General features: G+C 50.0%; 51 protein-coding genes, 1 tRNA gene, 1 rRNA gene and 2 pseudogenes (2 of these 55 running past the window's edge). 25 read left to right on the forward strand and 30 right to left on the reverse strand.

The annotated features are described in order from the left end of the window. The 4 genes and pseudogenes from MRJ96_05045 to MRJ96_05060 form a co-directional block, all read right to left on the reverse strand. Positions 1–112 (reverse strand): 16S ribosomal RNA (locus MRJ96_05045); it reaches 1,429 nt to the left of the window's first position. Positions 113–286: 174 nt separating this feature from the next. After that, positions 287–1,003, reverse strand: a complete 717-nt coding sequence (locus MRJ96_05050; GenBank protein ID MDR4500803.1) for a rhomboid family intramembrane serine protease — start codon at positions 1,001–1,003, stop codon at positions 287–289. 96 nt (positions 1,004–1,099) lie between these two features. Next, a pseudogene (locus MRJ96_05055) lies at positions 1,100–1,204 on the reverse strand (DHHA1 domain-containing protein). A gap of 816 nt (positions 1,205–2,020) precedes the next feature. Next, entirely contained in the window at positions 2,021–3,094 is a 1,074-nt protein-coding gene (locus tag MRJ96_05060) for an LOG family protein (GenBank protein MDR4500804.1), read from the reverse strand. A gap of 214 nt (positions 3,095–3,308) precedes the next feature. Between MRJ96_05060 and MRJ96_05065 the strand changes: the two genes are divergently transcribed. Both MRJ96_05065 and MRJ96_05070 read left to right on the forward strand, forming a co-directional pair. Beyond that, positions 3,309–4,457 (forward strand): tRNA-dihydrouridine synthase, encoded by a 1,149-nt coding sequence (locus MRJ96_05065; GenBank protein ID MDR4500805.1) that lies wholly within the window; start codon positions 3,309–3,311, stop codon positions 4,455–4,457. A gap of 14 nt (positions 4,458–4,471) precedes the next feature. Further along, a complete protein-coding gene (locus MRJ96_05070) occupies positions 4,472–5,110 on the forward strand; it encodes a Maf family protein (protein ID MDR4500806.1) in 639 nt (212 codons plus the stop codon). 120 nt (positions 5,111–5,230) lie between these two features. On the opposite strand, the gene MRJ96_05075 is transcribed toward MRJ96_05070, so the two are convergent. Beyond that, entirely contained in the window at positions 5,231–5,626 is a 396-nt protein-coding gene (locus MRJ96_05075; GenBank protein MDR4500807.1) for a type II toxin-antitoxin system VapC family toxin, read from the reverse strand. A 7-nt stretch (positions 5,627–5,633) separates the two neighbouring features. Beyond that, the gene (locus MRJ96_05080) at positions 5,634–5,888 is read right to left on the reverse strand and encodes a type II toxin-antitoxin system VapB family antitoxin (GenBank protein MDR4500808.1); all 255 of its coding nucleotides are present in this window, start codon (positions 5,886–5,888) and stop codon (positions 5,634–5,636) included. 146 nt (positions 5,889–6,034) lie between these two features. Between MRJ96_05080 and MRJ96_05085 the strand changes: the two genes are divergently transcribed. Further along, positions 6,035–6,217, forward strand: a complete 183-nt coding sequence (locus MRJ96_05085) for a hypothetical protein (protein MDR4500809.1) — start codon at positions 6,035–6,037, stop codon at positions 6,215–6,217. Between the two features lie 171 nt (positions 6,218–6,388). On the opposite strand, the gene MRJ96_05090 is transcribed toward MRJ96_05085, so the two are convergent. Both MRJ96_05090 and MRJ96_05095 read right to left on the reverse strand, forming a co-directional pair. Next, the gene (locus tag MRJ96_05090; GenBank protein ID MDR4500810.1) at positions 6,389–7,153 is read right to left on the reverse strand and encodes a PCP reductase family protein; all 765 of its coding nucleotides are present in this window, start codon (positions 7,151–7,153) and stop codon (positions 6,389–6,391) included. Positions 7,154–7,214: 61 nt separating this feature from the next. Beyond that, a complete protein-coding gene (locus MRJ96_05095) occupies positions 7,215–8,135 on the reverse strand; it encodes an Mrp/NBP35 family ATP-binding protein (GenBank protein ID MDR4500811.1) in 921 nt (306 codons plus the stop codon). Positions 8,136–8,624: 489 nt separating this feature from the next. Between MRJ96_05095 and MRJ96_05100 the strand changes: the two genes are divergently transcribed. From MRJ96_05100 to MRJ96_05145, 10 genes are all read left to right on the forward strand, one after another. Further along, the gene (locus MRJ96_05100) at positions 8,625–9,023 is read left to right on the forward strand and encodes a hypothetical protein (protein ID MDR4500812.1); all 399 of its coding nucleotides are present in this window, start codon (positions 8,625–8,627) and stop codon (positions 9,021–9,023) included. Further along, positions 9,020–9,655 (forward strand): hypothetical protein, encoded by a 636-nt coding sequence (locus tag MRJ96_05105; GenBank protein ID MDR4500813.1) that lies wholly within the window; start codon positions 9,020–9,022, stop codon positions 9,653–9,655. Before MRJ96_05100 ends, MRJ96_05105 begins: the two co-directional genes overlap by 4 nt. A 70-nt stretch (positions 9,656–9,725) precedes the next feature. Continuing rightward, entirely contained in the window at positions 9,726–10,730 is a 1,005-nt protein-coding gene (locus tag MRJ96_05110; GenBank protein ID MDR4500814.1) for a hypothetical protein, read from the forward strand. A 288-nt stretch (positions 10,731–11,018) separates the two neighbouring features. Then, the gene (locus MRJ96_05115; protein MDR4500815.1) at positions 11,019–13,910 is read left to right on the forward strand and encodes a filamentous hemagglutinin N-terminal domain-containing protein; all 2,892 of its coding nucleotides are present in this window, start codon (positions 11,019–11,021) and stop codon (positions 13,908–13,910) included. 630 nt (positions 13,911–14,540) lie between these two features. Next, the gene (locus MRJ96_05120; protein MDR4500816.1) at positions 14,541–15,416 is read left to right on the forward strand and encodes a S8 family serine peptidase; all 876 of its coding nucleotides are present in this window, start codon (positions 14,541–14,543) and stop codon (positions 15,414–15,416) included. A 4-nt stretch (positions 15,417–15,420) separates the two neighbouring features. Next, positions 15,421–15,633, forward strand: coding sequence for a hypothetical protein (locus MRJ96_05125; protein ID MDR4500817.1), 213 nt, complete (start codon positions 15,421–15,423; stop codon positions 15,631–15,633). 61 nt (positions 15,634–15,694) lie between these two features. Then, the gene (locus tag MRJ96_05130; protein ID MDR4500818.1) at positions 15,695–16,657 is read left to right on the forward strand and encodes a hypothetical protein; all 963 of its coding nucleotides are present in this window, start codon (positions 15,695–15,697) and stop codon (positions 16,655–16,657) included. A 714-nt stretch (positions 16,658–17,371) separates the two neighbouring features. Then, complete coding sequence (locus MRJ96_05135; protein MDR4500819.1) at positions 17,372–17,635, forward strand: hypothetical protein; 264 nt, start codon at positions 17,372–17,374, stop codon at positions 17,633–17,635. After that, a complete protein-coding gene (locus MRJ96_05140) occupies positions 17,635–17,943 on the forward strand; it encodes a type II toxin-antitoxin system RelE/ParE family toxin (GenBank protein MDR4500820.1) in 309 nt (102 codons plus the stop codon). Before MRJ96_05135 ends, MRJ96_05140 begins: the two co-directional genes overlap by 1 nt. A 193-nt stretch (positions 17,944–18,136) precedes the next feature. Next, the gene (locus MRJ96_05145) at positions 18,137–21,079 is read left to right on the forward strand and encodes a filamentous hemagglutinin N-terminal domain-containing protein (protein ID MDR4500821.1); all 2,943 of its coding nucleotides are present in this window, start codon (positions 18,137–18,139) and stop codon (positions 21,077–21,079) included. A 51-nt stretch (positions 21,080–21,130) separates the two neighbouring features. Here MRJ96_05145 and MRJ96_05150 read toward each other — a convergent pair whose 3' ends face one another. The 10 genes from MRJ96_05150 to MRJ96_05195 all read right to left on the reverse strand — a co-directional run bounded on the left by MRJ96_05150 (position 21,131) and on the right by MRJ96_05195 (position 32,100). Next, entirely contained in the window at positions 21,131–22,936 is a 1,806-nt protein-coding gene (locus tag MRJ96_05150; GenBank protein MDR4500822.1) for an SLC13 family permease, read from the reverse strand. Positions 22,937–23,271: 335 nt separating this feature from the next. Continuing rightward, a complete protein-coding gene (locus MRJ96_05155; protein MDR4500823.1) occupies positions 23,272–23,496 on the reverse strand; it encodes a hypothetical protein in 225 nt (74 codons plus the stop codon). 507 nt (positions 23,497–24,003) lie between these two features. Next, entirely contained in the window at positions 24,004–24,987 is a 984-nt protein-coding gene (locus tag MRJ96_05160) for an SAM-dependent methyltransferase (protein MDR4500824.1), read from the reverse strand. Between the two features lie 242 nt (positions 24,988–25,229). After that, positions 25,230–25,574, reverse strand: coding sequence for a hypothetical protein (locus MRJ96_05165; GenBank protein MDR4500825.1), 345 nt, complete (start codon positions 25,572–25,574; stop codon positions 25,230–25,232). A 128-nt stretch (positions 25,575–25,702) separates the two neighbouring features. Then, positions 25,703–27,520 (reverse strand): ATP-binding protein, encoded by a 1,818-nt coding sequence (locus MRJ96_05170; protein ID MDR4500826.1) that lies wholly within the window; start codon positions 27,518–27,520, stop codon positions 25,703–25,705. 107 nt (positions 27,521–27,627) lie between these two features. Beyond that, a complete protein-coding gene (locus MRJ96_05175) occupies positions 27,628–28,026 on the reverse strand; it encodes a phage holin family protein (GenBank protein MDR4500827.1) in 399 nt (132 codons plus the stop codon). Between the two features lie 208 nt (positions 28,027–28,234). After that, positions 28,235–29,041 (reverse strand): carotenoid biosynthesis protein, encoded by an 807-nt coding sequence (locus tag MRJ96_05180; protein ID MDR4500828.1) that lies wholly within the window; start codon positions 29,039–29,041, stop codon positions 28,235–28,237. A gap of 42 nt (positions 29,042–29,083) precedes the next feature. Next, entirely contained in the window at positions 29,084–30,070 is a 987-nt protein-coding gene (locus MRJ96_05185; GenBank protein MDR4500829.1) for an NAD-dependent epimerase/dehydratase family protein, read from the reverse strand. Positions 30,071–30,276: 206 nt separating this feature from the next. Then, complete coding sequence (locus MRJ96_05190) at positions 30,277–31,167, reverse strand: polyprenyl synthetase family protein (GenBank protein MDR4500830.1); 891 nt, start codon at positions 31,165–31,167, stop codon at positions 30,277–30,279. 327 nt (positions 31,168–31,494) lie between these two features. Next, positions 31,495–32,100, reverse strand: coding sequence for a 2,3-bisphosphoglycerate-dependent phosphoglycerate mutase (locus MRJ96_05195; GenBank protein ID MDR4500831.1), 606 nt, complete (start codon positions 32,098–32,100; stop codon positions 31,495–31,497). A gap of 210 nt (positions 32,101–32,310) precedes the next feature. Between MRJ96_05195 and MRJ96_05200 the strand changes: the two genes are divergently transcribed. Beyond that, positions 32,311–33,135, forward strand: a complete 825-nt coding sequence (locus MRJ96_05200) for a hypothetical protein (protein ID MDR4500832.1) — start codon at positions 32,311–32,313, stop codon at positions 33,133–33,135. A 54-nt stretch (positions 33,136–33,189) separates the two neighbouring features. Here MRJ96_05200 and MRJ96_05205 read toward each other — a convergent pair whose 3' ends face one another. Then, on the reverse strand, positions 33,190–33,960 hold the full coding sequence (locus tag MRJ96_05205) for a DUF2628 domain-containing protein (protein ID MDR4500833.1): 771 nt from the start codon (positions 33,958–33,960) through the stop codon (positions 33,190–33,192). 91 nt (positions 33,961–34,051) lie between these two features. Next, complete coding sequence (locus MRJ96_05210; protein ID MDR4500834.1) at positions 34,052–34,717, reverse strand: hypothetical protein; 666 nt, start codon at positions 34,715–34,717, stop codon at positions 34,052–34,054. Positions 34,718–34,964: 247 nt separating this feature from the next. Here MRJ96_05210 and MRJ96_05215 point away from each other — a divergent pair, with 247 nt between their 5' ends. Both MRJ96_05215 and MRJ96_05220 read left to right on the forward strand, forming a co-directional pair. Then, entirely contained in the window at positions 34,965–36,332 is a 1,368-nt protein-coding gene (locus MRJ96_05215; protein ID MDR4500835.1) for a DUF3391 domain-containing protein, read from the forward strand. A gap of 229 nt (positions 36,333–36,561) precedes the next feature. After that, on the forward strand, positions 36,562–37,227 hold the full coding sequence (locus tag MRJ96_05220; GenBank protein ID MDR4500836.1) for a pentapeptide repeat-containing protein: 666 nt from the start codon (positions 36,562–36,564) through the stop codon (positions 37,225–37,227). Positions 37,228–37,308: 81 nt separating this feature from the next. Here the strand turns inward: MRJ96_05220 and MRJ96_05225 are convergent, their stop codons facing one another. After that, positions 37,309–38,919: a sigma-70 family RNA polymerase sigma factor gene (locus MRJ96_05225; protein ID MDR4500837.1), complete on the reverse strand. Its 1,611-nt coding sequence runs from the start codon at positions 38,917–38,919 to the stop codon at positions 37,309–37,311. 518 nt (positions 38,920–39,437) lie between these two features. Between MRJ96_05225 and MRJ96_05230 the strand changes: the two genes are divergently transcribed. Next, positions 39,438–40,352, forward strand: a complete 915-nt coding sequence (locus tag MRJ96_05230) for a VacJ family lipoprotein (protein MDR4500838.1) — start codon at positions 39,438–39,440, stop codon at positions 40,350–40,352. On the opposite strand, the gene MRJ96_05235 is transcribed toward MRJ96_05230, so the two are convergent. After that, positions 40,353–40,907 (reverse strand): hypothetical protein, encoded by a 555-nt coding sequence (locus MRJ96_05235; protein ID MDR4500839.1) that lies wholly within the window; start codon positions 40,905–40,907, stop codon positions 40,353–40,355. It lies immediately after the preceding gene. Positions 40,908–41,004: 97 nt separating this feature from the next. On the opposite strand from MRJ96_05235, the gene MRJ96_05240 reads away from it, so the two are divergent. Then, positions 41,005–42,102, forward strand: coding sequence for an AI-2E family transporter (locus MRJ96_05240; protein MDR4500840.1), 1,098 nt, complete (start codon positions 41,005–41,007; stop codon positions 42,100–42,102). Between the two features lie 67 nt (positions 42,103–42,169). On the opposite strand, the gene MRJ96_05245 is transcribed toward MRJ96_05240, so the two are convergent. Together MRJ96_05245 and MRJ96_05250 are read right to left on the reverse strand one after the other, a co-directional pair. Beyond that, positions 42,170–43,498 carry a hypothetical protein gene (locus MRJ96_05245; GenBank protein MDR4500841.1) on the reverse strand — a complete coding sequence of 443 codons (1,329 nt, stop codon included), beginning with the start codon at positions 43,496–43,498 and terminating at the stop codon, positions 42,170–42,172. 189 nt (positions 43,499–43,687) lie between these two features. Next, on the reverse strand, positions 43,688–43,939 hold the full coding sequence (locus MRJ96_05250) for a hypothetical protein (protein MDR4500842.1): 252 nt from the start codon (positions 43,937–43,939) through the stop codon (positions 43,688–43,690). Between the two features lie 259 nt (positions 43,940–44,198). Here MRJ96_05250 and MRJ96_05255 point away from each other — a divergent pair, with 259 nt between their 5' ends. Beyond that, complete coding sequence (locus MRJ96_05255; protein MDR4500843.1) at positions 44,199–45,239, forward strand: HDOD domain-containing protein; 1,041 nt, start codon at positions 44,199–44,201, stop codon at positions 45,237–45,239. Between the two features lie 262 nt (positions 45,240–45,501). Next, positions 45,502–46,749, forward strand: a complete 1,248-nt coding sequence (locus tag MRJ96_05260) for a DUF1015 family protein (protein ID MDR4500844.1) — start codon at positions 45,502–45,504, stop codon at positions 46,747–46,749. Between the two features lie 54 nt (positions 46,750–46,803). Here MRJ96_05260 and MRJ96_05265 read toward each other — a convergent pair whose 3' ends face one another. Continuing rightward, positions 46,804–48,249, reverse strand: coding sequence for a DUF3391 domain-containing protein (locus tag MRJ96_05265; protein MDR4500845.1), 1,446 nt, complete (start codon positions 48,247–48,249; stop codon positions 46,804–46,806). A 164-nt stretch (positions 48,250–48,413) separates the two neighbouring features. Here MRJ96_05265 and MRJ96_05270 point away from each other — a divergent pair, with 164 nt between their 5' ends. Further along, positions 48,414–49,313 carry a mechanosensitive ion channel family protein gene (locus MRJ96_05270; protein ID MDR4500846.1) on the forward strand — a complete coding sequence of 300 codons (900 nt, stop codon included), beginning with the start codon at positions 48,414–48,416 and terminating at the stop codon, positions 49,311–49,313. 732 nt (positions 49,314–50,045) lie between these two features. Here MRJ96_05270 and MRJ96_05275 read toward each other — a convergent pair. After that, on the reverse strand, positions 50,046–50,633 hold the full coding sequence (locus tag MRJ96_05275) for a VPLPA-CTERM sorting domain-containing protein (GenBank protein MDR4500847.1): 588 nt from the start codon (positions 50,631–50,633) through the stop codon (positions 50,046–50,048). 94 nt (positions 50,634–50,727) lie between these two features. After that, positions 50,728–53,586: a GDSL-type esterase/lipase family protein gene (locus tag MRJ96_05280; GenBank protein ID MDR4500848.1), complete on the reverse strand. Its 2,859-nt coding sequence runs from the start codon at positions 53,584–53,586 to the stop codon at positions 50,728–50,730. A 282-nt stretch (positions 53,587–53,868) separates the two neighbouring features. Here MRJ96_05280 and MRJ96_05285 point away from each other — a divergent pair. Next, positions 53,869–54,177 (forward strand): annotated as a pseudogene (locus MRJ96_05285) (integrase core domain-containing protein). 305 nt (positions 54,178–54,482) lie between these two features. Here the strand turns inward: MRJ96_05285 and MRJ96_05290 are convergent. Next, positions 54,483–54,559 (reverse strand) — tRNA-Met (locus tag MRJ96_05290). A gap of 99 nt (positions 54,560–54,658) precedes the next feature. On the opposite strand from MRJ96_05290, the gene MRJ96_05295 reads away from it, so the two are divergent. The 3 genes from MRJ96_05295 to MRJ96_05305 all read left to right on the forward strand — a co-directional run bounded on the left by MRJ96_05295 (position 54,659) and on the right by MRJ96_05305 (position 56,096). Beyond that, positions 54,659–55,276 carry a hypothetical protein gene (locus MRJ96_05295; protein ID MDR4500849.1) on the forward strand — a complete coding sequence of 206 codons (618 nt, stop codon included), beginning with the start codon at positions 54,659–54,661 and terminating at the stop codon, positions 55,274–55,276. Between the two features lie 126 nt (positions 55,277–55,402). Then, positions 55,403–55,768, forward strand: coding sequence for a type II toxin-antitoxin system RelE/ParE family toxin (locus MRJ96_05300; protein MDR4500850.1), 366 nt, complete (start codon positions 55,403–55,405; stop codon positions 55,766–55,768). Then, positions 55,761–56,096: a helix-turn-helix domain-containing protein gene (locus MRJ96_05305; GenBank protein MDR4500851.1), complete on the forward strand. Its 336-nt coding sequence runs from the start codon at positions 55,761–55,763 to the stop codon at positions 56,094–56,096. Before MRJ96_05300 ends, MRJ96_05305 begins: the two co-directional genes overlap by 8 nt. Positions 56,097–56,220: 124 nt before the next feature. Here the strand turns inward: MRJ96_05305 and MRJ96_05310 are convergent, their stop codons facing one another. Next, the gene (locus tag MRJ96_05310) at positions 56,221–57,411 is read right to left on the reverse strand and encodes a DUF4340 domain-containing protein (GenBank protein MDR4500852.1); all 1,191 of its coding nucleotides are present in this window, start codon (positions 57,409–57,411) and stop codon (positions 56,221–56,223) included. Positions 57,412–57,513: 102 nt separating this feature from the next. Next, positions 57,514–57,671 carry the final stretch of a Gldg family protein gene (locus MRJ96_05315; protein ID MDR4500853.1) on the reverse strand. It continues 1,765 nt past the right edge of the window, so the window shows 158 of its 1,923 coding nt (coding positions 1,766–1,923); the start codon falls outside the window, past its right edge; its stop codon occupies positions 57,514–57,516.

Below are 57,671 nucleotides of genomic sequence, written 5' to 3' on the forward strand. Positions count from 1 at the left end.
TCCTCACCCGTTCGCCACTTTACTACCAGGTTGCCCCGGATTCTCGTTCGACTTGCATGTGTTAGGCGCGCCGCCAGCGTTCGTTCTGAGCCAGGATCAAACTCTCAAAAGATTTTTCCTTCTCACAAGGGCCGCCATTTCAATACACTTACCTGCTGTTTTTTCCAGCTATTCTTCTGTCAAAGAGCACGCCTTTATTCCCTCAGGCGAACCTTGAATGTATCTCAATATTTTTTAGATGTCAACAGGAATAATTATAATTCTAAAAAATATTTTTTGGACGTGGTCAGTCCCATGAGCTTCGATAGTGATGAGGAGGATTGAAGAACCGGACATGAGGATGTTTAAACACTCCGATTAAACCCATACCTGCCACAAAACCACCTACATGCGCAAAAAATGCAACGCCTCCGCCTTCATGCCCAATGCTCATTCCACCGCTAATCAATTGCAGGACAAACCAGAGCCCCAGAACAATGGCTGCAGGAATATGCATCAGTTGAGTAAAAAAGCCAAGCGGAATTAATACCAAAACATGCGCTCGAGGATACAGCAACAAATACGCGCCCAATACGCCAGAAATCGCCCCACTGGCTCCGACCATGGGAGTGGTTGATTCTGGATCGATTATGGCATGACTCAAGGCCGCGATGATTCCACAGGCCAGATAAAACAAGATGAACTTTCCATGCCCCATCACATCTTCGATATTATTCCCAAAAATCCACAAATACAGCATGTTCCCTATTAAATGCATCAATCCACCATGCAGGAACATGCTTGAAATGAGCGTTCCATAGGCCGGCAAGGCAATCAATTCAGGCGGTAATTGCGTATAGCCGAATACTACAGCCGGAATCGCTCCGTACTGGTACACAAACAGTTCTCCAGATTTCGCAGGAAGCGAAGCCTGATACAGAAACACGAGTGAACAAGCAATAATGAATGAAACGGTCAGGTAGGGGGTGATTTCGGTGGGATTATCATCCTTGAGAGGAATCATTGATGCTCCACCAAAAACACGTGATTATGAGCCACAGTCACTCGAAACGTTAATGGCCTCAAGTTGGAGGAGCGGGTTCAGAGGATTCGGCCCTGCCTCATCAAGAGCGATAGAAAAACCTGCTGCATGCGTATGACCGCCCCCACCATAGCGGCCGGCAATGTCGGCTACCGAAATGCCACCGGATCGAGAGCGAAGACTAAAGTACCGTCGTCCATTTCGTTGATGCCAAATGACTCCGAATGGATTGTCTGTCGATAAACGTTCGCCGATTTGACTCGTGAGTACGGGACTGTAGACAGCTGGTACAGTCTCGCCTTCAAAATCCACCATAACAGCCTCCGCCACCATCTTCTCGATCAACATGTTTTCATGTCGAAGGATGCCCCGGCCTTCTACTTCAAGGACTTCCTGCTTGAGAGAATCCCACGTTGAAAAGTCAAATGGATAGGAGGACAGCGCCGCATTAATCTCACGACTATTCGGCAACCGCCACTGCCAAAGGTCTTTATCCTGAATATATTGCATGAGCCATGGAGCAGACGTTCCATGTATCCACTCCCACGCTAAAACCGCTCCACTTTTCTCCATGTCAAAGTAGGCGTAGGATAAGTCGGCCAGCGCAGCCTGCGCGGTCACATGATGGTCGAGAATATATAAACTGGCAGATTGCCTATTCATCGACTCGATGATATCGCGAGCATAACTAAAATCCACCATCATGACATGACGGTCCACGAGACCCTCAGGAGGGGGATCGCCATGTTTGACCGGCAGGAACGTCGCACCGGGAAATCGTTTCCACACGGCCCAGGCTGCGCCAAATCCATCCGTACATTCAGCATGATAGAGCACAGTATCCGGAGCGTGGATATCACGCTGTTGATCAAACGTGTTCATGAAAATTTTTCTCCTTCGATATACCAACATACCATGACGATCCACTCCAAGAAAATCGAGTCAACCCTCAACCGGGTTCTTGCCTGAATGAACGAATGAGCGGAAAGCAAACAGGGGCTAGGCGACAGGATTCAGGACTGCCGAGCAGGCATTGAGCCGATCGATTAACTGCCGGAAACGGCCCGCATCCTTTCGGTTATACCGGAAGACCAGCCGAGGAAGGTCTCGAACGTCAGCATCATCAAATTCTTCTTCCAACGCTGTGGTTTGACGAAATTCACCATTAACCAGAAGATCTTGAAAGTCGTGATTCAGACCGTGGAGTTCGTCGACAGTCAGAGGGTGTTGAAGCCGGATCACCAGCTTGTCACCGATATACCGAATGGAATGATAGTTTCGGTAAAACGTTTCAATTTCTTCAACCGCCTCGGCTTCGTCATGAAAAATCTTAAAGAGCGATAAATCCGTCTCGCAAATCAGACCCCGTGGAAGCAATTGACCTTTGACAAAATCCATCCATCGCTCCCAATAATCACACTCGGGTGGTTCCAACATGATCACAGGGGTGGGATCCGTCTTGCCGGTTTGAATCAGGGTCAATACCTCGAAGCCTTCGTCAAGCGTCCCGAACCCCCCGGGAAATAAAATAGTCGCGTCCGCTTCTTTGACGAAGAGCAATTTCCGAGTAAAAAAGTACTTGAGATTGACTAACTTTTTGTCATCCGCGATCAGCGCATTGGGAGCCTGTTCAAACGGCAGCATGATGTTGACGCCAAAGCTGCTCTCCCTACCAGCCCCTTCATGTCCCGCCCACATGATCCCCGGACCCGCGCCAGTGATGACCATATAGCCACGCTGACTGAGTAGACGTCCGCATTGAAACGCCAATTGAAAACTCGGGTCGTCTTGAAGCGTACGCGCCGACCCAAAAATACTCACCTTCCGCACATGCTGGTAGGGATGAAAAACTTTAAACCCATACCGCAATTCTTTGAGCGCCCGGTTGAGAATTTTGACATCCAGCACATCCACCTCCGGATCATCCAGCTTCACGATACTTTGCATCATTTCTCGCAGGAACATCACTTTGGGATCGTCTGACGATTCCATGAGGACGGATTTGACTTTATTCAGAAGGGCTTCATCATTTCGAGATGCTGAGTGAGTCTTTGACGGGTTCTGATTGTTCATTTGAAAACTCTCGCGCTGTTTTCCCATAATATATATGATACGCTCCTTAACAGATCGGCACCAGATAAAACGGATTTCAAACTCGTAAACTCTTTGTAAAATAACACGTTATGCGCCTAAATTCTTTGGCAGTCTGGACTTGTCTTTTCGGCAATATACGGCTGCAACTCAAGGATTTCCTTCGAGAATATTCTCATCATTCGCGGGTTTCCCGATGAATATGTGGCGCCACATTCCCAAACCCATCATTGGACTTTCGCCCATGGATGGCGTCACCGATGCCAGCTTTCGACACATCGTCGCCACACATGGACACCCGGACATTCTGTTCACGGAATTTACGAATGTGGGAGAAATTTGCCGAAGCCGGAAAGGCGGGTGGGGAGCGTTCCAGTATTCGTCACAAGAACGGCCGATTCTTGCCCAGCTTTATGGAAAAGATCCTGAACTGTTCTACCAGGCCGCACACATCGTTTGTGAAATGGGATTTGATGGGCTGGATATTAATATGGGATGCCCGTCAAAAAATGTCGCGTCGTCGGGAAGCGGGGCCGCGCTTATCCGGACACCTGAACTGGCGCTCAAGATCATGGAAGCGGCCCATCAAGGCATCGACGATTGGGCGCATGGGCAGTCGCTTGAAGAAGCCGGAGTGCGTCCTGCGATCATCGAGAAAGTGAAAGAAATGAATGCAGAGAACGCCTGGGTGCCGCCTGCATATGCTGAACGGGCACCCATCCCACTCTCAGTCAAAACCCGAATCGGCTATGATATTGTCGTGATTGAAGAATGGAGCGAATGCCTAACGCAAGGAAAACCGGAGGCCATTTCGATTCATGGACGAACGTTACAACAAATGTACCGGGGCCAAGCCGACTGGGAAGCAATCGGCCTTGCGGCGCAGCAGATCCGAAAAAAAGGCATCCTTGTTTTAGGCAACGGCGACATTAAATCACTAGAAGACGCCTTGGACGCTATTCGAACTTATGGAGTTGACGGCGTGTTGATCGGACGCGCCGCACTCGGCAATCCCTGGATATTTCGTCATATTCAGACCCTGCGACGATCGTTCGAATCAGGTATCGCGCATGATCTTTCAGCCGAGTCTATTGATTTGCCTTCACGGTTTCAGATGATCCTCGAACATGCCGCATACTTTGAGTCAAGAAATCCCGAAAGAGGATTTCCTCGAATACGGAAACACCTCGGGTGGTACTGCACCGGGTTTCCCCATGCCGCCGCGATGCGCGCCAGCATGGTCAGAACGAGTTGTACGAACGATGTCGCCAGCGTTTTGAGTGACTATCGATCGACACACCTGCCAGACAAGACGTCTTCAACAGTACCAGCATTCTACGGGTAGTCGATCTTTCACAGATGTCATCCCCACAAATCATTCTCGCTTCCACTTCGCCCAGAAGACGCGAACTGCTCACCCTACTGGGCCTCAGGTTCGAGGTTGTCGCTCCCACTTGCGAAGAAGTTCCAGTCATAGGACTTTCACCAAACCGACAAGCCAAACAATTTGCATGTGACAAGGCCTGTTCTGTTTCAAAAAAGCACCCTCAACACCTGGTCCTTGGCAGTGACACCATCATTGAAATCGAAGGGATGTTACTCGGAAAGCCAAAGGATATCGAAGAAGCGGAAGCGATGCTCAAGCAACTTCGAGGACGCACTCATCACGTGCGCACGGGCGTCGCGCTCGTCAAAGAATCAGACCATCTCTTGATCAGTTTTGCCGAAACCGCCACCGTTCGGGTGCGGAATTTCACCGATGGAGAATTAACTCACTATTTGAGTACGAAAGAAAGCCTCGGAAAAGCCGGCGCCTATTCGATTCAAGGTAAAGGGAAAAAATTGATAGAAAAAATAGAGGGGGACTATCCGACCATCGTGGGACTTCCGTTGTGGAGAGTAGCAAAGCTTCTCGAACAACAGGGCATGAGAGTACCCAATTCAGCCGAGGAAATTTACCGAGTGAAGCCGTACGCGAATTGGAAAGAATTCTCGTAGAGAATTTGGATGGATTTCAGTCCACATCTCAGACCCGTATGGCTAGATTCGGGATGTTAAGAAGGCACTCAGAATAACCGACGATAGAGCTCACTCTATCGAATAACAAGAATAAAGAGTTTATGCATAGGAAACGGTTCGAATATCTGTCTGACCGAAATCGTCTCCTTTAAAGAGCAGCAGTTCGCCGGTTAAACGGGCTAATGCGTAGGCGGCACAATCTCCTAAGTTTAACCCTGCTGGATGGCTTCCCTTCCCAAACTGCCGATAGGCCTCTCGTGCTAACTCCACTTGCTCGGAGGTTAACGGCACCATATCCATTCGACAACGATGCAGCAGTAAATCCAGTTCTCTCCCCCCTGCTGGACCATATCGAGCCTCGATCACGATCCCTGTTTCCAATACCGACACGGCGCTCACCAAACGCTTCGGATCTGCTGCAATCGCTTCGGCCATCACGTGGGCTTCGGGCTCCTTTGCCAACACGGCAACTAACGCGGATGAGTCAATGACCATACGAATTTCAGGTAAATGACCCCGTGTGTGAATACCCCAATATCTCATCGGGTGTTCGGGAATCGAGAACCGGTAAAGCACTGCAGCGAGTTGCAATGTCCATGATCTCCGTGACGAGATCAGGACCCGTTCGACGCCCTTCAATACGTTCGAGCCGATCTTCCAACGCATGAATCACGGCATCGGTAATCGTCTCTCCAGTTTTTTCCACCAGCCGATTGGCCAGATGCTCTGCCTTTGGATTTTTTATGTTGATAGCCATGGAAGATTCATCCTATCTTTCTTTAATCTACTACAAGGGATGGCAGCTGTCAATTTCCTAGTTAACGTTATCCACGTCTACCTTCAATGCAGCTAGCTAGCCAGGATCGAGGAATCTCATCTTCCTATCACAATACGTGATGTTTCATGCTTGCAGCGAAAGAAATATCAGGTAGCGTACGCCATGCCTCACTGGATTCAGGGTTACTCCAACAACAGGGAGTCAGTCGTGCGGCCCACAATCCGCCACAATCCGGTAGAGGAGATTTACCGATTAAAACCGTATGTGAATTCGGAATGTCTTCCGATTTTGTCTTTGGAGGAGAGTGACGGAGTTACTAAATTTGACATAATAAAAAAGGCGGCTCTTTTTGAGAGCCGCCTTTTAGGAGGAGATATATTTGTTAACTATGGCCGTTTCAACGATCTTCTTCACGTTGCACTACGAACAGCGCAATGACCGTTCGGTAGTAAACTGAAAGGCCTTTTGATTCGCTATGGCTACATAAACTTCATGAATTTTTCTTTGGCCGCTTCCATCAGTTCAGCAGTAATGGAGGTCGCGCCTTGCTCTTTTGCCAACCGTTCAATCTCTTTTTTCGCCATTGGTTGAATGAAATCAGGAATGTTGCTGAGACGCGCCTTGGCTTCGGGCGTCCATTCCATGCCGTCCGAGGCATTCTTGGAATCATCCATCACTTGAAGCGTAATTTTGTCAAACCCATGTTTTCGCGCATAGGTTTCGACGCTACTCCGAACCATCGGAGCGACAAACGACGGCAGTTTATCCAACCGTTCTTGGGCATCCGGTGTCCAGGTCAATGCCGGTCCGGCTGGCGCCGAGGTTCCCGCCGAGCCTGTCGACCCGAGTCCCATCTGCGCAACCATCGCGGAGAAGGGACAGCCTCCTTCCGAAGATTCACCGGAGGTGCCAGGAGCTCCGGCCATAGCCGTTGGCGCTGACGCGGCAGGGGATTCGCCGGCCTGAATCTTTTCATTCAAGTACGCGGCCATTTGTCCGGCACCAGCTCCCACTTCATCCTTTAAACCACCCCGTGTCATTTCCAGCGGAGTCGGAGCGGCCGTTCGACCACCAAGCTGCACGCCGAGCGAGCTCACCATTTGCGTCTCGCCGGGATTGGTGACCATCGAAAATTTCGCGTCACACGAAGGGCACTTGAAAAACACCCCGAGCGAGCCTTCCGCAGGCTGTTCAACCTTTTCAAACCCCATATATGTTTCACAATTTAAGCAGACAAACTTCATATCATCTCCTTCCGTAATTCATTTTCTGTCTTCCGTCTAACGCTTTCCGATAGCCGAACTCCTACAGCTTTTCAGCCAGCACCTTTTTATAGTCCAACAATGTTTGGATCTTCTGCGCAATCTCTTGATACTTCTGAATCGTAGGATACGACTCATCCAGCAATGGCTCACCCTTATCGAATGTCTTGGCAAAATTCCGATCAAACGGAATACGGCCCAATAGCGGAAGTCCCAAGGCTTCGCACATCGATTCGGTGTTTCCTTCGAACAACGGATTTTCTTCACCACAAGAGGGGCATCGATATTGACTCATATTCTCGATCACGCCAAGCACTTCAATGCCCACTTCCTGCGCATAGGCGATAGACTTTTGGACGACATTTGAGGCCACTTCCGACGGCGTGGTCACGACAACCGCTCCAGCCAGGTCTGAAATGAGGCCGGAGAGCAGGGGAGGTTTATCAGCCGCTGCTCCAGGAGGGAGATCAGCCAATAAATAATCAAGCTCCCCCCAGACAATATCAGAGAGAAACTCCCGAATGACATTCATTTCCGTCATACCCAGCCAAACCGGACTCAAATCCATCGGACCTTTCCAGCGAACCGGCGCATTCGTGTTGAGCAAGAAGTCCATAGAGGCGACTTTCACGCCGAGTGGACCGACGGGCGGCACCGCCCCTTCAGCTTCATACGTAAGTTGCTGACCTCGGATCCCCAACATTTGTGGAACACAGGGTCCATTTAAGTCCACATCCACCAGACCAACCTTCTGACCAGCTCGAGCTAGGGCCAGCGCGAGATTGACTGTCGTCATACTCTTGCCAACGCCGCCTTTGCCACTCATCACCACGACTTTGTGACGAATTCCCGCCAAACGGGCTTTCACAACCTGCGTTTGCGCGGCAATCTGCTCAACCACCCGAGCATCGTCGGTGTAGTCCAGCTTATCAAGAATCGACCTCAAATTTTGTTCGGGCGCCATAAGAAAAATCCCTCAATAATTGTGGATTTCAGACAATCAACTCTCGACGATAGCACAGCGTTTTTCGAACGTTCAAGCTTCGTCTTGACAGATAATGACAAGAAGACTATTGTCGCCCATTGGGTTTCTCCTCCAATAATCACGAGCGCTCAAGATCAAAGAGTGCAGGAGAAAGTCCTAATGGGGTAAAGCACAGCCTTAGAAAACTGATTCTTCATCAACGAAGGCCTGTCAGACCACGAACGTCTGACAGGCCTTCGTGTTTTTCAGGCAGGAGCAAAAGGTTCTACTCGAAAGAGAGAGTTATCTAAAAAGATACGAATCGTATCTGAATGGATACAGGAAATAACATCAAATGAGTAAAAGAAACTCTCACTGGGGTGTTGAAACTCCATTTTGTCCAATTCTAAGAATGCAGACTAATCGGCATTACAATTGCTCAATTTCAGACTAAGCAGAAAACATCAGTAAAACCAAATGAAATTTTCCATGGTTTGTAAGAAAGGACTGTTGGTACTGCTCTGGACATTAGGCAGCTTGATCGGCTGTACAAAAGTAGAAGTCAATACCGTTTTAGACCAGACAGCAATGGCTCCGGAAGGATATAAATATCCTGAAGAGTTTATCTGTAACGTTAAGTTAAAACTAACCTGCTACGCAGGAGTAATATGTTTCAGAGAAGTAACCACAGAGAGGTTCGCAGGAGAGGATCGAGTACACCCAAACAGTATTGCATATTTTGGAGAAGAAAATCTTTCAGTCACATCATGCTCCACCAACACAACGGCAAAGGAAGACGTAATTAAAAGAATAAATATCGGTAAAAAAACGTACCGCCTTCGCACTATAGAAAGGGGAAAAAGCTTTATGAAAGGAGAAACGGAATGAAGGGTAGTGTGCGGAAAACTTTATTATTGCCCCTCTTGTGTTCCTTCATACTTGTAACTTCGAGCTGTTTGGCTTTAGATCTTGAGGTAGACCAACCAACAGATGTGCTGACAATCAGTCACCACAAGACCGTAGACCTGACCCATACACAAGTCAAAGAAATTTTGCATCATGCATTTATGGCTCTTCAAAAGGATCCAGACATAGATGATGACCATAATTGCAGGATGAAGTTTAAGAAGTTTGCGATAAAAGAGTTTGATTCAGATGACACACCGGCAACTGTCACGAGTGCAGAAGACATGCAATTACTAGCAAGAGAGCCAGGACACGTAAAAGTAGTCGGAGCCATAAATTGGAATTGCGGAAAGATTACCGCCGACGAAGGCAGTGTGTGGGGCTGCTCTCCAAGAGGAGGAAATTTCATCGTGGTGCAACATCAAGTTGACCCGGATAATCCTGCTACAGACGGTGTGTTGTGGCTTCACGAACTGGGACACAATGCTGGCCTTCCAGATATTAGACAGAAGGATGTCTCTCATATGTCAAACAAGCCCGTAATGACTGAATGGATTGACCCGACTCATACAGTCCTTAATGAATTAGAATGTCGTTATTTTGCAAGCCTGTAGAGAATAGGATTCGAATGGAAGAAAAACTGGGCAACTATGCTCTTTGTTCTGTTGCTTCGAGGAGCAAATCATGAAAATCAGAACAATCGTTGCAGTGATCCTGTCTTTAACTAGTTTCTGTTTAGGACCTCAGATCGAGGCGTTCGCTCAATGTCCAAATTCTCCGCCTCCTGCCGCAAGTCCATCATCAGTCGAACAATTTGTCGAACGGATCTATCATCGAGGATATCCGTTTGAAGAAGCACTGGAATACGCAAAAGGCAAAGATAGTAATATCAAGCAGCGCATCGACACACTTACGTGCTTGCTAAAAGTCGGAACAAAAAAATCCTATTGGTCAAACATAGTCACCACCTTGGGGGTCATCGGCCATCCAACCGCTGTCGAGGCAATGATTGAATTTGTAAGTAGGCCGATTCCTAGTTCGAATTCAATCGATTGGCCGCTGGTTAGATCCAAACGAAGTGCACTCATCGCGCTGGGGTATGTCATCAAGAGGCATGAAGAGGCTAGGAACAAACACACTGATAGCGAGGAGAAGACAGCAGCAAATAATGCTGTAGAATTTTTATGCGATCACTTAGAGGAGAAAGACTCTTGTACCTCAGATCAAAACAAGTTAGTCGCAGCAAAAAGAAAAACCATAGGCAAGTATAGAGCTATAAAATCGAAGTTCGAAATTGAAATAATTGCTCCATATCTTCGACAAGCAGCTATATTGGGCCTCGCTCTCTCAGGCAGTCAAGAAGGGGGCAATGCTTTGAGAGAACTAGAAGACCCATGGATAGTCAAATTCTGGACGGAATATGTAGTAGTACCCGTCAAAAATGCGAAAAATGCAGTGTCCCGCAACATCTCAGAATTTGCACCATTCTCAGTTACAGAGGCACTTTCCATGACACCTTTGTTTGATGAAGATGAAAACACGCCTTCTCCTCAAAAGCGGAAAAAACAACTTATACCGCCAAGAGTTGTAGATCCAATCGAGGAAGCGACACTCGCCCATGAAATAATAAGCCAAAACAAAAAGGGATTGGAGTGTTATTACGATTCGTCAAAATGTGATACCCAATGAAGAACAATTACCTAAACACACATAAACCCTTCAAATTTTTCTAGTACGGAGGTACTTATGAAACTTCGCATGTTGATTATCGCCCCACTGATCGCAACAATATTTACAGGCTGCATGAAAATCAATATTTCAGTTGGCTCCGGAAGTGGTGGAACAGGTTTTGATCCCGGTTTAAGATCACGAGTTAGCTGCGCTAAAGATATGTATAATCAATGTATCCCCAATCATCCTCCCGGGTGCACATGCTCATAAAAAAATCTAACTTGAACCCCAATTTGTTTGCCAATAATGGACAATACCCGCAGCTACTTGATTGTTCGCAGTGTCCTTATCAAAATACACTTCTTTAAGTTTTTGTGCGTTGGGCTCCTAATAGTACCTGCTCAACTACTAAACCTGAGCTCCGTTAGTCGAGCGCAAGTTACATTAGATGGAACACTTGGTATAGGTACACCCGGCCAAGAGGTTGGCCCAGGAAATCTTCCTAGTGGAAAATCTCTTGCCAATGGTGCTACCTCGACTGACCATCTCATAACCGATAGTCTAGGAGCGAGGGTAGGCGATAACCTCTTTCACAGTTTTAGCAACTTTAGTATTGGTGACGGGAAAAGTGCCACTTTTACTGGACCGGATTCCATTGCCAACGTTCTGAGTCGCGTAACAGGGCCAAATGCATCTATTATTAACGGAACTCTCGCGTCCACCATTGATAATGCAAACATTTTTTTATTGAATCCGGCAGGAGTAATTTTTGGGCCAAACGCTAAACTTGATGTAAAGGGAGCTTTCTACGCAACTACCGCAGACTTTGTTCAACTAAACCAAGACGGCGTATTTTATGCTAGCCTTGGTGAAGACAGTGTTTTAACTTCAGCGGAACCTGAAGCCTTCGGATTTCTAGGAAACACCCCTCCTCCGTTATCCCCTACAAGTCCTGCATCTGTTTTTGTCGAAGGATTGAGAGTCCTAAATGAGAATTCTGTCACTGTTATTGGCCGTGACGCGATAGCCGGAACAGAAGTAGTAGACGGTATAGCTATCAACGCAGGGAAGTTACAGAATCCCAACAGTCACGTACACTTGGTGAGTATTGGAGCATCGCAATCACCAAATGTGGCCCAAGTCGCGGTGAATATCGATACTCTAGCTGTGCGCGGATTAACGTCTCAGGACGAAGTTACCCAAAGCCAGATCCAGTTAGGTGGAATTTCTCTTTCGCAAGAAGCTCAAATTGATACTAGCGGTGTCCGAGGAGGGGGTGTGGTAATTCGAGGCGGGAAACTCACTCTAAGCGAATCATCGATTTTGGTAAATTCAACCGGAATTATAGATGAATCTATAGATGAATCCTGGACTGCCGTGGATATAAGGACAGATTCGTTAATTATTAAAGATGGGGGATCGATTGAGGCTGAAGCCTTTGGTTCTGTGGACGGAGGAGATATCGTCTTACTAGTCAACGAAAGTTTCCAAATTCGTGAAGGCGGTCTAGTGATAACGAGTGCCGTTAGTGGATCAGGTAATGCAGGAGAAATTAAGGTCCATGCGGATGAAGTGGTGATCTCTGGAGTTCTGACAGGAATAGCGAGCCAATCATTGTCAGATGGGAACGGAGGAGATATCAATATTACTACAAGTCGTTTGGAAATGGATACAGGAATCTTATTCTCACAAACTTCTGGCTCCGGGCATGCGGGAAACATTGAGGTAACGATTCAAGAAGGTGAGTTACCCACAACATCAACCCAAGGTGAAATATCACCTTCTGACCTACAGATTACCGGCAATGCTTCCATCACTACGCAATCAGAGATAGGATCAACAGGAGATGCGGGTGAAATTAGACTGACAGTTGGAAAGGAGGTAGGTAAAGCGGGAGAGCTAACTTTCGAAGGAGGAGATGTGTCAATTCGTGGAACTATTTTCTCCTCAATTGAAGGAACTGGCGCAGGAGGTAAGATCCAACTCAAGGCAGGTAATTTAGATTTATTTGGTTCTAGCCTCATACAAGTTCAGAACCTTAACTCAAGCCAAGTTCCAGGGAACATTACCTTAATCCTAACTGGAAATTTGTCTGTAGAGGAATCCTCGACCATTAACACTTTTGCGCGTAATTCAGCTCCTGGTGCGAACCTGAACATAACGGCTAAGGAAGTCAATCTGACAAATAGCAGTGTCGTATCCACGACCACTCTAAGTGATGGACCGGGAGGGAATCTCACAATCATTGCTGAAAACCTCCAAGTAACGGACAAAGGCGAGCTCACTTCTGAGGCCAGATTAATTCCAAACGAAGCAATACCGTCTGGAAATGCCGGCAACATTAATGTTGAGTTGACTGGCAACTTACTCGTGAGCAAGGAGGGAAAGATCGCTGTTAGTACAACGACCGCAGGGAATGGAGGAAACATTACTATCTCTGGATCTAATCTCTCATTAACCGGCGGCGCTTCTGTGACTGCTGAAAGTTTTTCTCAATCTAATGACGCCGGCAATGCTGGCGATATATCTCTCGAAGGTCAAAATTCCATTTTCATTGAGAACAGTACTGTCACAACAAGGGCTCAGAATGCAGTTGCGGGAGATATTAAATTAAAATCTGAAAATCTTATTCAAATTATCGATAGTAGCATTATTAGCGAGGTGCCTGAAGGTTCGGGGTCAGCTGGGCGAATTAATATTGACCCTCAATTTATCATTGTAAAGAATAGTTTAATCGACAGTAGCGCGAATTTTGGCGATGGTGGAGATGTGACGTTTGAGGCAGATGCGGCGATTCTGATTGATCCTTTTAGTAAGATTGATACTTCTTCCCGGTTCGGCGGCAGTGGAAGAATCAATATTCGAGCTCCAATCCAAAACTTAAGTGAGACGATCGCGTCTTTACCTGAGGAGGTTTTAAAAGTTGCCGGATTGTTTGCAGAACGCTGTGCAGCTCAAAAAGACGGGAAATTTAGCAGCTTTACCCAAGGCACCCGCGGTGGTGGGCTTCTTGGGGTGTCCAATTATTTATCGAGTCCTCTATCGTTTTCGACTTCCAGTTCCGAGGCCAGCTCAGCCACCGCATCAGTGACAGGCTCAAAAGATGCGCTACAAGAATTTACCTGGAAGCTTTTCAATCCCGAAAAGACTGAAGACATCATCGAACACTGCGCCTCAATTCCCCTCTTCCGCTCCTGACGCTCTTCCTAAACTGACTGTTCTTCATTACCACTACATTTCCTGAGCGCTCTTCTTCCCCTCAAAAGTTTTTGTCACCTCCTACTGTTTTCTGCGATCGATTCTTGAAGAGAGATTCTTTGCCGAAATTCGCGCGTGCCGAACCATGATTTTTCAATGCCGCGTATCCAAATAGATAAATCATGTATGTCATGCGATACAAATACATCGTCTCTATTTTGTTGAACAGATTGAGAAAATGAGAAACATCTGGAACTGTATTGATGAATTTCAATTTTGGCTTTGGAGGCATCGGATTTGCTCCTCCCAAATAGATATCGTGACAATCACTCAGTTGACACATTGCTGGAGCAATTCAGGACAACAAAGGATGGCGTTATCTCTAAGGGAACACATGATGACACGCACCAAATATATTCATACGTGTGACATCACGAGTTTGATCCAGGCCTCATTCGCGTAAGATTTGCCTGTCCAGTTTCCTGTCCTTTCCAGCTCACACAACACTTTCGTGCCATGCAGTGTCCGTCATGGTAGATGGAGAAGTTTGTCATGAATTGATCGATGTGAAGCACATCGCCAAACATCTCGTAACGGCATCACGACCTGAATCATTGAGAAAGCCAGAGAATGACTCCCCGACAACTCATCAATCTCCATCCACTGATGGAGCAAACCAGTGGCCGGCCTGAAGTCCTCGTCGGCCTCATCGACGGCCCGGTCATGATGCCGCATCCGGCATTGACCATAAACAACATCAGAGAACTAGCCGGCGCGCAAACAGGAACCTGTACGATTCCCAACAGCTGGGCCTGTCTTCATGGCACGTTTGTCGCCGGAGTACTCAGTGCGACGCGCGAATCCGTGGCACCGGCTCTCTGTCCAGGCTGCACGCTGCTTCTTCGACCCATTTTTCCGGAAATCACCCAGGAACATCCCACCATGCCACGCACCACGCCGGACAATCTGGCCGCCGCGATCTGGGAAACCGTTGCCGCGGGAGCTCGCGTGATCAACCTCAGCCTTGCCCTCGAGACGCACACATCACAGGGCCACTATCAACTAAAAGACGCACTCGATTTCGCGGCCAGCCGGAGCACGATCGTCGTCAGCGCGACCGGCAATCAAGGAACCGTCGGGGGAAGCACGCTGACGCAACATCCGGCGGTCATCCCAGTAGCCGCGTATAGCCAGCAGGGGCGGCCATTGAACCTGTCCAACATCGGAGCCTCAATCGGCAGAAACGGACTGGGAGCGCCAGGAGAAGAAATCGTGAGCCTCGGTGCAGGAAATTCGTCACACATGCTCACGGGAACCAGTGCGGCCACACCATTCGTCACGGGCACCATCGCTTTGCTCTGGTCGCTCTTCCCCGCCGCGACGACCGCGCAAGTCAAAATGGCTATCACGAGTTCCACCGCACCAGGACGAAGGACCGTCGTCCCACCGCTCCTGAATGCAAACACCGCAAGAACAAGACTGCAACACCTTGTAGAAAGGAATTAGGCCTATGGAAGACATCCATGCCCCAGACGAAACTCGTCAAGAGCCAGCAGCGCAACCCTACCGCGTCCGCCTTCCAGGGTTCATAAGCGACCAAGACATTGGACTGGGCGACATGATGAAAAAAGCCACCTATGCCATGGGCATCAAACCCTGCGGGGGCTGCCACCGGCGCGCCGCCGCGCTCAATCGCTGGATGGTCTTTTCCGGCAGACGGTAAGGACAGAGAAACACCAATATCATTCTTCTCACTTTAACGTTCACACATGAAAGGAGACATCATGCAAGAAAACATGACGCAGGAAACAACACCGCAAGGACCTGGCCTAACGACAGATGTATATGGCCCCACACCAGCCAGGCCAAGTGGAGCAAACACCGTCGTGGCATCGCTGCAAGAAAAAGAACAGAGCACCTGTCAAACCTGCCAAACGCCCGCCGTGACCAACGGCCAACAGAATCCCAACTTCGTCTACGCCATCGGGTCCATCGAACCGCGCTTTCCCATGCCCTCCATCGAAAAGGAATGCCTGCAAGCCGTCTCGCGCATGAACGGAACATCGGGCCTCTCCGACCAACAAGTTTTGAAAAAAGTCCTCTCCCACCCCAGCAACCGGTACCTGGCGCGGCAAATGTGTTGGGTGTTTACCGTGGAAGGGCTGGAAACCTACCTCCTGCGCCCCCGCGACGCCACCGATCTCGAACAACTCGTGGAAGCCATCCGCCCAGAGCCCGACAACAACGACATCGACGTCGTCATCGGCTATCGCGGCAGCCTCGCGCCACCCGAAGCCTGTAACGGCCTCATTCTGCCCATGGTCATGATCGAGCAGGTGTACTCCTTCGACATGAAATCCCTGCTCAAGTCGATGCCCACGCCTGAAAAGATGTCCCCCGGACAATTCTCGCCCATCGCGCAGGAACTCTACAAACAAATCATCCACATGGCCGACAACGCCGGAGCCACCGACGAACACCGGGCCATGAATTATCTGGCCGTCCGGTACGACGCCATCTACACCGTGTGCGCGGAACAATATCGAAACAACTATTCCTTAAACAGCGTGCAAGTCCGCCCCTCGCGGCTGAGCGCCGCCCGCAAGGTCATGGATGCCATCTTCACGTTTACCCATCGCGAAACGACCGTCACCCAGAAATGGTTCACCCGCGTGGACGTCACGGAAGAATTCCCATACCTCGTCAGCCCCCTCTCGCCCTACTACGTCTATGAGCAGCAGGTGTGAAACCAGGAGCGACGAGTCATGAAAGAGCAGGGGAGAATTGAATCATAGGTGATAAGCAAATCAACACCAGATCGGGACCGGTGCGTCAGCCACCCTGATTGTGTTCTACCAGTAAGGTTGTTGAATGAGAAAAGGAGGAGAAGATTATGATACCAGGATTCACAGCAGAACAATCACTTAAGAAGAAAAGTCCGTTCTATCGCAACTCAATTCTCAACGGTTCGTCACGTCTGAACCACAGCGTGGTTCCAGCAGGAACTTGCTGCAATTACGATAGTGCAGGTAATTGCCTAACGAATAACCCTCCGGGATGTAAGTGTTTTCCACATTGTATGTATTAACCGAATTATAGTGTAACTCGACAAATTTGGGTTCCCCTCAGGGTGGCTGACGCACCGATTCTGAAAACTGTTAGGGTCAGACATTGTTCTGACCCCACCCCGCCGATCGAGACGGTGTTGAACCCTATCGGATTCAGAGAGGTCACCCCCAAACAAGAGTAGAAAGTATTGCGTAAGGTCATGACCGGTATAGCCTCGTCCCGTCTTGCGGCTTGTGCGTCCCGGCTCACGTTTCCCGTATTTCCTGCCCTTTGAATCATCCCGCTCGATAGATAGGAGTTAGTTACAAATGCCAAAATGTTCTCTTTTGAACATTTGTGTGTTTTGTGGTAATCTGAGAGAAGCCAATGTTTGCTAAAGGAGTTCACAAAATATGAGCCGACTCTCCATTGAATTGACTGAGGAACAGCATCAACGCCTGAAAGCTATGGCAGCATTGCAAGGCAAGAGCATTAAGGACTACGTCCTTGAACGATCGCTCCCGGATTTACCGGATCGTCATTCTATGACCGATGAAGAAGTCCTATACCAGCTTGAACAATTTCTCAAACCTCGGATTGAAGCCGCTGAACGCGGTGAGCGTGCTTCCCGAACTCCTCAACAAATCCTCGCTGATGTTCAGCAGGATTTAGATTGATGCTTTCTTATGATTTAACGCCAGCTGCTGAGGTAGACCTTGAAGAGATTGCCCGTTACACGACGCTGGAATGGGGACCGGAACAAGCCACACGCTACATCGACAAACTCCACGAATGTTTTCAAAAGATTGCGAAACAGCGAGTCACAGGTAAAACATTTTCCAAGCGCTTTCCGAACCTATTCGTGACTCGTTGTGAACATCATTACATGTTTTATCTGCATGTGAATCAAACTAAGCCTGTCATCATTGCTGTACTACACGAACGCATGGATATGCTTGCCCGTCTTAAAGACCGTTTAGATTGATGGCTGACCATAAGCATATGCCTTTCCGCAGATAAACATCCCACAGCCAGACCGCAGAACGCTATACTCATATCTCCTTTTTCGCATCTCGTTTCCATCTGCCTGCTGACGTCTGACGTCTCTCCCTCATCACTTGTCGTTTCCACATGCCCTCATGTAGGCTATAGTCCTTCGTGAGTAAGGAAACGGTGTCATGAAGACTTGCCATCTCCCCAATCCGAAACGCTCTGGACTCTTTCCCTTACTTGTTCTCGTATCCTCTGTTATCACGCTGCCTTGCCTCTCAACATCCGCCTCGGCGCAAGTCGCCACGAATATTACGCCATCTGGACTCGCTACGAACGTGGCTCCTCCCAATGGGCCCGTCACCGATATCACTGGGGGCACACGACCAAAGACTACGCAGGGCATTCCCGGCCCGAACCTCTTTCATAGTTTTGGAGAGTTTCATGTCGGAGCAGGCGATGTCGCGAATTTCTTGAATGACCGCGGCCTGCCAACCCAAAACATCTTGAGCAGGGTCACGGGCGGCAATCCATCCAATATATTCGGCAGGATTCAGACGACAGATTTTCAAGAAGCCAATCTCTTTCTGATCAATCCGCAAGGAATCGTCTTCGGTCCCAACGCGTCGCTCGATATCGGTGGCGCCTTCTACGCCAGCACCGCCAATCGGGTGATGCTGGAAGACGGGCGTGTGTTTACTGCCATACCAGGTTCAGAAGACGCGCTGCTTACTGCCGCCTCGCCGGAAGCGTTTCACTTCCTGGGAAATACTTCACCCGTTCTCGCGCCGGACGCCGAAGCCGCGATTCTTGTCCAGGGATTCGAGTCGCTACAAGGCAGTGGGGTATCGTTCATCGGCCGCGAGGCCACCGCGAATCAACACACGGTGGAAGGCGTCACAATCAGGAACGGGACCGTGCAGACTCCGAACGGAGCGGTCAACATCGTGAGCATTGGCGGTCCGCAAGCAGCCGATGTGGCCCATGTCTCCGTCGATAAAACAACACTCGACGCGAGCGGAATCAACGCGCAAGACGGGCCGACCCAAGATTCTCCCTCGTTGGGCGGCATCGCGATCAACCAGGGAGCTACGATCGTGACCAGTGGAACTCGCGGAGGCATTATTACGATTCGGGGTGGAGATCTCACGATAGAGGACGCGAACATCGCAGCCAATATAACGGACATCTCGGCCAATGATTCAATGATAGTCGCCGGCAGGGGCATCGACATTGACGTCACGAATGGTGTGTCGATCACCAAAAGCGCCCGCCTCGAAACCAACGTTACTGAAACAGCCCCCCAAGGAGTAGAATCTGGAGGGATTCGCATCGATGCTGGCCATGTCGAAATTCTGGGTGACCCGGAAGCGGCCATAGAAGATCGAACAGGAATACGATCCGAAGTGCTCCCAAATAGTCCAGGAGACCAAAGCGGAGACATCCACATAACAACCGGATCAGCGCGAATGCGTGGCGCGGTGCTCCAAACAAGCGGAAATGGTTCCGCAGATGGAGGAAGTATCATCCTGAATGTCGGAGATGACCTTATATTGGAAGAGAGCGCTCTACTCCAGTCACAAACATTCGGGTTGGGCAAGGCTGGGGATATCGATATCATCGTTCAAGACGGGCAGATCATTAATAGAGGAAACATCACAGCTCAGTCAGTGGCAGTGGCAGGCGGTGGAGGAGGGGGCAATATCAGTATCACAGTCGGCAAAGAAATCTTGTCTGGAGGAATCACAACCTTTGAGGGTGGAGATATTTTGTTAGATGAACGCGGAGGCATCTCCACCTTTCTTGCGCAAGGTGGGCAAGGAGGGAATATCGACATCAAAGCCAAAAATTTGGATTTACGAGATAGTGGTAGAGTCGACGTTCAGTCATTCTTTTCTCCCATCTCCGATCAGACCACTGGAAGTCTGACCATTGACCTCACTGGAAATCTGAATATGCGTGGTGCTGGAAGCGGAATTGGTGAGCAAAGTGAGATTACGGTCATCTCTCGAGGGGGAAGTCCTTCAGGCGGAGCCACGATTACGGCGCAGGAAGTGAACATCGGTGCGTTTAGTACCATCAGCACGCAAAGTCAGAACGAAGGGAGGGGCGGGGACTTAACGATCAGCGCCGATACATTACGTGTCGCAGACGGCGGTTCCATCACCTCGAGCTCAGGCAATCCCTTCTTTATTGCCGGCTTTGCCCCGCCGTCTGCATCCATCGGCGACGCTGGAGATATTGCTCTTGATGTGAATGGGCCTCTGGTCATCAGCAACGGCGGCGAAATCCAGGCCAGCACAAGCTCTGATGGCAATGGAGGAACGATCAATATTGTGGCCGATCAGGTGAGCCTGGCCGGTGGATCGACCATTTCCGCCAACAGCACGTCCAGGAAGCCTGAAGCCGGTACTGCCGGATCTATCGATGTCACGGCCAACGGGACGATTCAAGTCTCTGACAGCTCCCTGTCGACGAATGCCGCGAATGCGCTGGGTGGAAACATCGAGCTCACAGCCGGTGATCTCATTTACATCACCAACAGTGATGTGACAACCCAAGTGCTGGAAGGTTCGGCTACTGCGGGCGAGATCGACATCGACCCCGATTATGTGATCATCCAACGCAGCAACATCTTAAGCACGGCCGTCTTTGGCGATGGAGGACCGATCACCATCACGGCCAATGCCGCAATCTTAGTCGATCCCACGAGTGTCTTAGATGCTTCGTCGCAATTTGGCGGGGCCGGAATCATCAATATTCAAGCGCCGATTCAAGAGTTGAGCGGCACGATCGTCCCCTTGCCCGCGAAAATCACGAACGTGACGAGTCTCTACGGGGAGGCTTGCGCTTCACAGAAAAACGGGCGGTTCAGCAGCTTTGTCAAAACGACGGATTCTGCACTCTCTCCAATGCCAAGAGGATTACTCACCAGCCCCTTAGCCTTCGATATCGAGGGCTCTTCACAGCCTGCCTCTCGCCACGCCAAAACATCCGCCACTTCTTCGCGGCTGACTCACGATTCTCCAGAGATGACCGGATTCCCGATCTGGAAAATCAAGACCGGCACCCTTCCCATCCTACCGTTTCAGGTCTGTGCCCGAACGGAAGACTATAGCCAATCCCATTAAATTCCAATGCATGGACATCTACTCACCCCGCGCGATGACATGGAGTCGCGCTCAGAGCGGCCACGCCCACAGCAAAGTCGGGATGGACACGATGACGATAAGAATTTCCAATGGCAAGCCCATCCGCCAGTAGTCCCCGAATCGATACCCTCCCGGCCCCATGACCAGAAGATTGTTCTGATGGCCGATAGGCGTCAGAAACGCACATGAGGCTCCGATGGCCACGGCCATCAAAAACGGGTCCGGGTTCACTCCGAGTTCTTGAGCCAGCGCCCAAGCGAGCGGAGCCATCACGACGGCTGTGGCCGCGTTGTTCATGATGTCCGACAACGTCATCGTCAACACCAAGATCATGGCGAGGATCGCCACAGGAGGAAGGCCCGTGGTTACGCTGACCAGCGACTCTGCGATAATGGCCGTCGCACCGCTGACTTCTAACGCGTTTCCGATGGGAATCATGGCGCCGATCAACACAATGACCGGCCAGTCCACGGAATCATAGATATCCCGCGGCGGCACCATGTTCATCATCACCATCAGCACCGCCGCGAGCAGCAGCGCGACCGGCAAAGCTAACAGCCCAAGAGTGGCGCTGACAATGGCGAGCACGAATAGTGCCGATGAAAGCCAGGCCTGAGATGTTTCTCGAATTTTTATCCCACGTTCAGCCAGCGGAAGGCACCCGAGCGAGGAGATCACTTCGACCACTTGCTCTTTTTCCCCTTGCAGAAGCAGCACATCGCCGGCCCGGAATCGAAAAGACTTCAACCGGCCACGATAAGGTTTTCCCTGCCGGGACACGGCAAGCAGCATGATGCCAAACCGTGAACGCAATTGAAGGGTATCCGCCATTCTCCCTACCAGCCACGAACGGTTCGGCGGAATGACGGCTTCCATGAGCACCTGGTCTTTGGGGATCACGGATTTGGCTTCTCCGTTTTCCTCGACTTCTTCTTTCGGTTGCGTTCCGGCCAGTTCGAGCTTGAGCGTCTCGACGAACTTTTTAATCCCTTGCGGCCCCGCCTCGATCACGAGAATATCGCCTTCTTGAATGCCCTCGCGCCACACGGCTCCTCGAATAGACTGATCTCCACGGATGAGCCCGACAATCAGCGCTTCCGTGTTTTCGGTGATTTTTTCGAGCTCTGTCAGTGATTGGCCGATCGCCTTGGAATCCTTGGTGACGCGAACTTCCGTGATGTAATCCTTGATCTGAAACAACTCCTTCGGCGCGCTGTGTTTGCGTCTGGCCTCCGGAATGAGACGCCATCCAATCACGGTCACAAAGACAAGGCCAAGACTGGCGACGACCGCCCCGACCGGAGAGAAGTCAAACATCTTAAAGGCGGACCCGGCGATGTCATGACGATACGACGCGACAATAATATTTGGCGGCGTCCCGATCAGGGTCACCATGCCCCCGAGAATGGTGCCAAACGCGAGGGGCATCAGCACAATGGCCGGCGAACGCTTCGCTTCCTCCGATGTTTGAATGGCCACGGGCATGAGAAGGGCGAGCGCCCCCACATTGTTCATAACCGTGGAAAGAATCGCGCCGAGCCCTGACAACACCGCGATGTGAAGCGAGGGAGAACGCAGAGCGAGTTTGACGTAATTCGTGACGAAATCGACTGCGCCGGTGTTACTCAACGCCCGGCTGATGATTAACACCGCGGCGACGGTCACCGTGGCCGGATGTCCGAACCCTTGAAACGCATCGCGCGGCGCAACAACGCCAAGGGTGGCGCCAACCGCGAGCGCCCCCACAGCCACGACGTCGTACCGCCATCGCTCCCAGATCAGAAGGACAAAAATGACGCCTAACAGGCTCAGCAAGATAATCTGGTCAGCGGTCATATGTCGTACCTTCGTATCATCCCTGCCTTCACAAGCAGCAGATAAACGTACGGCCGATCAGGGGTTGGTTGATAAGGGAATCCCTACGATGTGTAGAGCATTGAAGGGGAGTGTATGTTGTCTGAACTTTTCGGGCAACTATTTGGACAGAAAAATGCCGGGGACGCCCAGACGTCGAACATTCGGAAATCATGAACGTCTCACCGAATAATTGACGGCCACGAAAGGCCAGTAGGCACGGATTCAGAAGGTCGGAAAATGAGGGGATACCTACTGAACGCAGAATGTCCACGCCACATGTCGAGAATCAATGTGGCCCAACACTCCTCTGATGATCAGGCGGATAACCGTGCCACTGGAGTGCGCGGGGCTCTCCGGAGCCGTTTACGGAAAGGAAGAACTTCCGCCTTGAAACCCGAACGATGTTTATTGATCGTCGGATCAACGAGATTTCCACACATCACGCATCGCAGGGCTTTAATCCATAATTCTCCAGGCCCCCCTTTGATGTCCAAACAATTATCCACCACCATGAGTCCGCTGCATCGTGTACAGTTCATATCAGTACCTCCTTCGTGAAAGCTTCCTGCCTTCCCACTGTTTTTCTCACGATCTTTGGCTTTGCGTAATACTCACAATCATTGAGTGGAATTGTGTCACAGGAATGTGCGTAGATTTCGCTTTAGCCATTGATGCCTCCATAATCAACTAGCTAATGCATCACTCATGCCAGAAGGGTTGGCATGAAATGTTCTTACGATCGCCACAATCATGTGGCCTTACTTAGAGTTCAAGGACGGAAAACCTGATAGAAAATAAAGGCAGGATTAATAGAAAACAAATGCGGGAGAAAGGAGATATAATTTATGATTTTATCAGAGTATTAAAAAACATTCAAAGCAATAAATAATATGATATCGCAACTCTGATACCCTGTTTCACATCATTCCATGTGAATGTATCTGTGACACAGGATTGATGATCGAGCATAAAACAAATGGCAAATAAAAACAAGGGTTCACATGATATTTTTTTGGCAGTATGTGGGACATTTTGACACTCATTCTCTAGACAAAGTGTAGGCTAGGCCAATCAGGTAGATCTTTTGTTCTGAATACATGAACATCAAAGCTACTGCCTAATCGTGCCATGCTCGTCAATTGTTCGATTTCTGACTCTGCCTGCCGGCGATCTTGAACATGATCTGCGTATCGATCAATTCCAAGACATTTTAACCACGTTCCCTGACGCATTCTTGTGGCACAGTTTAACCCAACCTTACCGGCGGCCTGCTGGAGCGCCGTAAAATCGACATCAGCCGTCAGATCTTGCTCGCCAACATAGTCAAAAGGGTCAAAAGTTTGTCTTTGCGCTCGAAATGACCGCAATGTTCCATTTCGCCGTTGATAGGAATAGACCTGCTCCGCTTCATCTCCATAGTCAATCAGCACCAACCACCCCTTCGAAATCAGCTTGGCGATTGCACGAAGAAAACTCTCGAGTTCCAAACATATTTCAGCGACTTGTCCTCTACCTAGACTGATGTTTTCACCTTGAAGCCGTTCAGCCAGCAGAGGCGTTGAGGGCGAATCCGGCCATTCGATCAATTCCCCGTCACCGCCTACCCCAACGTAGAGTTCCAACAGATGGCCAGACCCATCACCCATCACCCGATGGACTGGTAAAGCATCCAACACTTCATTGCCGAGGACGAAGGTTGGAGCGGGATCAAGGTCATCTGCCTTTTCAATAGACCTGAGGCCCCGTTGGCGCTGCAAGGTTCTCAGCGCGGGGCTCGTTTCCACAATGACGTAGTCTCGAGCGGATGGGAAGTAGGAGAGGATATTGGCTGCAAGCTCTCCGGTCCCTCCTCCGAATTCTACGATTCGCAACTGTTCGCCCAGCGTATCTTCCGCCTGTTGAATAGCCAGGTAGAGAGTGAACGCAAAGGCGTGGTACATGGCGTTGGTATTAAATTGACCATTGGGACGACCGATGATCGGGCCTTTTGTATAGAACCCATGCCTGGGATGATAGAGGGCCAAGTCCATGAAGTCTCTGAACGTGAGTGGCCTGTTCTTCGTGATCTTGTCTTTAATTATTTGCCCTAAAGATGTGGGGTGGCGGTGCAGATCGACTGGAGTCCTCACTTTAAGTATTTGGGTTCGCTAGACTAGCCAAGTGCGATGGCAAAAAAAAGGAAGAACCCCTCGATGGAGCTCTTCCCTTTTCTCTGCTTAAATTTCTTTTCGACCTTTTGGACCGACTATTATCTATCTTGGAACGGCGAAGATTATTGTATCACCGTCGAAGTCGCTCCACCTGGATTGATGGGTACCTTATTCAAGGGGCCCTCAACTTCCGGCAACCGACCTGCGCCCATCGACTTTTTAACGCGCATTCTGTTGGGGTCTGACACATCATTCACGATGGCTGAATCATAAGACATCGTGGATGCTTGGAGATCGCTGGCATTCGTTTGCCCTTGATCATAAGCCGTGGCTTGCCCCGTTGCAGGGGATTTGCCTTTAGCAGGATAGCCGGGATGCTTAGGAAGCAACGCTGGGTTGGCACATGCCAAAGAAACTGCGAGCAGGGTGGCACCCATCGCGCCAAAAATAATTCCAATCGCTTTCATAAGTCCACTCCTTTGTTATAGACAGGTTAACAATGGAAAAACTGTATAGAGCTTGGCCTTCATCTCACTTTAAGGAAAGGAATAATATTCCTAACTCCATATCTCTGTCAAGCCAAGGCAATTCCCGTTTAGTTCGAACGTCTTGTTGATGGCCTTCTGGCTCCCCGTCGTCTGGCCCTGTTGTAGGGGACGCGAGGTCGTAAGGCTGGCATTTGCAAGGTTACAGTCGTCCCTTGCTCAGGTCCGCTCGTTATCTGAATTTGCCCTTGATGCTCTTCAACGATTTTTTTCACCGTGGCCAGGCCGAGCCCCGTTCCTGACCGTTTGGTGGTGAAATAGGGCTCGAAAACCTTATCCACGTGTTCCGGAGGGATGGGAATTCCGTCATTTTCAATGGTTATGCCGATATGATTTCGAGGTTCTTTCAGTGAGGTCACCGAGATACGAAGCTGTCCACCGGGAGACATCGCTTCCAAGGAATTCTTGAAAATGCTCAGAAAAGCATGACGCATCTTCGCTTCGTCCCACCGGACTTGCGCCAATCGTGAAGGGTAGGCCTTTTGAACATCAATACGGTTCACACGGATATCTGTAGAAATGAGAGAAAGCGCATGGTCCAGAAGATCGGGCACTCGACATGGCCGTCGATCGAGCTCAAGAGGTTTCGCAAAGTCCAAAATTTCGTGAAGTATGGATTCCATACGAATCAAGTCACGCATGGCTGTCTCCACCCGGGTCTGTGAATCAAAGTCCAAGGTGGCTTCAGTGGTGATCTCTTCGAGTTGAGCCCGGATGAACCCCATAGGTTCCCGTATTTCCGTAGCAAGAAATGAACTCACCTCATCCAACGCCACTCGTCTTTCTTCCCTTCGAATAGCCGGCTCTGAAATTTCTGTTCTATGACGGTCCACAGGTTTTCCGTCAACTGGTTTTTGTTCGGAAAGAATAGCCAGTTGCGCGGAAGGGTCTTCGAATAATTCCACTAACTTCGTCGTAATGGGTTCAATTTGTCCAATCTGGAACCCATTTGATTCATACTGGGAAGGTGATTTTGAGGCGAAGGTTACCGTACCGGCCACTCGACCTCTTACAAAGAACGGGACAACGACCGTCGAGGAAAATCGGTCTTTGTACAATTGCTTGTAATCTTGGAAACGGCCCTGAGTCGAAGCCAGGTTATGATCGGCCCGCGGCTTTCTATGCCGGACCGTCCAACCAGACGCCGACTCATCCAAGAGCAGTCTCTGGCCTGGGACCAGATCGCGTTTGGCGTTCCCGATCCCGCCAAGTACTTCAAGCGTTGCGGCGATGGGGTCGTAAATCGTGACCCAGGCTCGCTCAAAGGGCAGGGTTTCACTCATTTCGCTCAACAACGTGGTCACCCGTTCCTGAATGACTGGATTGGAGTAGGCTCGTGGCTGGTTCGGATGAACCCCGTCACCGTCCGGTGGCAGAGGCTCTTCTGCCACAAGCGGGCGGCCTAATATTAAAGAGGAACTAAAGAGGCCCGCCTTCATCAATTCTTCCGTGATGAAGCTTCTGGTTCGTTCAACCGCTGATTTATCTCGTTTGGACAGTGGTGAGCTTTCTTTCCGTCCCAGGATCAACGTCCCGTAGATTCGTCCGCCATGTTTCAACGGGACACTGATCAGGATTTTACTCCCGGGAGTCACCATTCGAAGCCGGAGAACCTTATTCAACTCAGAATCCGAAGCCGGTCCTTTTGATCCGGTTTTCCCCCAGTCTTGGGGAGACAACGTTCTCAAGATGGCTCGAATCTCTCTAGAAGTAAATCCCCGCGATACTTGTGGGAGAAAAGGCCCTCCATCACTCGTAATGATGGCCACCAAGATGGCCTCCACCCCGAGTTCATTGACAGCCGACGTGAGTATTTTTTGAAGCGTACTTTGTTTCGTTGGCAGTGTTGGTTCCTCCGGTCTCGGCATAGCCCAGGACTCTCCTCTCGTCTCCTATAGTCGCTTGCGACTGTATCTATATTAAACAGGATTTTCGACGGAAACGGAAATCTCGACGACCGTCCGCACGCTCTCCATTAATTAATGTGACGGATTTTTCGTCGTGAACTGGTCATGGCCACTTCCACCTGCCCATGTTCAGCGATCCAAATATTCATGATAGCACTCACAACGCTAATGAGAATGGCTCCCCCTATCGCCGACCAAAAGCTTTCTACCACGAAACCTTTGACGAAAAACGAAACCACATTCAACAGGAAGGCGTTAATGAACACCATAAACAGCCCCAGCGTGAACAAGATTAGCGGGGCGGACAGCAGGTACAACAGGGGCCTTATCAGGGCATTCAAGAACGATAAGACGATCGCGGCCACCAGCCCGGCCAGGAGACTTTGCATTTCGATGCCGGGGACAATATAGCTGGCCAACACGACCGCCACGGCGGTTATTCCGCATCGAATTAAAAATCCACGCATGCTGTCCTTTATGCCACGGTGAGATATTTCTGCATGTACGTTAGAGCGGAACTTCCTCTACCGGTAGTCGATTCTCTCCACAGTCATGCTTTGCACTCATCATAGCGGGGCTTACCGTGAGGCTCAAGCATTTTTCGCAGACCATTGAAGCCGGGAAGACTGAGCTGTTCTTCGTACAATCGTGCTTCAGGATGGTTTCTCTCATTTTTCAGGTTTGGCTCGTCTGGGGGGCGGAGGCTCCGTGACAAATTCTGAGACCAAGCAGCACGGAAATCGGAAGAAAAATCAAGCAACCCACCATTCCAATCAAGTATTCGCCGATCCAAAACGTGACGACGAGGTTAAACCCCAATACCAGGTAGTACAGGGCAACCCCCCAAAGAAGGTTTCCACTCACGATCTCATCGGGAATGGCCTCTTCGAGCCAGCCGGAACGATCAATAAAACCGTACAGTCCGATCGAAGAGAGTCCGACCGTGGCCCATCCCAGGAAATTGGCGATGGGGACCCCAAAGTACACGCCCGTGTCCGGGTAGCCGTAGATGAGCCCCAAGAACCAGCGATCACCCCGTAGAGCGACAGGATCAATCACAATATCGATAAAGGTCATGAACAATGTCGTTAAGCAGACAACGGCCCATGAAGTTCGATCCAGCCGATTGCAGTCCCAGCGAGGAATCAGCCCTGATCGCCGCGTTGACAACGCAAAGGTTAAAGCCATGCAATAGCTGGCATAGAGAAGAAACGTAAAAGACAGAGAATCCATGAACGGGATATTCAAGATGTAGAGTTCCTGGCCAACGGTCGACGCATTGTAATAATAATCTCCGAACGGGAATCCGATTCGGGTCGAGGAAAACTCGGCAAGGAATGCGATCAGCCAGGTTAGGCCAAACAGGAGTCCTGTTCGTTTCCACCCCAGAAGCCGACGTGATGCAAACAGTGAAACCCCCAGGAAGAAAAAGACATAGGGGCGAAGCAGGATCGTGTTGAAAAAAAGAAGCGCAAACTCCATGGACGAGCGAGGGACGTTGAATCTCGTTGCACGAATTAGTATTTAGGCATAGCCATGGGCGCGAAACCAATCGACGGCATTTTTGAGCGACGTTTCTATGGGCGTCTGAGGAAGTTCTAATTCTCTGAGGGCTTTCGCACTATCATAATGCATGTGATACTTGGCCATCCGCACACCCTCCAGTGGAATACGCGGAGTGCGATGGGTCACATAGTCGGCCACCCATTTATTGATATGAGCGAGCGGTAAGACGGCCCGCCAGGGCAGCTTGATCGTTGGAGCTTTGATACCCGTAAGATCGCTCAAGATTTCACAAATTTCCCGAAGCGTCACATTGCGATTTCCCAGAATGTACCGTTCTCCCACCCGGCCCCGCTCCATCGCGCGAAGATGGCCGATGGCCACATCATCGACATCGATCAGATTCATACCGGTCTCGATGTAGGCCACCATTTTCCCCAGCATAAAATCGACAATGATCTGACCGGTGGGCGTTGGCTTTACATCGCGCGCGCCTACGGGGGCGGAAGGATTGACGATAATCACGGGTAGACCGGTTTTGGCCAGTTTCATGACCTCCTGCTCTGCCAAATACTTTGACCGCTTATAGTCTCCAGCCATTTGATTCAGAGTCACGGGCGTATCTTCCGTCCCGAGCCCACCACCATCGGGAAGTCCGATGGCGCCAATGGTGCTCGTATAGACAATCCGTTCCACTCCGGCCTCTGCGGCCGCATGACATAGATTTTTGGTGCCTTCGACATTGATTCGATAAAACGTTTCGGGGTTTTTATCCCATAACGCATAATGCGCGGCCACATGGTAGAGGTGCTGACATCCTTCAAGGGCCTGGCGAAGTGAGGCGCGATCCAGCAGGTCTCCAACTACCGGCTCCACGGGCAAGCCATCAAGGTTTTGGCGATCACTCGTGGGACGAACAAGGGCGCGAACCGTCACGCCGGAATCGAGAAGCGCGCGAGCCACCGCCGCACCGATAAACCCTGTGGCTCCTGTCACCAAAGCCTTCACGAGCGCACCCGAGCGATCTCAGGCCCAGAATCCCGTGGCACACGATTACGGAGAAACACATTGGTTATCTTCAAAGGTAGATACGGCCTTGTGATTTTCATGCCATGAATCCGGCGAAAGAATGCGCGACCTTCAAAGAACAGTCTTTCGAATCGAGATATGTTCGGTCAAGTATGTGTTGAGTACTCTAAAAAAGCAGCGGCAATTCAGTTGCGGCGTTGAATCACATAGTGGGCAATCGCACGAAGCGGATCGGCCGGCGCGCCAAACGCATCTAATCGTTTGACAGCCCTGTTGATACAGTCAGTCGCAAGGTCTCGCGCTCCATCGACTCCAAAAAATGAGGGATAGGTTTTCTTCCCCCGTTTCGCATCGGTCCCCGCATCCTTCCCCAACTCCTCGCGCGTACCGGTCATATTGAGGACATCATCGGCAATCTGAAACGCCAAACCGATGTCCTCGGCATAGGCCGACAAATTTTCGAGTTGGGTATGAGTCGCGCCCCCCAATATTCCACCAATCCTTACAGCGGCACGAATGAGTTTCCCGGTCTTATAACGATGAATGGTTTGCAGAGTCATGAGATCAATGTCTTGATTCTCCGCTTGAATATCCATGACCTGCCCTCCGACCATACCGTCGTGTCCGGCTCCTACCGCGAGTTCATGAATCACGCGCACCTGCCGGTCCGCAGGAATGCCGGTTTCTGCGGAAGGTTGACTGCACAATTCAAACGCCATCGTCAGTAACGCATCACCGGCCAAAATGGCTAGGCCATCGCCATAAACCTTGTGATTGGTCAGGCGGCCACGCCGGTAATCATCGTTGTCCATAGCTGGAAGATCATCGTGCACCAAGGAATAGGTGTGAATGAGCTCCAGGGCGGCCGCATAGGGCATGACCAGCGCGCTTTGGCACCCCACCGCTTCGGCGGCTGCAAGCGTAAGGATAGGACGAATACGTTTTCCGCCTCCAAGCAAACTGTAGTGCATCGACTCGTACAAGACCTTTGCGAGAGGGTGGCCTGGCGGGAGAGCCTGCTCGAGGCGCTGATCAATCTTTTCTTGTTGCCGCTTAAGGTAGTCTTGAATTTCCACAGAATTGCAAATGATTCATGTCAAGTGTCAATAAATGAAGGCGGGGCAGGAAGAGAAGGAGCGTATCAAAGGGAATTTTCACTGTCAAACCAAGGTCACTAGTGATTGAGAGCGTCCCGGAAAAACGGAGACCATTTACATCTACATCCTCTCTTCCAGCACTGGAAAGAACGCATCAGAACACGTTACAGCAATCCGCCGGCCAACGAGGAACATCTCCAGAATACTACGGTTCATGCCCCTCGTACTTCCACCTCGTAACCCCCGGTGTTCTCGGTTTCCAGCGGTTCATGCAGATTTCTCCCCAGAGGTTCTCCAGAAGAGACGCTACAAATACCGGTGATCCGCGACGCTGCCCTGTTCGTCGATCTCATAGAGTAACGGGGCTCCGGTCGGGATATTCACCTCCAGAATTTCTTCCTTTGACAATTGCTCCAGATGCATTACAAGAGCTCGCAGGCTATTTCCATGCGCGGCCACCAGAATCGTTTTACCGGCCAGAATTTCAGGATGAATGCGACGGGTATAGTAAGGCAGAACACGGTCAGCCGTATCTTTGAGACTCTCTCCACCAGGCGGCTGGACGTCGAAACTTCTCCGCCAGATTTTTACTTGTTCTTCACCGAACTTCTTCACTGTTTCGGCTTTGTTCAAACCTTGCAGATCTCCGTACATCCGCTCATTCAGAGCGGGGTCACGTTCGACCGGCAATTCGGTATGGCCGATGACCTCCAGAATAAGCCGCAAGGTTTCTTGCGCACGCCGTAACCCTGACGTGAAGGCTTGATCAAAACGGAAGGGACGAAGCTTCTCTCCCGCATCTTTAGCCTCTTGAACCCCCTTCGGGGACAATTCAACATCGACCCAGCCAGTAAAGCGGTTTTCTAAATTCCACTGCGACTCTCCATGTCGAATGAGTACGAGTTGTGCCATACCGTCTCCTTCCTGCTCCTCCTATGGAAATGTTGAATATCGTCGACCCGTTAATCTCTGCCCCCTAGCGCGCCTGCATCGTCACTCATATTCCTGCAAGCCAATTCCTTGGTCAATATACGCAAGATGAGAATGGCTTGCATTACATTAATCCAACACGTACTATGCCGGTCATTTCTATCTCACGCTGTCTTCCTCTACCATTCACACATGGACTCTCAGGTTTCCTGGCAACAACTCGCTCTCTGGTGGACCACCCTCGCGCAACGACATCAGGTAGAGGATAGAGCTCAATTATTCTTCGCAAACGGGCTAGGCGAAGGTCGCGCTCTTGAAAAAGTGACCCAAGAAGGTGGTGACCCGGACTATGTGTTATTTGTCCTTCTTCGGCATTGGATTCCCCCCGTCCTTCCGCCTCCCGGCCGAGAGCGCACCGCCAAAAGTGACCCGGACTATTGGTTGGAATCGGAACAAATTTTAAAAGCCGCTGTCGTCCGCCTGCGAGAACTGAGGCCCGTGATTGATTTGCTTACCACACCGAACCCACTGGCACAAGAACCTGCACCCCCATCACCTGTCGTGGAAGTTGAATTGGCGCGTATGCTGGAAGGCATAGCCGAGATTACTGGAAGTTATGGAGGCCCCGATTACACGTCCATCGTCAAACATTTTGATCCCATTCCCCTCCGGCAAACTCAACCGTTTAAGCATAATAAGCGCCATAGCGCGGAGTTATGGGTCATCTTTCTACTTCGCGAACATTTTCGCTCGATTGGTCTCGGGAAAGACCGGTGTTGGCGACTGATTGCCGATGTCGTGGCGGCCGCAGAAATCGTACAAGGCACTGACCAGCCTTATCAGCCGGGAGAACTCAAATCCTGGTGGACGAAAAACTGGCCACGCACCTACACCATGCTCAAAGAAAAAGGCAGTCGATTAGAAGCGACGCACACGGCGTACCAGAGTGATTATGAGTGGTTTCAGGTATGGTTTCAGTGGCAAACGGAACAAGATAACGCTCAGCCGAGCGCGTAACTCGGAGGACAACTCACGTGGATGCGTTAAACAGTAAAGTCAGACCATTCATTGTTAAAGGAACTTCCTGTCCGCCGGAGGCTCAGTGGGAAGTGGTTGCTCGATGTCCGGTATCCCCTGATTCATTAACGCCAGAATGAGCCCTACTTTAAACAAATGCAAAGCCGCCCCCAACCAAAGAACGTAGGGTTGAATCCCACCTTCTTCTTTTAACGTACGCGCTTGCTGTTGTGAATCTAATCCCGGATTTTTCCTTACCCGCTCAACATGATCTTTGATATGCCAATAATATAAGTAATTGGCGCTCACTCCGGCGCCAATCTGCCAGACAATGCCCACCGACCAGTCGCCAAACGCGAGTGCTGAGATGACCGGGCCTACCGCATAGACGAACGCGAACATATACATTTTGCGGTAAAGAAACCACAGGAATGAATCCAAGAGCGCGGCAGGCCAGTGCCAACTCAACGCAAAACGTGGACCCTCTGGAGTCTGAAACTGGCGAAACTTTTCTTGGTAATACAGATAAGCCGGCCGCCAGGACCAGCCGTCTTTGACGGTAAATTGAATGGATTTACTCGGACCAATGGCAGATTGCCATAAGTCGGCTTCACTGACCCCACCAGGCGAAGATTCGGGCTCGGCCGTAACCTCTTCTTCTGAGGGTTGCTCCGGCTTCTCCTGGACATCAGGTTCAGCAAGCGCTGAACCACACCGTAAGCAGAAGTTCGCTTCGTCCGGGTTTTGTTGGTCGCAGGAGGGACAAGGGCTCATTTTCGTGAGTATATACCATCCGGCCTGTGGACACACAAGTTCCCATTTCAAACACGGCAACGGCTCGTATTGTCTTCCCTCACTGCATTTTTAATGATCAGGACGCTCATAAGTATGAACCATTTCTCATGGGGCGCCTGTATTACTCCTCTGGGATGCGCTTACTCCGATAGGCCGCATCCAGATACTCAAAAGCTTCACGCTTGAACTCGCGAAGAAGCAGAGGAGAAGAAGACTCCTCTCGCCAGGCCAGCGAACAATAGCGACATTGAGCACGAATCGATTTTTCTGCGCCGACCGAGACCTGAATCGCTAATGAACGAAGGCAGTTTCGGCAAAATGGCCCTTGGATAAATTGTCCAATTTCTGAATCAGACAGTTTGGCGGACCTTCCCATTCCCAATTCGTCCCATATTCGATCTGTGAGCGTCACCCTGACCCCTAAACACAGAAACGATTTTGCGTGGGAAGGTAACGAATGACCCTTCGCTCGGCCGGAAACCCGGGACAACTCGATGTGAGCGAGTCGGGAATTCACCTCTGAAGCCCATTGCTCAAACCGTCCCTGACGTGTCAATGATAATTCCAGACGATCTATTCGAGTCGCCAATTCTGAACGCTGTGATTCTAACTGGCTTTGCAAGTGTGTGAGTTCCTCTTCATTCACCGCCTGAAGCCATTGGAGAATGCGTTTCCTGAAGCCAAGAGGTTCCGAGTTCCGAAAGGGCTGAATGGAACGCAGCCACACGAATACCAGCATTCCGATTACTACCAGACCAATCCATATCCACCATGCACTGCTATCCATTTCGATTCTTCAACGCTTCAAAGGTTGAGTCAGAGCTCGAGTGCAAAATTCTTCGAGTTATTGTTCGTTGTTCCAAAAACCCCACCATCGGACTCCGACATTATTTATAGAATCGGTTTTGGTTTCCGATACATGAACTGAGAAAGAAGAACCCCATCTTATCAAGTTCTGGTTCAGACAGCTCGTTTTGAGCATCGATCTCTTTCGGCTTGAAAGCGGTTCACATCCTCCTGCACGGCATTATGTTATGGCACTGATTCCTCTCGCAAACCTCGATGACCTTCGTGTTGGTCTCTACATCAAATTGGAATGTTCCTGGTGGAAGCATCCCTTTACGAAAAACCAGTTCAAGATTCTTTCACCGAAAGAAATTTCGACCATCCGAAAAATTAAGAAACTCAACGTACTCTACGACCCTGAGCTCTCCGACCCTCCGGTAGACGACGCCATTCCTGACACGCCATTCACCCTTCTCCAACCGGAAGAACCCATGGAAGGCCAGGCACTAGCTCACGAAGAGAGCGAATCTCTTGGCAAACCGGAAGCGACGGATGAGATTCAGACTGAGCAGAAAGAAACCCGACGGCGTCTCTTCCATGAACATCGACAACAGTTTCGTAAAGTCGAAAATGCCTATTGGAGAATTCTAGGGGAAAGTAAGGATATCTTCAAAGGCGTCAGCGGTGGCAACCCCAAAGGCCTGCAACAAGCGGGGCAAGTCGTCTCGAACCTGGGAGCCGTCCTCGAAGATCCAAACTCTTCGATGACCCTCATGGATGTCGTCAGCTCCCATGGCATGTCAAAGGGTATTTCCTACCACGCGCTCAACGTCTGTATCCTGTCCATGATCGTTGGACGGACGCTCGGCCTGTCCAAAGACCAGCTCAACGCCTTATCGCTGGCCGCTCTGTTCCATGATATCGGTCAGCGCTTCCTTCCAGTCAAAGTGAAGTTTGAAGGCTCTGGAATCCTCACGGAAGCCGACCCTCAAACCTTTCCATTGCATCCTGCCCAGGGGAAAGAACTCCTTAAAACGTTCCCGGACTTTCCTGAAGAAAGTCTTGAAGCGGTCTACCAGCACCATGAACGACTCGATGGATCCGGTTATCCGCTCGGGTTACGAAACGAGCAAATTTCTTACCTGGCGAAAATCATCATGGTCGTCGACGAATATGATGAACTCTGCAACGCCGCGAACCCGCAAGCGAGTTTAACGCCGCATGAAGCCCTTTCCCGGCTTTTTAAAGCGAACCAGGACAAGGACACGTGTAAATTTTCAATTGATATCATATTGGCGATGATTCAAAGTTTAAGTCTTTTTCCTCCTGGAACCATTGTCGAATTAAACGATGGCTCTTTCGGGATCGTCACCAGTATCAACATGAGCGCCCCGACAAAACCCCTCATTCTGTTATATTTGGCGGAAACATCCAAGCACGAGGCAGTTCTCGTTGACCTCTCCAAGGAAGAGCACCTCTCCATCAGCAAGTCTGTTCGTCCCAAAGACCTTCCACCGGATATTTTGGAACACCTGAGCCCGCGTCGAATGGCGATTTTCATCCATGCCAATCGCACGCCTGACCCAATCCAAGTTCAACTCAAATCACGCTTCTAACGCTTTCAGTATTTTTTTAGTGCCAATCTGAAATTTGACTAGACTGAAGGACCCTCCTCATTTACCATAAGACAGTCCTTCCCCTGTCCGATCATCTAATGATCTTGTGTTGTGAACTCCTCTTGGCTCAGCTTCATCATACTAATAAGCATTCATCTTCCAGAACCGGATGAACAGACCTTCTGACCGGAGCGCAAACGTCTCTCGCTCATCACCAGAGACTTATCTTTTGACTTCTTCTCAACGGGATCGAGAGCAGCTCCTCGAAGCCCATGACCAATGGAAAGAACGACAGATACTTTCCGACGAACAACCCTCGCAAGATTCGCCTGATGAAGCAGTGAGCCTTGACGAACGGGATCGCCCCGCACCCAAACCACAAGTATCCTTCATTCGCGCTCACCTACCTGGCGCCGATTTTAATCATGCTGACTTGCAAGGGAAAAATTTTCAAGGGGCCAATCTTCGGGGGGCGAATTTCGAAGGAGCCAATCTTCGGGGAGCGAATTTCAAGGGGGCGAACTTGCGCGGCGCACATTTTCGCCGTGCCTCGTTGGGCTGGGCGGATCTCCAACAAGCTGATTTGATCTGGGCAGACCTACAGGATACTGATCTGCGAGGAAGTAATCTTCAGCAAGCCAATTTGCGTGGGGCCAATTTGGGACATGCCGATGTGAGCGGAGCGGATCTCAGCGCTGCGGATCTTTCCTGGTCTGAATTGAGGAATACGGACTTTGGAACAGCGAATTTAAGTCGAGCCAATTTGAGCGGAGCGACATTGCAAGGAACGAGGCTCGAAACGGCAATCACAAAGGACATACAAGGGCTTCCAACCTTCTCCTCCCAACGGACAGCAGCTCAGACAGACGACCAGCTTCATCTCGATACATGGTAGTGACCAGAGGTGGCGGGCCGTTCCAGACAACTGGAACCGCCTCGCTCCACTGCGGTCAACGTCAAGACAGTTGGCAGAACCTTAAGACACCGCGCCTTCCATCAATTTCCTCAGGACATGGTTGCGAACGGGTTCTCGTAATTTATTGAGCGCGCGTTCTTCAATCTGTCTGATACGCTCTCGCGTCACGGAAAACTTTTGTCCGATTTCTTCTAAGGTGGAATCTTCCTGTTCCCCGATACCAAAACGTTTACGGATGATGTAGGCTTCTCGCGGCGTTAAGGTGTCTAACACGGTAGAGACCTGCCGTTGCAGGTCACATCGTTCGACCGACAGGAGCGGCGACACCACGGCACGGTCTTCTAAAATATCATCGAGCTGGCCGCCCTCGTCTTCTCCCACTGGTGTTTCGAGTGAGAAGGTTCCTTTGCCGGCCTCTAACAACGAGGCGACTTTATCCGGAGAAAGGTCTACATATGCGCCAATTTCTTCAGTGGTCGGCTGTCGTCCAAGTCGGTTCGTAAGGTTTTCACTAATGCGGCGGACTTTATTTAAGGCGTCGCAGACATGAACAGGGATTCGGACGGTACGCGATTGGTCCGCGAGCGCTCGGGTGATCGCTTGTCGAATCCACCAGGTCGCGTAGGTACTGAACTTATACCCACGTTCATGATCAAAACGTTCGACCCCTCTCATCAACCCGATGTTCCCCTCTTGAACGAGATCTAATAAATCCAAGCCACGATTCACGTATCGCTTGGCGACACTCACCACCAAACGGAGATTCGCATCGTACAACGCCGATTTAGCTTTTTCGAACTCGGCCTTTTTGATATCGAGGTTTCGCATGGCCGTCAAGAAACGCTCATGAGACATGCAGATCACTTCATTTTCGAGGCATTGAATTCTCGTGATCGCCTCCTCGACCGATTTTGGGGTATTCTGTCGGAGCTCCAGGCTTTCATCTTGATTTCCATCTCCAATCTCACAATCCTCTGTCATCCCACGGAGTATTCGAGAACATTCAGATAATTCGGCTTCTACCGCTCTAATCCGTTCTTCAATGCCGCGTTGAATTTTAGGGGACCATGCGATGGATAGAATTTTTCCGATCATCTGTTCATGCAACGCTTCCAATTCGCGTCGGCTGTTTTTTTCGAATTGAGAGCCCCTCACCTTCGTTCGTTCCCGCATCCCAATCTGTAATACGAGGTAGGATTCATGAAGGAGTTCTATATCCTCCAGACACTGCACCACCTCGGCATGATATTGAACCGTGTCTCTATGAAGGCCCGGCTCTTCTTCACCCTTCTCCCCTTCGTTGGTTTCCACAGGCTGAACAAGGTCTCCCGGAGTACGGGCACCTTCACGAATTTGATCGAGGAGGAGACGAAAATAGGAGAGGGCCATGGGTAGAGAGAAAATGATCGACGAAACCGCCTGTCGATTCTCTTGGATCGCTTTACCCAGCACCACTTCCTCTTCCCGTGAAAGCAACGCAACTTTGCCGATTTCTTTTAAATATAACGGGATATGTCCATCCCAATGATGCAAGTCACCAGGCGTAAGATCAGGACCGGAACCATTCTGGTCATTCCCTTCTGAATATTCTCGTATGTGTTGATTTTTCAGCATCAGTGTTTCCCCTTCATTCTTTGTTGCGGGTGATTGAATGGTCACCATTTGACCCATGCCTGAACCTGGGTTGACAAATCAGCAAATGAAGTGCCACGACGTTCTTCTCTCTACATTCCACTACCTTCTTAGTCTTCTTGCCTCACTATTTTTCGTTTCTGCTTCATGCTGGCGAGAGCGAACAGGACATCTGTCAAAAAATTTAACTACCGGATACAGCCGAACAAGTTGCCTGAAAAAAACAAGGATGAATTCCAAACAACATCATGCAACGGAAATCGTGGACGGGCGAAATACGCAAAATATCCCGACGACTCGGTCAAATACGGTTTTTTAGAATGAAGGAAAAAAAGGTTACGGGTTTAAAGCTGAAGGAGGCGATGACGTCGCGCGAATGGTCAGGAGAGACCCACAAGTACGGACAACAAGAGTGACAAGGAGGATGTTTCTTGAAAAATCATTGGATTCATTCATGATTTTTGATACAGTCCCCCTCAACCCAGTTACACATTGGCTGAGAACAAGACTATCACACAGTGTTACGCTAGCGTTTCGCTTAAAAGGAAAAAGCCTCTATGACGCAAAACTTCTCACAATCTCATCGATCCCTAAGACTTCGCTATTTCCTGTTCTTGCTGTTGATCGGATTGTCAGCCCTCGGGACGAGTGGGTGTGCGGGAGAATCAACCAATCGTAAGGTCGATGCCCAGGCGGTATCAGGAATTTCCCAAGATCCCAATCCACCGGCGATCGAACCCTTGACGGAGGATACTGAAGAAGTCTTTGACGAGTTTGGGTATGACCCGTTTGAAGAACCAGACTCTGAAAAAATCGAGGAGTATGACCCGTGGGAGCCCTACAATGTCTTGGCATTCAAATTCAATTACAACTTTGATAAATATATCTTAAAACCAGTGGCTCAGGGGTATAACTATATTATGCCCACGGAAGTCCAACGCAGCATCGCCAATTTTTTTCAAAATCTTCGCTTTGCCCCTCGATTTTTCAATAATATTTTTCAAGCCAAATTTAAAGGAGCCGGAATAGAGTTGGGACGATTTCTCGTCAATTCCACCGTGGGGATCGGCGGCCTGTTCGACCCGGCACGCGCTCTGTTCGACTGGGAAACGCCGCTCGAAGATACGGGACAGACGTTGGGCGTCTATGGAACGCCTCCCGGGCCCTACTTGGTTTTGCCGTTTTTGGGATCGTTCACCGTGCGAGACGCCATCGGATTCGCTGGTGATACATTTCTTGACCCTATCAACTGGCTCGTACTTCCCATCATTGAGATCTCTGACGCCCCTCGCGTTGTTGATAACGAAACGACCGTGACTCTCATCCAATTTGGGTTGAAAGTTGAGGATACGATCAATCTGCGTTCCTTAAACCTTGAAAAATTCCAGGGTGTCGAGGAAGGGACGCTCGATTTGTATGGGGCAGTGAGGAATGGCTACCTGCAACAGAGAGCCAGGGAAATTCAGCGCTAGTCACTTCTGATTGTCCGGAACGTTACGAAGATGATTGGCTTCAAGGTATTCATCCACGACGGAAAGAAAGCCTTCCGCATAAGCGGATTGGATACGAACTTTCATGGAATCAAACTTTCCCTTGACGGTCAAGATCAATTCTGTGTGCGCAGCCTTCTCAAGATCTTCCCTCGTTAGCATGATCCCAAGAAGTTCTTTCATGACGGCTTTTTGGTCAATTTTTCGGTTAAGCACGACGGTGGGATATTCCCTATAATCCTCATCAAACGTGCTTTCATAGAACGCCCAACCCTCCTCCCCCGTTCGACGATCACGAAGACATAGCTGGTAAAAGAGGATATGATGAGAGCTAACGCGAGCGCGAAGAAAATACCAATCCCCATATTCCTCGCCCTTGAGTGGAGGCGCGATTAACCAGGACCGTTCTGGGTGTGGTTCGGGGGTAGGAGGCATCCTCCCGACAGAACGAGGGGGATCGAGACTGCATGCCGTGAAGAAGACACAGACCAAAGCCACGATCCAAACAGGACTGCATTGGAAGGTCATCTTGGTCACAGGAAAAACCTCATGCTTGCCGAACCAGAGAAACGATGTTCATGTGCCCACCTGGAACGCTTGAAAGCTCGCACAAGAAGAGCCTGATCAAAACGATATGAATGATCATACGCCTCAACCTCATGCCTGGAATTTCTTGGTCACCGCCGCTGGGTTCGTGATCGTGGTAGCCGGCATGCGGGCTGCCGAGGCCATCCTGGTCCCGTTGTTGGTCTCAGCCTTTCTCGCCATCATCAGCGCGTCTCCAGTATTCTGGCTGCAACAAAAACGGGTTCCCGGCCCCGTGGCTGTCTTTTTAGTCGTCTTAGCCGCGCTTGGATTAAGTTTGGCATTTGGAGCCCTGCTCGGCTCCTCTCTCCAGGATTTTTCGAAAGCCCTTCCGCGATACCAAACACGCCTCATGGAAGAAGTAGCTCCACTCATCCTGTGGCTCCAATCGCTAGGCGTTCAACTGTCAGAAGAAACCGTCTTTCGGTACGTGGATCCTGGAGCATCCATGCGGTTGGCCGCCGGAATGCTTTCCGGGTTAGGCGCGATGTTGACGAATACATTCCTGATCTTGTTGACGGTCATCTTTATTTTACTCGAAGCCTCAAGTTTCCGGTATAAAGTCCAAGCAGCTTTCGGTGATCCAACAGGCGCATTCTTACAATTCAGCAAGCTGACCACGGCGATCAACAGCTATCTTGGTATCAAAACCATCATGAGTTTTGGCACCGGAGTCGCCGTCACGGTGTGGGTCACCATATTAGGAGTCGATTATCCCCTCGTATGGGGACTTCTGGCTTTTCTTCTGAATTACATCCCCAATCTTGGCTCGATTATTTCGGCTGTTCCAGCCGTCTTGTTAAGCTATATTCAATTCGGAATCGGAAAGGCATTGCTTGTTGCGCTGGGGTATGTGGTCATTAATATCGTCTTCGGCAGCGTTCTGGAGCCACGACTCATGGGGCGAAAGTTAGGCCTCTCTACCTTGGTAGTCTTTCTCTCCCTGGTGTTTTGGGGTTGGGTGTGGGGACCCGTTGGGATGCTGCTATCCGTCCCGATGACGATGATCGTCAAAATCGCGCTTGAAGGGAGCGAGACGACTCGGTGGATAGGAGTATTGATGGATTCTGAAGGCGCAGGCGCTAAAACCTACCAGTCGTTTTTTAACAGAAGAACGACGATGAAACTCCACAAGACTTCCGGCTGACCTTCTTGTCTCCTCACTCGTTGCGTCTGGAATCATCGCCGACGTGGCTTCTTAAAACCCTTCAGCCTCATTTTTTCGATTTTGAAGATTGAACTAAGTAGGCGTCCTGGTCCTCCGAAATCTCTGCCATCGTCTTCGTTCTGGAGCTTCCCATGAACCGAAGAGGGGTATCTCCACGCAGATGCGCAGGGGTGAAAAAATAATCTCCCTGTAAACTCGCAGACCAAATCGACTGGGCCGTCTGTTCATGGCCGGCGGTGAGGACGTAAGCCAAGCCCCCAAAGATTCCTCCAAGGCCCGCATACACCAGCTTAGCCGGGGTATAGAGGATTGTTAAAGCCCCACTCGCCAATTGCGACCCCACACTGTCAAGACCAGATTCGTTCGTTGGCTCATCCTCTGAAATTGGCTCCATACCATCTGTATAGGTCGAATCGACTTCCTCGTAGAGCGTGGCCTGATCGAGAAAAGCCGGTTCCGGCTCTTTCTGGTGCGGACTGTGATTCGAACGATCTCCCACCTGCACCCTCACATGTTGACGCGAAGTGGGCACAGGTGATTGCTCAATAGATGTATTCGTCAAGCTATCGTGTTGACTCGCCCGATTCGTACTGATCACCGCTTTCGATCGCGGGACTTGGAGAGATGAATTTCCTGCACGGCGATCCGAAGAACCCTTGTCGAGCCTCGCACCAGGCTCGCTGTTCCCCTTAGCCACATTCGACTCATACGTTGAGCTCTCTTGAAGACCCTCAAGGTCAACATTCTGTTTAGACGTATGATCTGGGGACTCCAAGTGGTCTTCCAGCGCCAAGACTTTGTATTCCGAAGACTCGGACTTCCAGGCCCCAACCAATGCACGAGAAGTTAGGTCATCTATCACAAGATCAGGATCGTCGGCCGGTCCAGTCTGCCAGGCCTTTGATTTGGTCAGAACTTCACCAGTTTGAGGGTTCACCCCGCGTAGTTCTACGGTCAATGAAAACGAAGGCGCAGAACGAACCTGAGAAAGCGTAAATTTCTGGCCTTGCTTGACATTGGACACTTCCACGAAAGCGACAAGATCGGCGCCCACACGTTTGGCTCCCTCTAGGACAGTCCCCCAATCCTTTGAACTGCCCGTCAACCTCACGCCTTTGTCATTCAGCCCTAATTGTAGCCTGGTACGATCCAACACAACGAGCCCTTGCTGATGCAGCCACATCGAAGCGTTATCTACTGCCATCGAATGATTCCCCCAAACCACGACACGCGTGCCAGCGGCTGGAATAGGTGCTTGGTACCCCACTGTCTTCGGCTCCAGGTTCACGTGATCGAGCGTGTTGGCGCAACCGGCTAACCACATGAACAGACAAAGAAAGAAACCGCCCTGTGTCGAAAATTTAACGACGCTCATATTGTGCCTCACATTCAATCAAAAAGGGGAATAGAACGAGAAGAGATCAGATTCGTCAAATTGACGATCAAAAAGAATATATTCAAGATGGGCAGAACCATAGGACTTCACCAACCACTACAATTAGTGGTCGTGTAAAAATAAAGATACCATAGATAGTCTACTATGCCAAACACCTGGAATGGGATTTCAAAGACCCAAAAATTTCGAAATGACCAAATACGCCCAAGCCGCCCCAACAATGAGAGTGACTTCCTTCTCGCCTATCCGCTTGTACAGAAAGTAATACCCCACGATAGGAATGGACGCTAACAGTAAGGCAGAGAAAAGATGTCCAACCACATCTCCCAGTACCCGATCGATTCGGGAGTTACCCGGCATGGCGAGAAAGAGGCTTCCACCTATCATCGCGAGCCATAACCACCGTATGCTGATCTGCATAACTTACCCCTTTTTCAAATCCAATAATGCTCCATGCACCAGCAAGGCCTTTATAGGAAAGCCCCCAACGATTCGCAACTTTGAGCCGTTCGCGGACTTCGATTGCACGGTTCTACAGAGATTCTTGGCTGACGCTGATAGGAGTCACATCCGTTTTCTCAGCCTCAATTCTTCTCTGTGATATTCCGATAGGGTTTATGAGGGTGACCTAAAAACCACCAATGCCCCCTTTGTCTTCCTGAATAGTTTCTTAAAAACCATGGATCGTACTCTTCCGTCAATCCCCGTAGAACTTCAGGCACGACTTCGACAATGCCAAACCTTACCAAGTCCCCCGAAGTTAGCTCTGCAAATCATTGCGTTGATCCAGGATCCTGATATCACGATCGAAAAAGTCGTTGAGGCCTTGTCGAAAGACCCGGCGCTTGTGGTCAAAATCTTACGCCTGGCTAATTCTGCATATTATGCTCATCAACGCAAAGTCAGCACTATTGAAAAGGCCATCATGATCGTCGGATTGAACGGCATTCTTTCTTTCTCACTTTCCTTTTCATTGGTGCAATCCTTCCGAACGAACCAGCTCCAGGGACTAAATTTCCAATGGTACTGGCTACGAGCCTTGATCGCCGGTTCAGCTTGCCGCAGCCTCGCGGAGATATGCCATCGACACGATACAGCAGAATTGTTCACAGCCGGCCTCATTCAAGACACCGGTATGATGGCGATCGATCAGATCGAACCCGAATTTTATGCTTCACATGACGTGACACGCACACCGCACCAACAGATTATGGTCTGGGAGACTGAACAATTCGGTGTCAGTCACGCCGTGATCGGTAGTTGGCTCTTTTCCCAGTGGAATTTCCCTACAACACTCGCGCTGGCCCCCTTGTATAGCGACGAATCACATCCCAGATCATCCGTACCGGATCAAGAACTGTTTTTTAAATTCGTGGCGCTGGCGTGTTCGCTCGCGGATATTTTTCTGTTGCAGTCCGGGGATGATGTCATTTTATCCGTCGCTGATCGACTGGAAAGCGAGTTGGGTCACGGAGCGCTGGCCTTACCAACGATATTAAAATCGATCGGAAATCTGGCCCAAGAACATGCGTCCATCTATGACATAGAATGTGGAGACGAGGTATCAGCCGAGCTCATCTACGAGAAAGCTCGTGACTTGCTCGTGGCCAGAGCTATGCAATCTCCCCAACCCCTCGATGTGCTCTTATCTGAAATGATCTCTCATCCGTTAGCTTCTGAGGATTCCCCGCCTGGAAGTCTTCGGTCCCAGTCACACTGACTCCTCATCATTAGTATTAAATTTCTTGATTTCTGTTTCATCGCTCCGGACTTCAAAAACTCTGCTTGTACTCATGAATAATATTGACGATGAAATCGGCCCAAGTGGCATCCATGCTCACGCATCAGCTATATTCAAAATTTGGGCATGAATGAGTCGAGCGAACATCTATTCCCCGGAAAACGTCGACTCTTCATCAATCGTTCATCCGGCTGTCTTCGTTCTTGAAATAACGAACCAGCATTGAGAGGAGAACTGACTTATGGCGACTATTACGCCCTTTCGTTCTGTGAGGCCACAGTCCAAATTTGCGGCACAAGTTTCGGCGCCACCCTATGATGTCGTCTCATTGAAAGAGGCCCGGGCGATAGCTGAAGGCAATCCTCATAGTTTTTTCCGTGTAAGCCGGGCAGAGATCGAATTACCAGATGAGACCGATCCTTATTCACCCGTCGTCTATGAACGGGGAGCCGAAAACTTCCGTCGGCTCGTGGAATCGGACATCCTGTTCCAAGAACCACATCCGCTATTTGGTGTCTACCGGCAAAAGTGGGGGGCTCATGAACAAACAGGGCTCGTGGCCCTGGCATCCGTGGACGAATACAACCGAGGATTGATCAAAAAACATGAATACACCCGCCCCGTGAAAGAAAATGATCGCGTTCAACTCATCATGACTCACGAGTCACAATCCGGCCCCGTCTTACTGTTTTTCCAAAATACCGAAACCGTCGCGCACTGGTTCACGGAAGCGACGAGCGCAGCGCCAGATTTTCATTTTGTCGCAGACGACAACGTCGAACACACCGTGTGGAGCGTACGTGATGAATCATTCATGAACCGGATCATCGAAGCCTTTCAGAATATCGATGCGCTGTACATCGCGGACGGCCATCATCGGTCTGCCGCCGCCAGCCGCGTCCAGGCAGCCCGTTGCAAGAGCAACAACCCACCATCCAATGCCCATGAGGACGGGTTCTTATCCGTCATCTTTCCACACGATCAGCTCCAGATTCTTCCGTACAATCGCGTCGTCCAGGATTTACACGGCCTCACGCCCGCTCGATTTCTTGAAGCGATCGCACAACACTTTGTCGTAGAACCTATACTCGAACCCGGGGACCCACCACCAGCCGGGTTTGACATGTACCTCGATAAACAATGGTACCGAGCAAAACCAAAACTTGACCCAACCGGTCCCGATCAATCAGATCCCGTTCGGGCTCTGGCGGTCTCTGAATTGACCGAGCGGGTACTCGACCCTGTGCTCGGGATTAAAGATCAACGGTCTGACCCGCGGATCGATTTTGTCGGAGGGGTTCGCGGCCATCAAGAGCTTGCAGCCAGAGTCGATAGCGGCCAATGGGCTGTGGCATTCTGGTTGTACCCCACCACCGTGGATGAGCTTATGGCGGTAGCCGATGCCGATCGGGTCATGCCCCCCAAGAGTACATGGTTTGAGCCTAAGCTTCGAGACGGCTTGTTTATTCACATGTTACGGGACGGCTAGGAAAGATTTTTTTCGCAGGATATGTGAGAAATTGCACGTCGCCTTGCTGCTGAATCACGTCATCCCGATGCACATCTTACCTTGTGCTGAGTTCTTTCCTGGGGTCTTCTTTCTCTTGCTAAAGGAAGAATTCTCATCTGTGGCATGCACGAACATGGCCATGCGGCGTGGGCTTAAATAGGCTAACACGCTTGGCTGAAGGTCCTTGGGATGAATCGCTTTCTGAATGTCTACGGAAGCATCGTGGGCTAAGTTCACGACGAGTCCATCATTCCGGCACAACCACGGCGCATGCAAAAGAACGATGGGTTTGGTCGGACTTTGGATGTTGATAGCTGTCACGACCCCCAAGAGACCATCGGTAAGTTCGACCAGACTGCCCGGAGGGTAGACTCCCACGGCTTGAACGAGCGCTTGCACCACATATTCACAAAACTGCGCATCCTTCCCTTTGTGGACCACATGTCGAAACAAGCGTGAGAGCGCCTCATGTGGAATTAAACTGGATTCAGGATCTGGCGCATTACAGAGTTCATCATACCGGTCGGCAACCATGACAATCTTGGCCAGATTCGAAATCTCTTCATTCCGTAAATGGTTGGGATATCCGGAACCATCGAGCCGCTCGTGATGTTGAAGAATCACGTTCAACAGCAGGGGTTCCGCCCCGGGCAAGTTGGCCAAGAGTTGGCAGCTCGATGCTGGATGATCTTTTAACATGTTCGGATCGGCTTGAATCTTCATGCCTCCGGTTAAAAATTTGACTTTCATCGGCAACAACCGGTAGCCGACATCGTGCAACAACCCCCCCATACCTAGGCGGAGCATTTCCTCTGACGAAAGGCTCATCTGTTTTCCGATCAATAACGAAAGCATGCACACGTTCAGCGCATGCTCTGAAAGTCCCCACATCACACCATTACTGCCCATCACGTCAATCAACGACATCGCCGCCTGCGGGTTCTCGAGCGTTTGCTGTATTCCTGCTACGATATCTTCGGCAACTTTCAGGCCCTTGGCTTTCCCCTTATTGACTTGATGAAAGAATTCTTCATTTTTTCCGAGCACCTTTTGATACGAACTCTCGACTTTGCGAATATGCTCACGAAAGTCTTGATAATTATGGCGACGCTCAAGCACGAGTTCAGGATCGAGTTCCTCTCCCGGTTTGTTTTCCCCAGAAAATTCTCGCGTTCTTTCTGAACTATCGTAGTCCCGTACATGGGAGCCAGCCGTTCCGTTATCATGTGCGTCGCATTCAACTGTCTCGACTGACGATTGAGTCTCATCATTCGACGGTTCAGAGGTGTCCTCAGACTCGGAACGATCCGGGTCATACAAAATTGTGACCTTTTTTAAATTTTTGATGGTCTCAAGATCAGCCGGCGATTTAATTTTAAACGTATTCGTTCGAAAAGGATGGCTAAACCACGACCCTTCTATCTTGACAAATAGTCCGAGTCGGAGATCTTCGGAATTATGCACTTCTATAAATGCCATTGGATTCCCGTTTGAGCATCTTTGGGCTCTCTCACTATGTCGGTCAATTAGGGAACGCAATTAAGGGGAAGTTTTCAAAAAGCCCCACGAGACTTGCCGTAGGACATACGCACTGAGCCGGGTATAATTCTCGTATCTCAGCCACCACATTTTGGAGGAAGTCCATGTCCACATCAGCGTATTCAGACCTTGTTTTCTCTGCTCTGGAGACATTCCTGGCCAAGGGAATGACCACCATCTTGATCGTGATCGTCATACTTGTCGCTTTGTACCTCCTAAGGCGGGGACAGACAAAATTTCGTCGCTATTTAGAAGGACGATTGCTTTCATCCGAACAAGCCCAACGGGCTCAGACCATCACGCAAGTAGTCGGAGATGCCGTACGCGTATTGCTCATCGGGATCGGAACATTGTCCGTTCTGGGCGAAATGGGCATCGACCTGAAACCGGTGTTATTTGCGGCAGGAATCGGAGGGCTGGCGATAGGCTTTGGAGCCCAAAGCCTCATTAAGGATGTGATCACCGGATTTTTTATCCTGTTTGAAGATCAACTGCAAATCGGTGATGTGGTGACCATTGCGGGGCAAACTGGGCAAGTTGAAGAAGTCCGGCTCCGGACCACTCGCCTTCGGGAATTATCCGGCAATGTGCATATCATTCCCAATGGACTCATTGACCGCGTGACCAACTGGAGCATGGACTTCTCGTATCGCGTGTTCGACCTCGGGGTCGCGTACCGGGAAGATGTGGACCGGGTCATGGATGTACTCAAGGAAATTGGAACGGAATTGGCCGCAGACCCGAATTTCAGTCAAGACATTCTCGCTCCTCTTGAAGTCCTCGGGGTCGAGGCCTTTCAGGACTCTGCGGTGATAATTAAATTTCGGATCAAGACGAAGCCGTTGCAACAATGGCGAATTGGACGTGAAATGAATCGCCGCATCAAAAAGGTCTTTGATGCCAGGGAAATAGAGATCCCGTTTCCCCATCGGACGCTGTATTGGGGCGCCAATCAACACCCCACTCGTTCATCCGATCAGACGCTCGAGCCTTCCTTATCATAATCATAAGAAAATTGAACGACGGATGAGCGCGTCATCAGGAGTACCTACTAAAGTGGCGACTTTTTTCAATACTCCCAGAATCAAATCTTACAAGATCGAGAAGGAAGCATGGCGAGATAACGCGTTGACACAAAATAAAAGGCTCTCCCCATCGCTGGAAAGAGCCTTATCCGTGGTGACGATTGGTTGCGGGGGAGGGATTTTTCAATTGCATACCCCCTCCTCGCACTATCAGGATTCCCCTTGTACCTGAAAAGAGGAAAAATAGCAAAGAAAGATGACAGATGGGGCCTCTTTATGCAAGTCACCTGTGTAACGTTGCGTGCACCTATTATGTCTAGGACTATGATACTCGTGAGCTTGATTATAGGGAAGTACACACTGCCTCATCAGTTGGCTCATTCTCGATGGGATCAGGATTCCATCATGTATATGTAGGACCTTTATAAAATATTCTGAGCAAGCCTCAATGGTAAACAGCTTATGTATAGCGAAAATACCAGACCATGCTAGCTAGCCTATTTTGTGAGTAAATGTAATAGCGCAAATTACGGAAAGCGCTATTAAATCAGTTTCTGAAATGGTTCTGCTCGAATAGAGGCCAGAAAAGAAAGTAAAGCCAGCCCAGTTGATATTACCAAACTAGGCTGACTCAAACTTCGGAAATTTGAAGTAGATCTTATATTGCTACTTTTTTTGAGTTTCAGTCTTAACAAACTATTGGAAATTAGTTTAATTAACTTCCCGCCGTCGGAGAGCGGCGAGGCCGCCGAGGCCTGAGAGAAACAACCACCCAGCCGCCGGTAATGGCACTGGCGCGGTATCTTTGACGGTAATACTTCCCGCCGTCGCGTTGACTGGCACAGCCTCAAAGTTCTCATTCGCCCAGGCAAAGATGAGATCAAACGGGTCGGTCAGCCCTAAGGGGCTCGTCCCGAAGCCGACGGACTCAAACTCAATCGTCGCAAACGTAAAGGGCCCACTCGGTACCCCTGCGAACGTCCCGAAACCCATGGTGTCGACGGTCCCAGCACCATTATCGATCGTTCCAGTGCTGCTCCCTATATCCGTTGGTACCCCAAGCGTGACCGAGTTCACGTTCACAATTGATTGATCAAAGCTGAGTGACAGGGCTCCTCCTACGAGACTTTCGGCCGCATCCGCATTGTAATTACCCACGATATCCACGGTGAACGTTTGATTCAGTCCATTCACCATCGTCATGGTTGGATCAAAGCCGACATCAACCGTGGCGGCCTGACCCGTCACTGGCACAAGCACGAGTAACGCAAGAGCTAAACTGAGTATTACGATTTTCATCCTACACCTCTCATTAATAATAAATAGAGTTAAAAAGCGCTTGGACTATTTCGAGCAATCATGGTCAATCATCTTCTTCTCTCGTGTACTGTGGTTACTGCGCATCAGCGGCGGATGGTCCTGGCGGCTGGCCAAACATCGATTTAAACCGGGCCAAGTCAAACGTATTCACCACCCCGTTGCCATCAAAATCAGCATCCGCATCACTCGTCCCAAATGCCGCCTTGAACCGCGCGAGGTCAAACGTATTCACGATGCCATTATTGTCCAGATCCGCATCGCAGACATTGCCGTAGCCATCATTATTCGTATCGCGTTGATCCGGATTCGCAATGATTGTGCAGTTGTCACTCTCGGCACAGATACTATCGCCGTCTTCATCACCAGCCACATCTTGTGGACACGTATCACAGATATCCCCGCGTCCATCCAAGTCTTGATCCGCCTGATCCGTGTTGGCCGTGGCCGGACAGTTGTCACAGCCATCGGGTATACCATCCGCATCACTATCCACGGTGATCGAGTCCGCAATGCGGACAAGATCAAACAGCAGCAGGCCAACCCCATCCGGCCCTGCCGCCAGGGCTTCGAGGGTCCCAACGTTCCCCACTGGAAGCGTGGCGGGGATCAATACCGTCGCATCCAGATTCCCATTCGCATCAGCATTGACTGTACTCAGAGGCAATCGTTCGTTGGCGACCACCAAGGACAATGTGACGGACTCAGATGGGGCGAAGCCCGATCCGAGCACTCTGGCCATTTCTCCCGGGACTACCAGGCCCACTGCCTCGGTGCACCCAGCAGGGGCTGACGCCAGACGCACTTCAAGATCACCAAAGGCTGGTAAGGGACCTGTCACTTCCGCGGTTGCCGGACTCTGCAGATTGGCGACGGGATCAGGGTTGCGTGGCAACCCATTGGGTAAATAGCCTGCGGGCCACCCCGTTTGCAGGGAATCCAGATAGGCATTGGCCACGTTTGCATACTCTAACTGCCCGCGGCTTGTCGGATGAAAACTCGATTCTGGATTAATAAGAACGAATCCATTGACCCAATCGTCCAAGTCGCCACACGCTTCATGCCCTTGGAAATGATTGGCCACGGGAACATAATGCAGACCCACCTGTGCTGCCGCCTCAGCCACGGCCGTATTAAGTTGTTGATTTGCGCCACGCATCCACGCCTGCTCAGAGGCCGAAAGCTTCACATCGGGAAAGAACGGGACTTGGACTGCCGGACATTCATTGCCACTCACCACGAGTGGGTAATCGAGTACCAGCGTAGCTGCATTGGGTGTGGCTGTGCGGATTTCACCAAAGAGATTCTGGAGTCGAGATTTGACAACAGCCATCCATAATGGAAACAAGTCTCCAATTTCGAAATTGGAATGCGGTGCAAACGGTTTAATTTCGTTGCACGCATCATGGGCAAAACAAAAAATCACAATTCTAATAAAGAAAGCATCATTGCCCCCAATCGTAATTGTCAGCAGATCGCGACTCGCATTAATGCCATTCTCAGGAGCCATTTGAGGTGGTTCATCACCACGCTGTTGATTCCCAAATGCCGTAATATTACTCGTATCTGATCCCGTACATGCCAAAAAATCAAATTGCGCATCAGCGCGGTCAGCAATCGGTTCAGTATTGTCTGGAGTGCGGATATGTGTCGAATAGGCGCGAGTTGAACGGTGACAGCCAGTCAAAAACCCATCGGTTGTATTAAAGTATGGAGGTAAGCCTTCGCCCGACGAATAGGAATCCCCTAAAGCGGCGTAAGATAACAGGTCAAGAATCAAGTCGAATTCAATCGAATAGTCTCCAATTTGAGCACCGCTAGAATTCCCATCTGAAATCATAACTGTATAGGTACCGTTTTCTGTAAGCTCGCAAAATGTGGCAGTGTCTGAGCAATTTATAGTAGCGGTGTCACCAGAAGTACTGGAAATCAGCAATCCACTCGGACTATAAAGATCGACTCGGAGAGAAAGTGGGCCGCCGCTCAAGTCTGTCACCTGAATTTGCACCGCCTCGCCAGCATTCGCCGTAAATGTGTAGGAATCTAGATCTCCGAGATCAATGGTGTCTGAAACGCTCCCTCCATTGGGCAATGCCCCGCCTTCATTTGCGCCGGGCGCTCGCGCGTAGTGCAGGGTATAGGGCCCTATTTGGCCACCGTTACTGTCTGTTACAACTACGGTATACGTGCCGGTTTGAGTGAGCTCGCAAAAGAGAGACGAGGTGAAACACGAAATTGCCGCCACATCGCGGGATTGTGGGCTAGAGGTCGAGATAATCAGTGTCCCATCAGGAGCGTAAAGATTAATCTGAGGAATCAGCGCCACCGTGCCGCCGGTATGCGCCATACGAATTTGCACCGCCTCGCCAGCATTCGCCGTAAATGTGTAGGAATCTAGATCTCCGAGATCAATGGTGTCTGAAACGCTCCCTCCATTGGGCAATGCCCCGCCTTCATTTGCGCCGGGCGCTCGCACAAAATGAAGATTATACGGGCCTGTCTGATTGCCTCCAGATGTTCCATCTGATACTACCACAGTATATGTACCAGTCTGGGTGAGCTCACAAAAGAGAGACGAGGTGAAACACGAAATCGCCGCCACATCGCGAGATTGTGGGCCAGACGTTGAGATAATCTGCGCCCCGTTCGGAGCGAGAAGTGTGAGGCGGGGAGAGAGCGCAACTGTGCCACCAGTATGGGCTGCTCGAAGTTGAACCGATTCGCCAGCGGTGGCGGTGAAGGTATGAATATCTTGTTCGCCAGGAGCTGATATCGAGTCTGAAATTACGCCTCCGTTTACCAATGAAGCCGCATCGACAGTGTGTAGCTGACCAAAAGTGATGAATAGCCCAATAGCTACTGTACACCAGAGATATTGTCGAGAATGTTTTAACCCGGAAGCATTCTGGGACGACTTTGAATTAGAACTAAACATCACGGATGTTCCGCATATTCTCCAATCAAAAGCTAGAGGTAATGGTCATACCTGTTGCCCATTATCAAATCAGAAGGTTCTGGAGAAGACTACGATCTTATAGCAGAGAGAAAAAGTTTAAAATAAAAAGAGAAGACTATGTGGACCATGCAGTAGCGTATGACAAACTACAAAAAAAGGAATCTTTCCCCTATACTTTACCTTACAGATGCCACCTTCTCTCCATTAGATCGACTGTCGAATATACTGGATCTGACTAATTTGTCAAGACACAGATGCATCATGCCGGTGTTGCGGAGTGACAATGGTTTGATCTTTCAGAGTCAGCGCTTTCGACGGGCGTGTGGGGAGTATCGCCTCCAGCAGGAATTCATTACGCCGTATGCCCCGGAACAGAATGGCCTGATTGAACGGTTCTTTCGCAGTTTGAAGGAGGAATGTGTGTGGTAACACCACTTTGCAGGCTTTGAAGAGGCTCGGCATACGATCCAACGATGGATGCGCTGGTATAACGATGGCCGGCCGCATCAGGCCTTACAGTACCGAAGCCCGCGGCAATATCGACGGGAACAAGCAGCAAAGGTGGCTTGATTTCAGGGGAGCATTACAACTGGAGATTATCGTGCTTGTAACCTCCTTAACTAGTCATGACCCAAAAATAAAAACGCCCAACGATTTCTCCCAAATGCTAGAGAAAGATTTCACGCACTTGCAAAAGATTTAGAGAATATCGACCCTTCCCACCTAGAGCCTATACGTGACTAAATAAAAACCCTGATTGGGGGGAGGGGGGGGGGAGATAAAACTCCATCCGACCGACCAGGGTTTTCTCGAAGCTGAATTTTCAGGAGATTATGCTGACTTTCTAAAACTCACTCGCGAAGGTAAAAATATCGTGGTTGCGGGGGAGGGATTTGAACCCTCGGCCTTTGGGTTATGAGCCCAACGAGCTACCAGACTGCTCCACCCCGCGGACTGATACTAGACGAGGTTCACACATCAAGTCAACGTGTCGCGTTGATCACGGCTTTAGGCAGACTTCAAGCCTATGGTATGGTCACGGACTATGCTGATGGCTGGAGTTTTTGGCGCGATCTTATGTATCGCGATTATTTCGGGTGATTGGTATCAATTCACGAGTCTTCGGGAGTCGGCCAGCCGGTATGGCTGTCGATTAGCAAGCAGACGTGATGAAGTCTCGCAATCCGGCTCTCCACACCTCCATAAACACTTCAATAAATCGGGCCTTCTGGAACTTCCTCATGGCCTGGCTCGTTACCTGCGAGCGCAAAACCTCATCATTATTCGACCGTACTACCATCTGTTTTCCATGCGATTTCGAACTGCTTGGCCGCTCAAAGGCACGATCGAAGTCCGGTCAGAGGGGAGAAACCTTTTACTGGAATTAGTTAAACGCACACCGTGGTCGTCTGCCATTATCACGACACTCTGGCTGGGAATCGTCGTCATCGGCACCTTCGCCTTTGTCGTGATGTTTGCACTGGACGGAGGGTTTGCAACGGGAAGCGGAGTGATGCTGGGCGTTGGAATCGTGGCACTGGGGATTCTTGTCCTGATCTTCGGATTGATCCTCCTTTCATTGGCCTACCGCCTCGAAGATCAACGACTCATGCAGGTGTACCAGGAATTGAAAGAAAAGTTGGGAGACAAGAAAGTCTCAACAACATGATACCTTCAGTGTCATGCCCTCCAACTTCTTAACTTCTATCTTGTTCTTGTGTCTAACATCCCTTTGACCTTGCGGGTTTTATCTTAATATCCTAATATAAGTATATAAGGATAATTTCAAACTGGAATGAAGCTGGTACATTTCATGGGGGACAGTAGGGCTGTGCTGAGAGACTTTCCGCGGGAGGTAAAAGACCGAATAGGGTATGCCCTCTACGAAGCTCAAAGAGGCGGAAAGGCTCATCATGTAAAACCATTAAAAGGCTTTCATGGAGCTGGCGTTTTAGAGGTCATGGAAGATTATGATGGATCGACTTACAGAGCGGTGTATACGGTCCGTTTTGCCAAAACAGTCTACGTGCTCCACACCTTTCAAAAGAAATCCAAAAAAGGCATTGCCACTCCGAAGCCAGATATGGATCTATGGATCTCATCAAAGCAAGGCTTAAATTGGCAGAAGAAGATTTCAAGAAGGAGAAAAAACTATGACTGAGAAGATCACAAGAGGCTCGGGAAATGTTTTTGCCGATCTGGGATTTGAGAATCCCGAAGAAATGGAAACTAAAGCCAAACTGGTCAGTCAGATCAATGCCATTATCAAAAAACGGAAGTTAACACAAAAGCAGGCCGGGGTAATTTTGGGAATTACACAATCCAGAGTTTCAGACCTTGCCCGTGGAGGCTTGAGTGGATTCTCCGTAGATCGGCTTTTGCGCTTGCTGAATAAGTTAGACCGAGAGGTTGAAATTGTCGTCAAACCCAAGAGTAGCCGACGCCCAGCGACTACGAGAGTTGTATTTGCAGATCCAATATCTGTCTAATTTTTGAAGCAGCTTTTTCAGCCTTCAAGGATGAGTGCTGGATCAATGCGAGGCTTCGTGTCGTCATCGTTTGTCATTGCTTTCGTGATGACGATCTCGTCATTAGAAAGTTCCAGCTTACACGCTACTCCTTGGCTATCAAATCATCTTTCTTCTTCGAGAAATTTTCTACCTTGAATTTTGGAAATTCAAAGATCCAGTCCTTGAATTTGGCGTTGAGATCGGCGACTTCTTTTTGAACGTCTTCTTCAGATTTCAGGATTGATTCCTTGGGTTCGTCTTTCTTTTCCGTGTTATCGTCATCCTCTTTTGTATCGCTCTCGTCACTTTCCTTCGCGTCTTTACCGCTGTCGTCACCGGATGGTACGTCTGCCTTTTTCTCGGACGATTCCTTTACTGGTTCTTTGTAGACGAGAGTCGGGTCAAACGCTGCGGCGATCCTGCCATACACGACTTCGTCTTTGTTCATCGTTTCAACCGTCAGACGTAGGCCATCGAATGTTTCCAGGACTGCCTGCAGGCCCGCCTTCGGCGAAAACGCCGGTTCATCGGATTTTTTGACGTCTTCCAATGTCAGTTGTGCAACCGCGTTGGCGACATTGTTTACGTTAAACTGCGAATTCACTTTCTGATCTTTGGGAAGATCGCGAACTTTAAAGTCCAGTGCGTCGGGAGTGTCTTTGTAGATTGTGAGGGTTTCTCCCCCAGGATGCGTGACAGAAACCCGTTGAATGCGCTTGCCCGCAATATTCAACAACTCTTTTTCCAGCCATTCACCAGGAACCTTCTCAACGGGAAGTTTGCCGGACACCAACCACGTTTGCGGATCATCCGGCTTTCGGATGTACAGATCACTCTGGGTGGGGTTCCCTCTCCCCGGCCGCTGATTGCCCAGAAGCATGCTTGCAACAGCCTTTGAACCCTTTGCCTTGAGGGTGATGAGGGTTGAAGGCGATCCTTCGGCATTGTGATCTTGTAAACCCAGCTTTTCATACAGGTCAGGATTTTTAGTTTTGGGTTCGCGGATACGCAGTTCAGCCATCCCGATCAGCACGGGTTTCACTTTTTCAAACGATGCGGCATACCCGCCCTTCTCTTTGACACTCCATCGCTCGCCTTGCCGAACCAGGGTCACGGTATGATCCTTGGATTCAATCGTCATTTCTTCAATCTCATTGATTCCCGCCATCAGATCAGGAAACACGAGCTCCCCACTCTGGCTCGGCTTCTCGTTTGTATCCTGGCTCAATAGCACGGCACCGAGGATCACAACAAAGGTGATGCCCGCCAATATCATCAATGTCTTCGGTTTCATCTCCTGACCTTTAGCTGTATTGAAAGAGTTTTCATGTTGCGATCCTGCTCTTTGGAGAACCGCCATGCCCAGGCAGGTCCCGCCAGCAGGCCTCATAGGGGCTTAAGTCTTCTTTCTTCGCCGCATGTGCTTACTGCCAACCCAGAAACCAGCCGCCCCGATGAGAATGGGCACAAATCCGATATTGAAAAACTTTACCCAGCTTTCCAAGCCATCGATATTTTTCACCAATTCATGCTGCACTCCCCGGAGTTCTTTTC

The sequence above is a fragment of the Nitrospirales bacterium genome (genome assembly GCA_031315865.1).
Lineage (GTDB): Bacteria > Nitrospirota > Nitrospiria > Nitrospirales > UBA8639 > JAGQKC01.

Excerpts from the sequence above, each read along its gene's own strand:
- MRJ96_05135 (MDR4500819.1), top strand. The coding sequence starts at position 17,372 with ATGAGCCGACTCTCCATTGAATTGACTGAGGAACAGCATCAACGCCTG.
- MRJ96_05175 (MDR4500827.1), bottom strand. The coding sequence starts at position 28,026 with ATGCGTGGATTTTTAATTCGATGCGGAATAACCGCCGTGGCGGTCGTG.
- MRJ96_05295 (MDR4500849.1), top strand. The coding sequence starts at position 54,659 with ATGGCTGGAGTTTTTGGCGCGATCTTATGTATCGCGATTATTTCGGGT.
- MRJ96_05240 (MDR4500840.1), top strand. The coding sequence starts at position 41,005 with ATGAATGATCATACGCCTCAACCTCATGCCTGGAATTTCTTGGTCACC.
- MRJ96_05080 (MDR4500808.1), bottom strand. The coding sequence starts at position 5,888 with ATGGCTATCAACATAAAAAATCCAAAGGCAGAGCATCTGGCCAATCGG.
- MRJ96_05200 (MDR4500832.1), top strand. The coding sequence starts at position 32,311 with ATGGACTCTCAGGTTTCCTGGCAACAACTCGCTCTCTGGTGGACCACC.
- MRJ96_05140 (MDR4500820.1), top strand. The coding sequence starts at position 17,635 with ATGCTTTCTTATGATTTAACGCCAGCTGCTGAGGTAGACCTTGAAGAG.
- MRJ96_05255 (MDR4500843.1), top strand. The coding sequence starts at position 44,199 with ATGGATCGTACTCTTCCGTCAATCCCCGTAGAACTTCAGGCACGACTT.
- MRJ96_05070 (MDR4500806.1), top strand. The coding sequence starts at position 4,472 with ATGTCATCCCCACAAATCATTCTCGCTTCCACTTCGCCCAGAAGACGC.
- MRJ96_05125 (MDR4500817.1), top strand. The coding sequence starts at position 15,421 with ATGGAAGACATCCATGCCCCAGACGAAACTCGTCAAGAGCCAGCAGCG.
- MRJ96_05280 (MDR4500848.1), bottom strand. The coding sequence starts at position 53,586 with ATGTTTAGTTCTAATTCAAAGTCGTCCCAGAATGCTTCCGGGTTAAAA.
- MRJ96_05195 (MDR4500831.1), bottom strand. The coding sequence starts at position 32,100 with ATGGCACAACTCGTACTCATTCGACATGGAGAGTCGCAGTGGAATTTA.
- MRJ96_05155 (MDR4500823.1), bottom strand. The coding sequence starts at position 23,496 with ATGAACTGTACACGATGCAGCGGACTCATGGTGGTGGATAATTGTTTG.
- MRJ96_05225 (MDR4500837.1), bottom strand. The coding sequence starts at position 38,919 with ATGGGTCAAATGGTGACCATTCAATCACCCGCAACAAAGAATGAAGGG.
- MRJ96_05100 (MDR4500812.1), top strand. The coding sequence starts at position 8,625 with ATGGTTTGTAAGAAAGGACTGTTGGTACTGCTCTGGACATTAGGCAGC.
- MRJ96_05260 (MDR4500844.1), top strand. The coding sequence starts at position 45,502 with ATGGCGACTATTACGCCCTTTCGTTCTGTGAGGCCACAGTCCAAATTT.
- MRJ96_05105 (MDR4500813.1), top strand. The coding sequence starts at position 9,020 with ATGAAGGGTAGTGTGCGGAAAACTTTATTATTGCCCCTCTTGTGTTCC.
- MRJ96_05245 (MDR4500841.1), bottom strand. The coding sequence starts at position 43,498 with ATGAGCGTCGTTAAATTTTCGACACAGGGCGGTTTCTTTCTTTGTCTG.
- MRJ96_05275 (MDR4500847.1), bottom strand. The coding sequence starts at position 50,633 with ATGAAAATCGTAATACTCAGTTTAGCTCTTGCGTTACTCGTGCTTGTG.
- MRJ96_05305 (MDR4500851.1), top strand. The coding sequence starts at position 55,761 with ATGACTGAGAAGATCACAAGAGGCTCGGGAAATGTTTTTGCCGATCTG.
- MRJ96_05050 (MDR4500803.1), bottom strand. The coding sequence starts at position 1,003 with ATGATTCCTCTCAAGGATGATAATCCCACCGAAATCACCCCCTACCTG.
- MRJ96_05090 (MDR4500810.1), bottom strand. The coding sequence starts at position 7,153 with ATGAAGTTTGTCTGCTTAAATTGTGAAACATATATGGGGTTTGAAAAG.
- MRJ96_05165 (MDR4500825.1), bottom strand. The coding sequence starts at position 25,574 with ATGAAAGCGATTGGAATTATTTTTGGCGCGATGGGTGCCACCCTGCTC.
- MRJ96_05160 (MDR4500824.1), bottom strand. The coding sequence starts at position 24,987 with ATGGACTTGGCCCTCTATCATCCCAGGCATGGGTTCTATACAAAAGGC.
- MRJ96_05115 (MDR4500815.1), top strand. The coding sequence starts at position 11,019 with ATGGACAATACCCGCAGCTACTTGATTGTTCGCAGTGTCCTTATCAAA.
- MRJ96_05300 (MDR4500850.1), top strand. The coding sequence starts at position 55,403 with ATGAAGCTGGTACATTTCATGGGGGACAGTAGGGCTGTGCTGAGAGAC.
- MRJ96_05180 (MDR4500828.1), bottom strand. The coding sequence starts at position 29,041 with ATGGAGTTTGCGCTTCTTTTTTTCAACACGATCCTGCTTCGCCCCTAT.
- MRJ96_05250 (MDR4500842.1), bottom strand. The coding sequence starts at position 43,939 with ATGCAGATCAGCATACGGTGGTTATGGCTCGCGATGATAGGTGGAAGC.
- MRJ96_05150 (MDR4500822.1), bottom strand. The coding sequence starts at position 22,936 with ATGACCGCTGACCAGATTATCTTGCTGAGCCTGTTAGGCGTCATTTTT.
- MRJ96_05085 (MDR4500809.1), top strand. The coding sequence starts at position 6,035 with ATGCTTGCAGCGAAAGAAATATCAGGTAGCGTACGCCATGCCTCACTG.
- MRJ96_05130 (MDR4500818.1), top strand. The coding sequence starts at position 15,695 with ATGCAAGAAAACATGACGCAGGAAACAACACCGCAAGGACCTGGCCTA.
- MRJ96_05060 (MDR4500804.1), bottom strand. The coding sequence starts at position 3,094 with ATGAACAATCAGAACCCGTCAAAGACTCACTCAGCATCTCGAAATGAT.
- MRJ96_05170 (MDR4500826.1), bottom strand. The coding sequence starts at position 27,520 with ATGCCGAGACCGGAGGAACCAACACTGCCAACGAAACAAAGTACGCTT.
- MRJ96_05095 (MDR4500811.1), bottom strand. The coding sequence starts at position 8,135 with ATGGCGCCCGAACAAAATTTGAGGTCGATTCTTGATAAGCTGGACTAC.
- MRJ96_05145 (MDR4500821.1), top strand. The coding sequence starts at position 18,137 with ATGAAGACTTGCCATCTCCCCAATCCGAAACGCTCTGGACTCTTTCCC.
- MRJ96_05120 (MDR4500816.1), top strand. The coding sequence starts at position 14,541 with ATGACTCCCCGACAACTCATCAATCTCCATCCACTGATGGAGCAAACC.
- MRJ96_05310 (MDR4500852.1), bottom strand. The coding sequence starts at position 57,411 with ATGAAACCGAAGACATTGATGATATTGGCGGGCATCACCTTTGTTGTG.
- MRJ96_05075 (MDR4500807.1), bottom strand. The coding sequence starts at position 5,626 with ATGGTCATTGACTCATCCGCGTTAGTTGCCGTGTTGGCAAAGGAGCCC.
- MRJ96_05230 (MDR4500838.1), top strand. The coding sequence starts at position 39,438 with ATGACGCAAAACTTCTCACAATCTCATCGATCCCTAAGACTTCGCTAT.
- MRJ96_05215 (MDR4500835.1), top strand. The coding sequence starts at position 34,965 with ATGGCACTGATTCCTCTCGCAAACCTCGATGACCTTCGTGTTGGTCTC.
- MRJ96_05265 (MDR4500845.1), bottom strand. The coding sequence starts at position 48,249 with ATGGCATTTATAGAAGTGCATAATTCCGAAGATCTCCGACTCGGACTA.
- MRJ96_05210 (MDR4500834.1), bottom strand. The coding sequence starts at position 34,717 with ATGGATAGCAGTGCATGGTGGATATGGATTGGTCTGGTAGTAATCGGA.
- MRJ96_05270 (MDR4500846.1), top strand. The coding sequence starts at position 48,414 with ATGTCCACATCAGCGTATTCAGACCTTGTTTTCTCTGCTCTGGAGACA.
- MRJ96_05110 (MDR4500814.1), top strand. The coding sequence starts at position 9,726 with ATGAAAATCAGAACAATCGTTGCAGTGATCCTGTCTTTAACTAGTTTC.
- MRJ96_05065 (MDR4500805.1), top strand. The coding sequence starts at position 3,309 with ATGAATATGTGGCGCCACATTCCCAAACCCATCATTGGACTTTCGCCC.